The organism is Streptomyces actinomycinicus, assembly GCF_016741775.1.
Classification (GTDB): domain Bacteria; phylum Actinomycetota; class Actinomycetes; order Streptomycetales; family Streptomycetaceae; genus Streptomyces; species Streptomyces actinomycinicus.
The window spans coordinates 284846-341373 of the sequence record NZ_JAERRK010000006.1 but is presented as its reverse complement, the minus strand read 5'-3'; the positions used below and the strand labels follow the sequence as shown (position 1 = coordinate 341373).

50 protein-coding genes, 4 tRNA genes and 3 pseudogenes (2 of these 57 running past the window's edge) are annotated in these 56528 nt (G+C 72.6%); 29 read left to right on the top strand and 28 right to left on the bottom strand.

All coding sequences use genetic code 11. From position 1 onward, the window contains the following. From JK359_RS15425 to JK359_RS40125, 7 genes and pseudogenes are all read right to left on the bottom strand, one after another. Window positions 1-56 carry the 5' end (the start) of a glycosyltransferase family 39 protein gene (locus JK359_RS15425; protein WP_201835896.1) on the bottom strand. 2182 nt of this gene lie to the left of the window's left edge, so the window shows 56 of its 2238 coding nt (coding positions 1-56); the start codon lies at window positions 54-56; the stop codon falls past the left edge of the window. After that, window positions 53-1369, bottom strand: a complete 1317-nt coding sequence (locus tag JK359_RS15420) for a bifunctional glycosyltransferase family 2/GtrA family protein (RefSeq protein ID WP_201835895.1) — start codon at window positions 1367-1369, stop codon at window positions 53-55. Before JK359_RS15420 ends, JK359_RS15425 begins: the two co-directional genes overlap by 4 nt. Window positions 1370-1383: 14 nt before the next feature. Beyond that, window positions 1384-3072 carry a sensor histidine kinase gene (locus JK359_RS15415; protein ID WP_201835894.1) on the bottom strand — a complete coding sequence of 563 codons (1689 nt, stop codon included), beginning with the start codon at window positions 3070-3072 and terminating at the stop codon, window positions 1384-1386. Beyond that, window positions 3069-3809, bottom strand: a complete 741-nt coding sequence (locus tag JK359_RS15410; RefSeq protein WP_236677849.1) for a response regulator transcription factor — start codon at window positions 3807-3809, stop codon at window positions 3069-3071. The genes JK359_RS15415 and JK359_RS15410 overlap by 4 nt, the downstream gene beginning before the upstream one ends. 98 nt (window positions 3810-3907) lie before the next feature. After that, the gene (locus tag JK359_RS15405; RefSeq protein ID WP_201835893.1) at window positions 3908-4198 is read right to left on the bottom strand and encodes an antibiotic biosynthesis monooxygenase family protein; all 291 of its coding nucleotides are present in this window, start codon (window positions 4196-4198) and stop codon (window positions 3908-3910) included. Between the two features lie 346 nt (window positions 4199-4544). Then, a complete protein-coding gene (locus JK359_RS15400) occupies window positions 4545-5417 on the bottom strand; it encodes a DUF2797 domain-containing protein (RefSeq protein WP_201835892.1) in 873 nt (290 codons plus the stop codon). Window positions 5418-5677: 260 nt separating this feature from the next. Next, a pseudogene (locus JK359_RS40125) lies at window positions 5678-5813 on the bottom strand (HGxxPAAW family protein); the annotation flags it as partial. Window positions 5814-5902: 89 nt separating this feature from the next. Between JK359_RS40125 and JK359_RS15395 the strand changes: the two are divergent. After that, window positions 5903-6205 (top strand): hypothetical protein, encoded by a 303-nt coding sequence (locus JK359_RS15395; protein ID WP_201835891.1) that lies wholly within the window; start codon window positions 5903-5905, stop codon window positions 6203-6205. Window positions 6206-6461: 256 nt separating this feature from the next. On the opposite strand, the gene JK359_RS15390 is transcribed toward JK359_RS15395, so the two are convergent. Together JK359_RS15390 and JK359_RS15385 are read right to left on the bottom strand one after the other, a co-directional pair. Continuing rightward, a complete protein-coding gene (locus tag JK359_RS15390; protein ID WP_201835889.1) occupies window positions 6462-6932 on the bottom strand; it encodes an NUDIX domain-containing protein in 471 nt (156 codons plus the stop codon). Window positions 6933-6934: 2 nt separating this feature from the next. Then, window positions 6935-7272, bottom strand: a pseudogene (locus JK359_RS15385) (XRE family transcriptional regulator); the annotation flags it as partial. A gap of 198 nt (window positions 7273-7470) precedes the next feature. Here JK359_RS15385 and JK359_RS15380 point away from each other — a divergent pair. Beyond that, on the top strand, window positions 7471-7662 hold the full coding sequence (locus JK359_RS15380; RefSeq protein ID WP_201835887.1) for a DUF1918 domain-containing protein: 192 nt from the start codon (window positions 7471-7473) through the stop codon (window positions 7660-7662). Between the two features lie 93 nt (window positions 7663-7755). Here the strand turns inward: JK359_RS15380 and JK359_RS15375 are convergent. Both JK359_RS15375 and JK359_RS15370 read right to left on the bottom strand, forming a co-directional pair. Then, window positions 7756-7828: transfer RNA gene (locus JK359_RS15375), tRNA-Arg, on the bottom strand. A gap of 204 nt (window positions 7829-8032) precedes the next feature. After that, window positions 8033-8123 (bottom strand) — tRNA-Ser (locus JK359_RS15370). A gap of 381 nt (window positions 8124-8504) precedes the next feature. On the opposite strand from JK359_RS15370, the gene JK359_RS15365 reads away from it, so the two are divergent. Both JK359_RS15365 and JK359_RS15360 read left to right on the top strand, forming a co-directional pair. After that, window positions 8505-8984, top strand: a complete 480-nt coding sequence (locus JK359_RS15365; RefSeq protein ID WP_201835886.1) for an SSI family serine proteinase inhibitor — start codon at window positions 8505-8507, stop codon at window positions 8982-8984. A 240-nt stretch (window positions 8985-9224) separates the two neighbouring features. Then, on the top strand, window positions 9225-14699 hold the full coding sequence (locus tag JK359_RS15360; protein ID WP_201835885.1) for a PAS domain-containing protein: 5475 nt from the start codon (window positions 9225-9227) through the stop codon (window positions 14697-14699). A gap of 59 nt (window positions 14700-14758) precedes the next feature. Here JK359_RS15360 and JK359_RS15355 read toward each other — a convergent pair whose 3' ends face one another. The 6 genes from JK359_RS15355 to JK359_RS15330 form a co-directional block, all read right to left on the bottom strand. After that, window positions 14759-16414, bottom strand: a complete 1656-nt coding sequence (locus JK359_RS15355; RefSeq protein WP_201835880.1) for a long-chain fatty acid--CoA ligase — start codon at window positions 16412-16414, stop codon at window positions 14759-14761. Between the two features lie 258 nt (window positions 16415-16672). Continuing rightward, window positions 16673-17230, bottom strand: coding sequence for a SigE family RNA polymerase sigma factor (locus tag JK359_RS15350; RefSeq protein WP_201835878.1), 558 nt, complete (start codon window positions 17228-17230; stop codon window positions 16673-16675). A gap of 147 nt (window positions 17231-17377) precedes the next feature. Further along, window positions 17378-18544: a lipid-transfer protein gene (locus tag JK359_RS15345; RefSeq protein ID WP_201835876.1), complete on the bottom strand. Its 1167-nt coding sequence runs from the start codon at window positions 18542-18544 to the stop codon at window positions 17378-17380. A gap of 43 nt (window positions 18545-18587) precedes the next feature. Then, window positions 18588-18980, bottom strand: coding sequence for a MaoC/PaaZ C-terminal domain-containing protein (locus tag JK359_RS15340; RefSeq protein WP_201836053.1), 393 nt, complete (start codon window positions 18978-18980; stop codon window positions 18588-18590). 12 nt (window positions 18981-18992) lie between these two features. Next, on the bottom strand, window positions 18993-19970 hold the full coding sequence (locus tag JK359_RS15335; RefSeq protein ID WP_201836054.1) for a bifunctional MaoC family dehydratase N-terminal/OB-fold nucleic acid binding domain-containing protein: 978 nt from the start codon (window positions 19968-19970) through the stop codon (window positions 18993-18995). Window positions 19971-20281: 311 nt separating this feature from the next. Then, window positions 20282-20599 carry a hypothetical protein gene (locus JK359_RS15330; RefSeq protein WP_201835874.1) on the bottom strand — a complete coding sequence of 106 codons (318 nt, stop codon included), beginning with the start codon at window positions 20597-20599 and terminating at the stop codon, window positions 20282-20284. 368 nt (window positions 20600-20967) lie between these two features. Here JK359_RS15330 and JK359_RS15325 point away from each other — a divergent pair, with 368 nt between their 5' ends. From JK359_RS15325 to JK359_RS15315, 3 genes are all read left to right on the top strand, one after another. Next, window positions 20968-21843 carry a bifunctional DNA primase/polymerase gene (locus JK359_RS15325; protein WP_201835872.1) on the top strand — a complete coding sequence of 292 codons (876 nt, stop codon included), beginning with the start codon at window positions 20968-20970 and terminating at the stop codon, window positions 21841-21843. A gap of 118 nt (window positions 21844-21961) precedes the next feature. Next, on the top strand, window positions 21962-22444 hold the full coding sequence (locus JK359_RS15320) for a DUF4231 domain-containing protein (RefSeq protein ID WP_201835870.1): 483 nt from the start codon (window positions 21962-21964) through the stop codon (window positions 22442-22444). A gap of 103 nt (window positions 22445-22547) precedes the next feature. Beyond that, complete coding sequence (locus JK359_RS15315) at window positions 22548-23081, top strand: hypothetical protein (protein WP_201835869.1); 534 nt, start codon at window positions 22548-22550, stop codon at window positions 23079-23081. A 63-nt stretch (window positions 23082-23144) separates the two neighbouring features. Here JK359_RS15315 and JK359_RS15310 read toward each other — a convergent pair. Continuing rightward, window positions 23145-23229: transfer RNA gene (locus JK359_RS15310), tRNA-Ser, on the bottom strand. Between the two features lie 158 nt (window positions 23230-23387). Next, a complete protein-coding gene (locus JK359_RS15305) occupies window positions 23388-24833 on the bottom strand; it encodes a S1C family serine protease (protein WP_201835867.1) in 1446 nt (481 codons plus the stop codon). Between the two features lie 228 nt (window positions 24834-25061). On the opposite strand from JK359_RS15305, the gene JK359_RS15300 reads away from it, so the two are divergent. From JK359_RS15300 to JK359_RS15290, 3 genes and pseudogenes are all read left to right on the top strand, one after another. Continuing rightward, on the top strand, window positions 25062-25901 hold the full coding sequence (locus tag JK359_RS15300) for a glycerophosphodiester phosphodiesterase (protein WP_201835865.1): 840 nt from the start codon (window positions 25062-25064) through the stop codon (window positions 25899-25901). Between the two features lie 247 nt (window positions 25902-26148). Continuing rightward, a pseudogene (locus JK359_RS15295) lies at window positions 26149-26766 on the top strand (ATP-binding protein); the annotation flags it as partial. 299 nt (window positions 26767-27065) lie between these two features. Beyond that, window positions 27066-28028 carry a DUF5926 family protein gene (locus JK359_RS15290; RefSeq protein WP_201835862.1) on the top strand — a complete coding sequence of 321 codons (963 nt, stop codon included), beginning with the start codon at window positions 27066-27068 and terminating at the stop codon, window positions 28026-28028. A gap of 265 nt (window positions 28029-28293) precedes the next feature. On the opposite strand, the gene JK359_RS15285 is transcribed toward JK359_RS15290, so the two are convergent. Continuing rightward, the gene (locus JK359_RS15285; protein ID WP_201836051.1) at window positions 28294-28782 is read right to left on the bottom strand and encodes a hypothetical protein; all 489 of its coding nucleotides are present in this window, start codon (window positions 28780-28782) and stop codon (window positions 28294-28296) included. A 156-nt stretch (window positions 28783-28938) separates the two neighbouring features. After that, the gene (locus JK359_RS15280) at window positions 28939-29604 is read right to left on the bottom strand and encodes a bifunctional DNA primase/polymerase (protein WP_201835860.1); all 666 of its coding nucleotides are present in this window, start codon (window positions 29602-29604) and stop codon (window positions 28939-28941) included. Between the two features lie 612 nt (window positions 29605-30216). On the opposite strand from JK359_RS15280, the gene JK359_RS15275 reads away from it, so the two are divergent. The 3 genes from JK359_RS15275 to pdxR all read left to right on the top strand — a co-directional run bounded on the left by JK359_RS15275 (window position 30217) and on the right by pdxR (window position 34816). Continuing rightward, window positions 30217-31653 carry a PP2C family protein-serine/threonine phosphatase gene (locus tag JK359_RS15275; RefSeq protein ID WP_201835858.1) on the top strand — a complete coding sequence of 479 codons (1437 nt, stop codon included), beginning with the start codon at window positions 30217-30219 and terminating at the stop codon, window positions 31651-31653. A 157-nt stretch (window positions 31654-31810) separates the two neighbouring features. Beyond that, window positions 31811-33295 (top strand): aminopeptidase P family protein, encoded by a 1485-nt coding sequence (locus JK359_RS15270; protein WP_201835857.1) that lies wholly within the window; start codon window positions 31811-31813, stop codon window positions 33293-33295. A 150-nt stretch (window positions 33296-33445) separates the two neighbouring features. Continuing rightward, window positions 33446-34816 carry a MocR-like pyridoxine biosynthesis transcription factor PdxR gene (gene pdxR / locus JK359_RS15265; RefSeq protein WP_201835856.1) on the top strand — a complete coding sequence of 457 codons (1371 nt, stop codon included), beginning with the start codon at window positions 33446-33448 and terminating at the stop codon, window positions 34814-34816. 241 nt (window positions 34817-35057) lie between these two features. On the opposite strand, the gene JK359_RS15260 is transcribed toward pdxR, so the two are convergent. After that, on the bottom strand, window positions 35058-35621 hold the full coding sequence (locus JK359_RS15260) for a GNAT family N-acetyltransferase (RefSeq protein ID WP_201835855.1): 564 nt from the start codon (window positions 35619-35621) through the stop codon (window positions 35058-35060). Window positions 35622-35649: 28 nt separating this feature from the next. Beyond that, entirely contained in the window at window positions 35650-36093 is a 444-nt protein-coding gene (locus JK359_RS15255; RefSeq protein ID WP_201835854.1) for an ATP-binding protein, read from the bottom strand. 186 nt (window positions 36094-36279) lie between these two features. On the opposite strand from JK359_RS15255, the gene JK359_RS15250 reads away from it, so the two are divergent. The 10 genes from JK359_RS15250 to JK359_RS15205 all read left to right on the top strand — a co-directional run bounded on the left by JK359_RS15250 (window position 36280) and on the right by JK359_RS15205 (window position 46528). After that, window positions 36280-37128, top strand: a complete 849-nt coding sequence (locus tag JK359_RS15250) for a hypothetical protein (protein ID WP_201835853.1) — start codon at window positions 36280-36282, stop codon at window positions 37126-37128. Between the two features lie 148 nt (window positions 37129-37276). Further along, window positions 37277-37999, top strand: coding sequence for a YcnI family copper-binding membrane protein (locus JK359_RS15245; protein ID WP_201835852.1), 723 nt, complete (start codon window positions 37277-37279; stop codon window positions 37997-37999). Between the two features lie 89 nt (window positions 38000-38088). Continuing rightward, window positions 38089-38739 carry an SCO family protein gene (locus JK359_RS15240; protein WP_201835851.1) on the top strand — a complete coding sequence of 217 codons (651 nt, stop codon included), beginning with the start codon at window positions 38089-38091 and terminating at the stop codon, window positions 38737-38739. Beyond that, on the top strand, window positions 38736-39215 hold the full coding sequence (locus tag JK359_RS15235) for a copper chaperone PCu(A)C (protein WP_201835850.1): 480 nt from the start codon (window positions 38736-38738) through the stop codon (window positions 39213-39215). The genes JK359_RS15240 and JK359_RS15235 overlap by 4 nt, the downstream gene beginning before the upstream one ends. 13 nt (window positions 39216-39228) lie before the next feature. Then, complete coding sequence (locus JK359_RS15230; protein ID WP_201835848.1) at window positions 39229-41154, top strand: copper resistance CopC/CopD family protein; 1926 nt, start codon at window positions 39229-39231, stop codon at window positions 41152-41154. 8 nt (window positions 41155-41162) lie between these two features. After that, window positions 41163-42443, top strand: coding sequence for an iron uptake transporter deferrochelatase/peroxidase subunit (gene efeB, locus JK359_RS15225; protein ID WP_201835847.1), 1281 nt, complete (start codon window positions 41163-41165; stop codon window positions 42441-42443). 80 nt (window positions 42444-42523) lie between these two features. Continuing rightward, window positions 42524-43456 (top strand): prephenate dehydratase, encoded by a 933-nt coding sequence (gene pheA, locus JK359_RS15220; protein WP_201835845.1) that lies wholly within the window; start codon window positions 42524-42526, stop codon window positions 43454-43456. A gap of 530 nt (window positions 43457-43986) precedes the next feature. Next, window positions 43987-45264 carry a serine--tRNA ligase gene (gene serS / locus JK359_RS15215; protein ID WP_201835843.1) on the top strand — a complete coding sequence of 426 codons (1278 nt, stop codon included), beginning with the start codon at window positions 43987-43989 and terminating at the stop codon, window positions 45262-45264. Next, complete coding sequence (locus tag JK359_RS15210) at window positions 45261-46061, top strand: HAD family hydrolase (protein ID WP_201835842.1); 801 nt, start codon at window positions 45261-45263, stop codon at window positions 46059-46061. The genes serS and JK359_RS15210 overlap by 4 nt, the downstream gene beginning before the upstream one ends. A 65-nt stretch (window positions 46062-46126) precedes the next feature. After that, window positions 46127-46528, top strand: a complete 402-nt coding sequence (locus JK359_RS15205; RefSeq protein WP_201835841.1) for a hypothetical protein — start codon at window positions 46127-46129, stop codon at window positions 46526-46528. A gap of 78 nt (window positions 46529-46606) precedes the next feature. Here the strand turns inward: JK359_RS15205 and JK359_RS15200 are convergent. From JK359_RS15200 to JK359_RS15180, 5 genes are all read right to left on the bottom strand, one after another. Then, window positions 46607-46693 (bottom strand) — tRNA-Ser (locus tag JK359_RS15200). A 331-nt stretch (window positions 46694-47024) separates the two neighbouring features. Further along, window positions 47025-47744, bottom strand: a complete 720-nt coding sequence (locus JK359_RS15195; RefSeq protein ID WP_201835840.1) for an ABC transporter permease subunit — start codon at window positions 47742-47744, stop codon at window positions 47025-47027. A gap of 10 nt (window positions 47745-47754) precedes the next feature. Then, the gene (locus JK359_RS15190) at window positions 47755-48666 is read right to left on the bottom strand and encodes an ABC transporter ATP-binding protein (protein WP_201835839.1); all 912 of its coding nucleotides are present in this window, start codon (window positions 48664-48666) and stop codon (window positions 47755-47757) included. Continuing rightward, window positions 48666-49574 (bottom strand): ABC transporter permease subunit, encoded by a 909-nt coding sequence (locus JK359_RS15185; RefSeq protein ID WP_201835838.1) that lies wholly within the window; start codon window positions 49572-49574, stop codon window positions 48666-48668. The genes JK359_RS15190 and JK359_RS15185 overlap by 1 nt, the downstream gene beginning before the upstream one ends. After that, entirely contained in the window at window positions 49564-50529 is a 966-nt protein-coding gene (locus JK359_RS15180) for an ABC transporter ATP-binding protein (RefSeq protein WP_201836049.1), read from the bottom strand. Before JK359_RS15180 ends, JK359_RS15185 begins: the two co-directional genes overlap by 11 nt. 357 nt (window positions 50530-50886) lie before the next feature. On the opposite strand from JK359_RS15180, the gene JK359_RS15175 reads away from it, so the two are divergent. From JK359_RS15175 to JK359_RS15150, 6 genes are all read left to right on the top strand, one after another. Further along, on the top strand, window positions 50887-51729 hold the full coding sequence (locus JK359_RS15175) for a M24 family metallopeptidase (RefSeq protein ID WP_201835837.1): 843 nt from the start codon (window positions 50887-50889) through the stop codon (window positions 51727-51729). Continuing rightward, window positions 51726-53480, top strand: coding sequence for an SDR family oxidoreductase (locus JK359_RS15170; RefSeq protein ID WP_201835836.1), 1755 nt, complete (start codon window positions 51726-51728; stop codon window positions 53478-53480). The genes JK359_RS15175 and JK359_RS15170 overlap by 4 nt, the downstream gene beginning before the upstream one ends. Window positions 53481-53517: 37 nt before the next feature. Beyond that, the gene (locus JK359_RS15165; protein ID WP_201835834.1) at window positions 53518-54465 is read left to right on the top strand and encodes a MerR family transcriptional regulator; all 948 of its coding nucleotides are present in this window, start codon (window positions 53518-53520) and stop codon (window positions 54463-54465) included. Window positions 54466-54587: 122 nt separating this feature from the next. Further along, window positions 54588-55136, top strand: coding sequence for an RNA 2'-phosphotransferase (locus JK359_RS15160; protein WP_201835832.1), 549 nt, complete (start codon window positions 54588-54590; stop codon window positions 55134-55136). A 267-nt stretch (window positions 55137-55403) separates the two neighbouring features. Beyond that, window positions 55404-56306: an LLM class flavin-dependent oxidoreductase gene (locus JK359_RS15155; RefSeq protein WP_201835830.1), complete on the top strand. Its 903-nt coding sequence runs from the start codon at window positions 55404-55406 to the stop codon at window positions 56304-56306. Between the two features lie 162 nt (window positions 56307-56468). Further along, window positions 56469-56528, top strand: the beginning of a protein-coding gene (locus tag JK359_RS15150) for a Cof-type HAD-IIB family hydrolase (protein ID WP_201835828.1). It continues 813 nt past the right edge of the window; only the first 60 of its 873 coding nucleotides appear in the window; its start codon is at window positions 56469-56471; the stop codon falls past the right edge of the window.

Genomic DNA, 56528 nt, shown 5'->3' with positions numbered 1-56528 from the left:
ACCCAGCCTCCCGTGTCGCTCCGCGGGGTGGCCGGCGGGTCGTGGTGCGTGGTCATCGGGCCTCCCCCGGATCGGTGTGGTGCGGGCGCACCGGCTGCGGGTACGTCCGGTCGCCGGACTGTTCGTACGGGCCCCGGCCCGGGAAGACCCAGGCGCGCAGGAGCAGGAACCGCAGCACGGTCGCGGCGAGGTTGGCGGTGATGAGCACCGCCAGCTCGGTGGAGTGCGCCGGGCTGTCGGTGGCCGCGTTCAGGGCGGCGAGCGAGCCGCTCGTCAGGGCGAGGCCGATGCCGAAGACGACCATCCCCTGTGCCTGGTGCCGGACGGCTCCGCCCCGGCCGCGCACCCCGAAGGTGAGCCGGCGGTTGGCCGCCGTGTTGGCCACCGCGGAGACCAGCAGCGCCCCCGTGTTGGCCACCTGCGACCCGCCGAACTGCCGGAAGACGCCGTACAGCAGCAGGTAGAAGAGGGTGGACAAGCCGCCGACCACGCAGAAGCCGACCAGCTGGCGGGCCAGACCGGTGGGCACGTCGGTCAGTTCGCGGTCCCGCGGGTCGTCACCGAAGGGCCGGGTCAGCCGGTCCAGCGGCAGCGAACCGGTGGCCAGGGCCCTGCCGACCCGCCAGACTCCCCTGAGGTCGTCGGTGGCCGTCCGCACGATGTGCACGGTGGAGCCGGGGTCGTCGACCCAGTCGACCGGCACCTCGTGGATCCTCAGACCCGCCCGCTCGGCGAGCACCAGCATCTCGGTGTCGAAGAACCAGCCGGTGTCCTGCACCAGCGGCAGCAGCACCTGCGCCACGTCACGCCGGACCGCCTTGAAGCCGCACTGCGCGTCCGAGAAGCGGGCCTGCAGCGAACCGCGCAGGATCAGGTTGTAGGCCCGGCTGATGAACTCCCGCTTGGGGCCGCGTACGACCCGGGAGGTGCGGGCCAGCCGGGAGCCGATCGCCAGGTCGGAGTGACCGGAGATCAGCGGCGCCACCAGCGGCAGCAGGGCGTTGAGATCGGTGGACAGGTCGACGTCCATGTAGGCGAGGACCGGCGCCTCGGACGCGGACCAGACGGTCCTGAGGGCACGGCCGCGGCCCTTCTGCTCCAGGCGGAAGGTGCCGACCTCGGGGATCTGCGCCGCCAGCCGCGCCGCCACCAGGGGGGTGGTGTCCGTGGACGCGTTGTCGGCGATCGTGATGCGGAACGCGTAGGGGAAGGTGCGCGTGAGGTGCTCGTGCAGTCTGCGGACGCACGGCTGGAGGTCTTTCTCCTCGTTGTAGACGGGGATCACCACGTCCAGGACAGGCGTACCGGCGTCTTTGGCCGGGAGGTGCTCCCGCGCCGGCAGGGGGCCGGGAGAAGAGTCGGTTCGCATGGCACCGACTCTCGTCAGAGCCCCTGTCGTGCCCATGTGGTGGTGCTGTGCCGTGCCTGTGGATGCGACTGCCGGTCCGGTTCGGGCGCCGGCCGGGCGGCGGCCGGGGCGAGCGCGGGCAGGTGCACGCTGAACACCGTGTGTCCGGGCACGCTGTCGACGGTCACGGCACCGCCGTGCGCGGTGGCCACCGCCTGCACGATGGCGAGTCCGAGTCCGGTGGAGCCGGTGGCCCGGGAGCGTGCGGAGTCCCCGCGGGCGAACCGTTCGAAGACGTGGGGCAGCAGGTCCGCCGGGATGCCCTGCCCGTCGTCCTCGACGTCGACGCACAGCCACGGCCCGCGCCGCTGCACGCGCGCGGTGACGGTGGTACCGGGTGGCGTGTGATTGCGGGCGTTGCCCAGCAGGTTGACCAGCACCTGCTGCAACCGTGCCGCGTCCGCCGACACCAGGGCCGGCTCGTCGGGCAGCTCGAGGCGCCAGTTGTGGTCCATGCCGGCCGCGCGGGCGTCGCTGACGGTGTCCACGACGAGCGGGACGAGATCGGTGTGCCCGAACTGGAGCGGGCGCCCGGCGTCCAGCCGGGCGAGCAGCAGCAGGTCCTCCACGAGGAGGGTCATCCGCCCGGCCTCGGACTCGATCCGCCCGAGGGCGTGCCGGGTGTCGGGGCCGACCTGTTCGCGCCCGCGCCGGGTGAGTTCGGCGTAGCCGCGGATGGAGGCGAGCGGGGTCCGCAGCTCATGGCTGGCGTCGGCGACGAACTGCCGTACCCGCGTCTCGCTCTGCTGGCGGGCGTGCAGCGCGCCGTGCACGTGGTCCAGCATCCGGTTGAGCGCGGCACCGACCTGGCCGACCTCGGTGTGCGGGTCACACTCCGACTCCGGGACGCGCTCGCTGAGGTTCACCTCGCCGCGGTGCAGGGGGAGTTCGGAGACCCGGGTGGCGGTGGCGGCGACCTTGCGCAGGGGGCGGGTGGCGACGCCGACGATGACCGTGCCGGCGAGGGAGGCGGCGAGCAGTCCCGCGGCCGTGACACAGACCTCGACCAGGATCAGGGTGTCGATGTTGTCGTCGACGTCCTTGGTGGGCAGGGCGACGTAGTAGGCGCCGGTGTGGTCCTGGCTCTCCTTGTACTGGACGCGGTAGTCCCCCAGACCGGGCAGCTCCGCCGTGTGCGCCTCGCCGTCCCTAGGCACGTGCGCGAGGGCCCGCTGCTGCGCGGCGGTGAGGGCGACGGTGTCCATCTCGCGGAACCTGTCGTAGCTGTCGTTGCGCTGCACGGCCTTGGCCGCGCCGGCGACCGTTCCGTTCCGCACGTACGCGGCGACCGTGCTCGGCTGCGTCGGGCCGACGGTGAGCAGGCGCTTGATCCACTCGCCCGGCGTGAGGGCCTTACCTGCCGAGGAGCCGGGCTCGGCCGGGGCGCCGGGTGACGTGCCGTCGGGGTTCTGCAGGTGCCCGCCGCCCGCGGCACGCATGGCGATGTCGCGGACCTTGTCGTCGAGCTGGTCGTACAGATGCGTCCGCAGCGCGAGCGTGGTGACGGTGCCGATCACCGCGCAGACCACGGCGATCAGCACCACGGACGCGACGACGAGCCGGGTCCGCAGGGTGCGCGGCCGTCCTGACCCCGCTCCCGGCTTCGCCCGGGCGGAGGGACCCCCGTGGCGCCTCCGCGGACGCGGCCGTCGCCGTCCGGTCATGACGCGGCGGGCTTGATCAGGTATCCGGCACCACGCCGGGTGTGGATCATCGGCTCGCGTCCGGCGTCGATCTTCCGCCGCAGGTAGGAGATGTACAGCTCGACCACATTGGCCTGGCCGCCGAAGTCGTACGACCACACCCGGTCCAGGATCTGCGCCTTGCTGAGCACGCGCCGCGGGTTGCGCATGAGGAAGCGCAGCAGCTCGAACTCGGTGGCGGTGAGATGGATGGGCTCACCGGCCCGCGAGACGTCGTGGCTGTCCTCGTCGAGGGTCAGGTCCCCCACGGCCAGCACGGAGTCGGACCGCCGGTCGGCGGCGCCGGACCTGCGGATGAGCCCGCGCAGCCGCGCGACGACCTCCTCCAGGCTGAACGGCTTGGTGACGTAGTCGTCGCCGCCGGCCGTGAGCCCGGCGATACGGTCCTCGACCGCGTCCTTGGCCGTGAGGAAGAGGACGGGCACGTCGGGCAGTTCGCGGCGCAGCCGGCCGAGGACGGTCAGCCCGTCCATGTCCGGCAGCATCATGTCGAGCACGACGGCGTCGGGCCGGAACTCGCGGGCCGTCCGGACGGCTCCCTGCCCGTCCCCCGCGCTCCTGATCTGCCAGCCCTCGTAACGAAGGGCCATGCTCAGCAGTTCGGTGATCGACAGCTCGTCGTCCACCACAAGCACGCGGACGGGGCTCCCGTCCGGCCTCAGCAGTTCGGTGCGCCCCTGGGGCGAGGTCGTGGTCATGGTGGACACCCTGTCGGCGCCCTCTGAGAGGAGACTTTCCAGAATCTGTGATTTCCCTGAGAAACACAGGTACCTCTCAGGCGACGCCTGGGCGGCTCTCACGGGCGCGTGAACGCGTGACTGTGCTCGACGCGGGCGATGTGGATCACGTACCGCTCGTACCATTGTTCCCGGCCGCGGCTCTTGGCGTCGACGTGCTCGGGGTGCCGCCGCCAGTGCTCGATGCCGGCGAGGTCGCGGAAGTAGGCGACGCTGATGGAGAGTCCGCCGGGGGTGTGGGCGGCGTCCTCGCCGAGGAAGCCGGGGACGTCCCGTACGAGACGGGAGAGGTGCTCGGCCGTCGTGCCGTACCCGGCGGTGTCGTCATCGGTACGGGTGGCGGTGAACACGACGGCGTAGTAGGGCGGTTCGGGAGCCGGGGTGGGCTGAACCGGTGCCGCCGCCTGACCGTTCGGCGCCCTGTCGCCGGGTGCCCTGTCACTCGGTGCCCTGTCACTCGGTGCCCTGTCGCTCGGCGCCCTGTCGCTCGGTGCCTGGTCTTTGGTGGCCTGACCGTTCGGTGTCCGGACCTTCGTGGCCTGGCCTTTCGTGGCCTGGCCGTTCGGTGTCCGGGGGTTGAGTGGCTGCTCGCCAAGTGTCTGATCGCTCATGCGTCCACGCTCGCCGGACGGCCCCTCGGCGTCCATGGGCCTTGCCGAACGGGATCCGTAAGGGATCCAAGTCTTTGCCCGGGCCTCAGAACAGACCCTCCTGCTCGCGTGCGAACGGCCGGAGCGGAAAAGTGAGTTCCGCGTGCGCAGGGGCGGCGGGCACCAGCTGCCAACCGGTCATCAGCCGGGTGTCGAGGACGACGACCCCCCGTCCGGCGACCCCCAGATGCAGATCGGGCCCGGCCGCCGCGACCAGCTCCCCGCACACCGCGCCACCCGGAACCAGCTCGACCACCTCACCGAGGGCGGCGGGAACACCCGCCATCCCGAACACCCGCATGTGATCGGTGACTTCACACGGCTCCGGGCGCAGGGACTCCGGCCACCCGGCGAGCGCCCCGGCCCGTGCATGCAGCTCCCGCACCTCGGCGGCGCGGGCCTCCTTCGTGTCCGGCAGCGCCGACCGCACCGCGCGCTTCTCGGCGTACGGAATCCGGTCCGGCACCTGCAGCGCGGCCCGCAGCAGTTCCTCGGTGCGCCGCGCGGCCATCAGCGGACCGGTGCCGAGCCAGCTGAAGCAGACGGCGCCCTGCTCCAGCAGCCGGGCCGGCCCGCGCTCGACGGCGGTGATCCCGACCTTGACCATCCCCGGCCCGAACCACGCGAGGTACACCCGGTACGGCCGCGGGTCGTCGGCGACCGTGTCGGCGGCCACGGAGTGCGCGCGGTCCAGCCGCCCGCACTCCTCGCAGCGGGCGCCCCTGCTCCGCCCCGGCACGACGGCCCGCACCGGGCAGGCGTGCCCGCGCGCCCCCACGCACGTACGCACTCCCCCCTCCGGGACCGCGAAGGCGACCCGCTTCCCCCAGGGCAGCGCACTGCGCCGGCCGCCGTCCCAGCCCAGCACGGGGCCGTCCGGCGACCAGCGCAGCCCCGAGCACTTCCACATCCGTGCCATCACTTGCGAGGGTAGAGGCCGGGTACGACAACGGGCGGGGGAGACGTTCGGCTACTCGACAGGTGACAGGTGGACCGGTTCAGCGGGAACCGCTCCCAGCACCGGGACGGGGACCGGGAGCGGGAGCGGGACGGGGACCGGGAGCGGGAGCGGGACGGGGAGCGGGAGCGGGACGGGGACCGGGAGCGGGAGCGGGACGGGGACCGGGAGCGGAACGGGGACCGGGAGCGGGAGCGGGATCGGGATCGGGACCACGGTGCGCCGCCCCGTCCCACCAGCCGGCACCCGACGCACCCGGGATGTTCCTGCCGGGCCTGTGTGTCCCGCACCCGCACGCCCCATTCCGCCCGCGGCCGCACCCCCCAGTGGCTTGTCCCAGCCGGCCAGGTGCAGGGCTCACGTCAGCAGAGCGCTCTTGACTCGGGTCGCGACGGTTGCTGTACCTCGCTGCTGTACGCCGGAAAGGGCTCTGCTTGGATCGGCCCATGATTTCCGTTGACACCCCGGATGAGACGCAAGAAAAGGCAGAGCTTGCGGTCTGGTTCGGCGGAGCGTCCTTGGCGTTCTGGTTCTGCTGTCCGTTCTGGATACTGGTCAGCTTCGTCGCGCTGCCCCTGGCACTCGTGGGCCTGGTGAGGTCCTTTGTCGAGTACCGCGCATCGAAGTCGGGGCGAGCGAACAGGACGCGAGCAGTAGTGGGTGGTGTGTCGTCCCTCTTGGGGGCGGCAGCGGCGATCGCCTACATGATCTTTCTGGCCATCCATCCCGATCTTCCCGTCCAGGGGTAGCGGCCTCGTCGGAGACCCACCGCTTCAGGAGTGAGGTGGGAAGCCTCGGCGGCGCCGGATCAAGCCGGGGTCTGTGGTCGCGGCGGGGCGCTTCCTGGCCGATTCGGCCGCCCATGAAGATCCGCGAAGCCGGCGAGGAAGAAGTGCGGGCCGCCCTCGGCAGGCTCTCCGATGCCATGGGGCGGCGCCGGCTGATGCCGTTGATGGGAATATGTTTCAAGCGCTCCCGCAGACGGTTTTCACGCGAGTCAAGAAGTCAACCGAGGTACGGCCCATCTCGATTCTCCAGGAAGTGGCGGATCCGGAGACGCTGCGTGTGGTGCATCGGCAGCTGATCGATCTCCTCCGGCTGGACGAACCGCAGCTCCGTTGACTCGTCCGAGATCGCGAGCCGGCCCCCGATCACGCGGGCGGTGAAGCAGACGTTGAACTGCCTGCGCACCTCACCGTCCGAGTAGGCGATGACGTGGCGAGGGTCGGTGTACGTGCCCACGAGCCCAGTGATCTCTACGTCCAGTCCGGTTTCTTCCTCCACCTCGCGGACGGCCGTTCCCGGGAGTGAGTCGGTCATCTCCATGCCGCCACCTGGCAGCGCCCAGAGATCGTTGTCCCGTCGACGCTGAAGGAGAATGCGCCCTTCGTCGTCGGTGACCACGGCGGACGCTGCGACCACCAGGCTGTTCGGCTCCGGTGCCGCTGGGTCGTCGTAGTACTCGGTCCGTGCCATGGTCACCCTTCTCGTACCGGCGTCGCGGTCTCCCACACCGCGTCGAAGCTGCTGGCGTAGGTGTCGAACATGCCGCCCTTCCCGCTGCGCCGGAGATGCCACACGGGAGCGCCGTAGGCGTTCACGCCCCAGACATGAGCATTGACCAGTGCTTGGTCATCCGCACGATAGGTCGAGTTGTAGAGCGTGGTGGCATGGGTGCGCACCTCGATGCCAGGTACCCCGGCAAGGGGGCGGTAGTGCATGAGGGCGAGTCGGCAGCGGGACTCGATCCCGTGGCCGAACCTCTCCTCCGCGCCGCGCTGTTGGACTTCGTACCGTCCGGGTCGCCGATCGCCAGGGGGGGCAGGACAAGGCCTCGTCTTCACACGAACAGGGCGCCGACGGTCCGGACGATGACGACGGAGCGGCTGGCGTCCTCATAGCCGTTTGATCGAGTCCGCACTCACCAGTTAGGTCGAACTGACGGCGCCCATCGTTCCGGCCCAGCGATTCACGGGAAGGGCAGAGGAGGAAAGAGCGGCAGAAAGGTGGAAGCGTGCAGGCCAGTATCGGAGACAGGCTCCTTGTCCACGGTCGGAACGTGGGGCAGCGGGATCGCACCGCAGAGATCATCGAGGTGCTCGGGGTGAACGGGGGGCCTCCGTACCGGGTCCGTTTCGAGGACGGTCACGAGACGCTCATGAGTCCAGGCCCAGACACTGTCGTCCGTCCCGCGTTCGAGGACTAGGCAGCGATCCAACCCGGCGGCTGCCGTAAAGCACTGCCGCGCACGCAAAGCCAGAGGCCCTGCGGATCACTCCACAGGGCCTCTGATCTGATGTGCACTCGGCAGGATTCGAACCTGCAACCTTCTGATCCGTAGTCAGATGCTCTATCCGTTAAGCTACGAGTGCTTGTTCTTTTGTTTTGCCTCCGCTCCCGGCCCTTTCGGCCCGCTCGCGGCGACAGGAAGAACATTACATGACTGCCGCCGTCATGTGAAATCCGATCCGCACACCCCTTGTGACCTGCGAAAACGCCCCGATCAGGTGGCAGCGGGCCGGAGGCCGGACAACGCCGAAGCCCCGGTCCTGGGGACCGGGGCTTCGGGATCGGTGCGGAGGCGGAGGGATTTGAACCCTCGATGGGCTTTAAGGCCCAAACCGCATTAGCAGTGCGGCGCCATAGACCGGACTAGGCGACGCCTCCAGCACAACCGCTCACGCGAGCGCGCGAGTGGTGCGTGCAGATGATGACACAGGCGAGCGCCCTGTCACCAATCGCCCCCTACGGTACTAGGCAGTCGGGCCACAGGGCAAAGCCTTCACCCGTGGAGCGGGTGGTGGGGGCCGTCGGCGGCATTCCGGGGAGCGCAGGAGCCCGCCGGGAGGGGGAGAGGGAAAGGCGGGGAGCGGGAAGAGGGCGGGGCCCAGGGGCGTAGGGAGAAGACGGGGCCCAAGGGCACCGGGGGGGGAAGACGGGGCCCAGGGGGTGCAGGGAGAGGGCGGGGCCCGGGGCGCGGGAGGCGGGCAGGGGAGAGCGGAGGGCGCGGGGGCGCAACGTCTCGGCGGGAGCGGCGTTGGACAGGCCATGGTCTCTGTACTGCCGGACAGCGGACGGCGCCTCCTGCTGGCCTCCCTCGCAGCCGTCGCCGCCGTCGCCCCCCTCGTCCCGCTCACCGCCGTACCCGCCGCCGCGGCCGGTGCCATGCCGCCGCCCGTCCGGCCCGAGGACCGGAGTGATCACCTCACCGTCGTGGTCCGGCACGCCGGTGCCGGACGGGACGGGACGTACGAGGTGTCCTGCCACCCGGGAGCCGGCCGGCACCCGGACGTCGCCGGCGCCTGCCGGGCGCTCGACGAGCACACCCGCTGGGGGCGGGACCCCTTCGCACCGGTGACCCCCGGCAGCACCTGCACCATGCTCTACGGCGGCCCGGCCACCGCGCACGTCACCGGCACCTGGGCCGGGCGCCCGGTCGACGCCCGGTACGACCGCAGCGACGGGTGCCAGATCGGGCGGTGGGACCGGATGGTGCCCGTGCTGCCCGAAGCGGGCGCGTCCGGCTAGCCGCCGGAGGCCCCGGAGATCTCGGGCGGACGCATTGGTTCCGTAAAGGTCCCGCGGAGGTCTCGGGGATCCGGACGTGCGGTCACGCGTTCGGCGTCACTTCCTCGTGGGACCTCCCTCTCATCCGGCGTCGCGAGCGCAACGTGTGCGCTTAGACTCCCTCGCGTGACACGTCGCGGGCCGGTTGGCAAGATGGCCCGAGCGGTCGGCAAGGTGCGGTAACAGGGAGGAAGGCGTCTCGTGAGCAGCAGGCCATCCCGAGGCGCTGCTCGCCTCGCAGCCATACTCGACGCGCTGCCGGACGCGTTGGTCCTGGTCAACGCCAACGGCACCGTCGTCAACGCCAACACCATCGCGTTGGAGGCCTTCGAGGCGCCCGGCACGGCGCTCGTGGGCCGCGGGCTGCTCGATCTGCTGCCCCACTTCGACTCCAGGCTGATCCCCGGGTCCATGCGGCGACCCGATCACATGGACCCCCGGGGGCGGACGAAGCCGACCCGGATGATGGCGCGGCGGACCGACGGCAGTGAGTTCCCGGTCGAGGTCACCAGCGCGAATCTGGAGAACGGGCAGCAGGCGTACGACGGTTACGGCTACACCGGCGACGAGCTGCTCATGATCGTGGTCCGGGACCTGTCCGGGACCGTCGACACCGAGGCGGAGCTGGCCCGGTCGCAGCGGCAGACCGAGATGATCCTGCGGGCCGCGGCGGAAGGCGTGGTCGGGACCGACACCGACGGGCGCATCGTGCTCGTCAACCCGGCCGCCGCCCAGATACTGGGTTACCGGGCCGGCGAGCTGGGCGGCAAGGAGCTGCACACCCTGGTGCTGCACTCGCGTGCCGACGGTTCACCGTTCCCGTACGAGGAGTCGCCGCTCGCCGACACCCTGCGCTCCGGGCGCAAGCACCGGGTGCGCGGGCAGGTGCTGTGGTCCAAGGGCGACGAGAAGGTCTCGGTCGATCTGACCACCGCGCCGGTGCGGGACGGGGACCAGCTCGTCGGCGCCGTGATGACCTTCACCGACCGGCGGCCGTTCGACGCCCTGGCCGAGGAGAAGGACGCGCAGGAGAAGGCGCACGCCGAGGAGCTGGAACGGCTCTCCGAGGAACACTCCTCCGACCTGACCGCACTGCGCCAGCAGCACGTCACCGAGGTCGAGGAGCTGCGCGAGAAGCACGCGGAGGAGCTGGCGTCCGGCGAGGAGCGGTACGCGGCGCTCGCCGAGCGGGAGAAGGACCGGTACGAGGCCCTCGCCGGGCGGCACGAGCAGCTGCTGACGCTGCTCGCGCAGTCGCTGCGCGGGCCGCTGGACGAGCTGCGCCGCGAGCTGGCCGCCCTGGCCGCCGACGACGCCGGGCAGCTGTGGCCCGAGGCCAACCAGGTCCTGCACCACCTGTCCGCCGGCTACTCGCGCATCACCACCCTCATCGACAACGTCCTCGGCTACCAGCGGCTGGACGCGGGCAGCGAGGACATCACCCGTACGAAGGTGATGCTGGACGCCGTCGTCGCCGCCGGTGTGGACGGGGCCGTCGAGCTGATCGGGCCGGGACGGGTGCAGTTCGCCGTGCACGCGCCGCCCATCGAGGCCGAGGTCGACCCGCAGCGGCTCGCCACCGCGCTCGCGCATCTCGTGGCGGACGTCGCCGGGGTCGACGCCACCGGCAACACGCCCGTCTCCGCGGGCGGTTACCTGGACAACACCGTCGTGGTCGCCGCCGCGCAGCGCGGTGCGGTCGCGCGGATCGAGGTGCGCGGCCCGTACGCCGGGGGAGACCCGGTGCACGAGCCGATCGTGCGGGGCATCGTGCGCGCCCACGGCGGGGTGCTGCAGACGCACGAGGTGCCGGGCATGAGCGGCAGCGCGTACGTGCTCGAGGTGCCGCTGGGCGGTGGAGCGGGGGCGGTCGCCACGGCCGCCGCTGCCGCCGCACAGGTGCCGGAGGCCGGTGAGGCCGCCGCGGAGGACTCCGGCGCGGCCGAGCTGGGGACCGGCGGGGGCCGGCGCCGCGCCCGGCGGGCCTCCACCGACGCCTTCCTGGAGAGTGACGCCGCCGGAGCCGGCGACGCCGGTGACGCGGAGGCGCCGGCGCCGACCGGTCGGCGCCGGCGCCGGGCCGGCGCACCCGCGGAGGAGGACGCGGCGGTGCCGGCCGAGGCTCCGGAGACCGCGTCCGGCGGGACCGGACGACGCCGTGGCCGGCCCGCCGGGACCGGCGCCGGTGACGGGCCGGACGCCGGTGAGGACCAGGGCGAGGGGGTCACCGAGGGGGCCGTGGTGACCGCGGCCGAGCATGCCGCGGGCGCGGCTGCCTCCCACGCGGGGCTCGGTGCCGCGGTGCCGCCGCAGGGCGTGCCCACGCCTTCGGGCCGGCGTGCCCGACGTGACTCCGGTGGCCCGCAGGCCGCTCTGCCGCCCGCCCTTCCCGCGGCCGGCGGCGATCCGGCGCCGGGTGCCGAGGCGGTTCCCGCGGACGGTGGGCAGCCGACGGGTCGCCGACGGCGAGCGCTGGCCGCCGCGGCGGAGCGGGCCGCGGCACAGGAGGCGAGCGGCGCGCGCACGGTCTTCGCCCTCCCGCCCGCCGAGGCAGACAGAACCCCCAACCCCACGCCCACCCCGGCCGGCATGGGCGTCCCTGCCGACATGGGCGTCCCTGCCGACATGGGCGCCGACCGCACGGCTCCGGCCCCGGGCACCGGGGTTCCCGTACCCCCGGGCGCCGGTGCACCGGTCGCTCCGGGTACCAACGCCGGGGGGCCTGTGCCGCCCGGCGCGGACCCCGGGTTCGCGGTACCTCCCGGCGCCGGGCACCTCGTACACCCCGGTGCCGGTACGCCGGCCGCTGCGGGCACGAACCCAGAGGGGGCCGTGCCGCCGGTCGCTCCGGGTACGAACCCCGGGGGTGCCGTGCCTGCGGGCGCCGGGCTCCCCGTACACCCCGGTGCCGGTGTGCCCGGTACTCCCGGTGCTTCTCTTGCTCCTGGTGTGAGCCCCGGGGCTCCTATGCCGCCGGGCGCGAACCCCGGATCGCCGGTGCCTCCCGGCGCCGGGCTCCCCGTCCCGCCGGCTGCCGGTGCACCGGTCGCTCCGGGTACGACCGCCGGGGCTCAGGCACAGCCCGCCGCCGTGCCGGGCGGTGCCGTGCCGGGCGGTGCCGGGCCGCTGCCCGGTCAGGTGCAGGTGCCCGCGCAGCTGCCGGTGTCCGCCCCGGGCGTCCCGGGCGACGACGACGGCCGGCACGACGCAGTACCGCTCGACCAGGCCGAGGACCACACCCCGCCGCAGCCGCACCCCACCAGCGCCCCGACCGGTCGGCGCCGCCGGGCCGTGGCGCAGCCGGACGGATCCGCCCAGGGGCTGCCTCCGGGTGCGGCGCCCGTGGCCGTTCCCGGACTGCCGGTGCCGGGTCAGACGACTCCCCCGCAGGCTTCCGCCCAGGGCACTCCGCAGTCCGCGCAGGCGGCCCCGCAGCCGCTTCCGGTGCCGGGCGTTCCCGGTCAGGTCCCGCATGAGGCGGCCGTATCGTCGCCCTCCGGCGGGGCGGCCCCGGCGGGCCCCGGTGTTCCGGCGCAGGGGACGGCCGGGCAGGGCATCCCCGTCCAGGGCGGACCCGTGCCGCCCACGGGGCAGCCGTCCGCCGCGGTTCCCATGGCCGGGCCGACGGCACCCGCCGCCCAGAACGGCGCCGCCGTACAGGGTGGTGCCGCCGTACAGGGTGGTGCCGCCGTACAGGGTGGTGCCGCCGTACAGGGTGGTGCCGCCGTACAGAACGGTGCCGCCGTACAGAACGGTGCCGCTGTACACGGCGGTCCGGCGCAGCCCGCCGTACCCGCCCAGGGCACGGCCTCCACACCGACGCCTCAGCACACGGCCACGCCGGCCCACGGCACCACCGCCCCCGGCACCGCCGCCCAGGGGCAGCAGTACGCGGCCGTACCGGCCCAGGGCGCCCCAGGACAGCCGGTGACCGCGCAGTCCGCGCCCGGCGTACAAGCCCAGGCCCCCGGCGTGCAAGCCGCCCCCGGCGTACAAGCCCAGGCCCCCGCCGGGCATCCGGGCACCCCGCCGGCCGGTACCCCGGTCGCGGTGCCAGGTGCCCTGCCGCTGCCCGACGAGGCCGGGCAGGCCGGTCCGGTGCCGCCCGGTCCGGTGCCGCCCAGCGTTCCCCAGCAGTGGCCGGGGGCCGATGACACCGCCGGTGGCGGTACCGCCCCGGCGCACGGGGCCGTGTCGCCCGGTGGGCGGCCACAGCCGGCGGCACAGCCGTTGCCCGCGGAGGCCGCGGGCTCGGCGGCGGCCGACCCGGACTCCACCCAGGGGCGGGCGATCAGCGTCCGCACCCTCGGTCAGGGCGTGCCGTTCGCGCGGCAGGCCGCGCAGGTACAGCAGCCGACGGCGACCCCGCCGCCGCACGCGCCGGGCGGCTCGGGCCGGCGGCGCAAGCTGGGCACGCGGCCCGACCCGGCCACGCGTCCGGAGCCGCAGCAGGAGCAGGCGGCCCGCGCGCATCCGGCGGCCCAAGCGGCGCCCGCGCAGCCTTCGCTCGGCGGACAGCAGTCCCTGGCACGGCCCCCGCTCAACGGACAGCAGGCCCCGGCACAGCCCTCGCTCGGCGGACAGCAGCCCCTGGCACAGCCTTCGCTCGGCGGACAGCAGCCCTTGGCAAAGCCCTCACTCGGCGGACAGCCGGGGCAGCAGACGTCCCTCGGCGGACAGCCCGGGCAGCAGACGTCCCTCGGCGGACAGCCCGGGCAGCAGGCGTCCCTCGGCGGACAGCCCGGGCAGCAGGCCTCGCTCGGCGGGCAGCCGGTGGCGCAGGCCTCGCTCGGCGGGCAGTCGCGGCCGGTGCCGGGTACCGAGGGGGCCGGGCGGTCGTACGCCATAGGTGCTCCGGAGCCCGATGCCGTCGAGGGACCTGAGCCGCTGGACGGTCCAGGTGGGGCCGTCGAGGTCGCGGACACCCCGCGCCCGCAGCCGCTGGACGACGAGCTGCCGCCGGAACCGCTGGACAACCCGCGCCGGCTGCTGGTGTGGCCCGCGCCGGACATCACCACCCAGCAGGCGCTGAGCGACCGTGGCTACCGGCCCGTCATCGTGCACTCGCGCGAGGAGGTCGACGCGCAGATCGCGGCGTTCCCCGCCGCCCTGTTCGTGGACCCGCTGACCGGACCGATCACACGGACGGCGCTGCAGTCGCTGCGCCAGGCCGCCGTGGCCGCCGAGGTGCCGGTGCTGGTCACGGCCGGGCTCGGGCAGGCGACGCGTGAGGCGGCGTACGGCGCCGATCCGGCCGTCCTGCTGAAGGCGCTGGCTCCGCGGGACAGTGAGCAGCATCCGCCGCGGGTGCTGCTCATCGAGGAGCACGCGGAGATCGCGCTGGCGCTGACCTCGACACTGGAGCGGCGCGGAATGCAGGTGGCGCGGGCCGCGAACGACAACGACGCGGTGACACTGGCCGGCCAGTTCCGGCCGAACCTCGTCGTGATGGACCTGATGCAGGTACACCGCCGACGGGCCGGGATCGTCGACTGGCTGCGCGCGAACGGGCAGCTCAACCGCACCCCGCTGGTCGTCTACACCGCCGCCGTGGACCAGGCCGACCTGCCCCGGCTGGCCTCGGGCGAGACCGTGCTGTTCCTCGCCGAGCGGTCCACCAGCACCGAGGTGCAGAGCCGCATCGTGGACCTGCTGTCCCGCATCGGCACCAACTAGACGCCGGGCGGCGGCCGTACGTACGGCCGCCGCCCGGCGGTGTCGCGGGCCTACGGCCGTCAGAGTCGGGTGACCTCCAGCTGGCCGTCCGCGTACTGCCTGCGCAGCACTTTCTTATCGAACTTGCCCACGCTCGTCTTCGGCACCGACTCGATCACCGTCCAGCGCTCGGGCAGCTGCCACTTGGCGATGCGGCCCTCCTCGGCGAGGAAGGTGCGCAGGGTCTCGAAGTCGGCGGTGGCGCCCTGCCGGAGGACGACGGTGGCCAGCGGGCGCTCGCCCCACTTGTCGTCGGGGACGGCGACCACGGCGGCCTCGGCGACGTCCGGGTGGGACATCAGCGCGTTCTCCAGCTCGACCGAGGAGATCCATTCGCCGCCGGACTTGATGACGTCCTTGGCCCGGTCGGTGAGGGTGAGGAAGCCGTCGGGCGAGATGGTGCCGACGTCACCGGTCTTCAGCCAGCCGTCCTCGCTGAACTTGTCGGCCGGGCGGAGGGGTTCGGCGTCGGGGCCGTTGTAGTAGGCGCCCGCGATCCAGGGCCCGCGCACCTCCAGCTCGCCCGCCGACTCGCCGTCCCAGGGCAGGCGTTCCCCACCGGGGCCGGTGAGGCGGCCCTCGACGGAGGCGGGGAAGCGGCCCTGGGTGAGGCGGTAGGCGAATTCCTCGTCGGTGCCCACGGCATGGGCCGGCGGGCGGGACACCGTGCCGAGGGGGGAGGTCTCCGTCATGCCCCAGGCGTGGCACACCCGCATGCCGAGCTTGTCGAAGGCGGCCATCAGGGAGGGCGGGCAGGCGGCGCCGCCGATGGTGACCTGGGTGAGCGAGGAGACGTTCCGGGGGCGTGCGGTGAGTTCGCCGAGCAGGCCCTGCCAGATGGTCGGGACGGCCGCCGCGTGGCTGGGCCGCTCGCTCTCGATCATCTCGGCGAGCGGGGCGGGCTGCAGGAAACGGTCGGGCATCAGCAGGTTGACGCCGGTCATGAAGGTGGCGTGCGGCAGACCCCAGGCGTTGACGTGGAACTGGGGCACCACGACCAGCGAGGTGTCCTGGTCGGTCAGGCCCATCGACTGGGTCATGTTCACCTGCATGGAGTGCAGGTAGATCGAACGGTGGCTGTAGACCACGCCCTTGGGCTCGCCGGTCGTGCCGGAGGTGTAGCACATGGCGGCGGCCCGGCGTTCGTCCAGCTCGGGCCAGTCGTAGGCGGTGGGCCGGCCGGCGATCAGCTCCTCGTACTCGTGCACCTGCGCGCCTGCGCCCGCCAGCGGGCCGCGGTCGCCGGGGCCGGAGACGACGATGTGCTCCACCGTCGGCAGCTGGGACAGCAGGGGCGCGAGCAGCGGGACGAGCGAGCCGTTGACGATGATCACGCGGTCGGCGGCATGCTGGACGATCCACGCCAACTGCTCCGCGGGCAGCCGCAGGTTGAGCGTGTGCAGCACCGCGCCCATGGAGGGGATCGCGAAGTAGGCCTCGACGTGCTCGGCGTTGTTCCACATGAGGGTGGCCACGCGGTCGTCGGTGTTCACCCCGAGTCCGTCGCGCAGGGCGTGCGCCAGCTGGGCGCTGCGGGCTCCGACCTCGGCGAAGGTGCGGCGGTGCGGCTCGGCCTCGCCGGTCCAGGTGGTCACCCGTGACGAACCGTGGACCGTCGACCCGTGGGTCAGGATCCTCGAGATCAACAGCGGTACGTCCTGCATGGTGCTCAGCACGGCGTCCTCCCGGGCGACATCGCCTACGCGGGTGAGTAGAGGTTGCGCTGATTCTGCTCACATACCGCGCGGTATGTCACTAGCCCAGGATGATCGATCACCCGGCGTCCCGCGGAAAACGGCCAACGGGCCGGCACCGGCTCGGGGCCGGCGTCCGGCGGAAGACCCCCTGACGGGCCGGCACGGCACGGGGCCGGCGTCCCGCGGAAAACCGCTGACGGGCCGGCACGGCGCGGGGCGGCGGCCGAAGGGAATCCGTCAACGGGCCAGCACCAGCTCGGGGTCCTCGCGGAGTTTGCCGAGCGCGCGCGACACGGCCGACTTCACCGTGCCCACCGACACGCCGAGCACCTCGGCGGTCTGCGCCTCGCTGAGGTCCTCGTAGTAGCGCAGGACGACCATCGCCCGCTGCCGTGCCGGCAGCTTCAGCACGGCGCGCCACATGGCGTCGTGCAGCGCCTGCCGTTCGGCCGGGTCGTCGTCTCCGCGCACCGGCTCCGGCTCGGGCAGCTCGTCGCAGGCGAACTCGTCCACTCTGCGTTTGCGCCACTGCGAGGTACGGGTGTTCAGCAACGCCCGGCGCACGTAGCCGTCGAGGGCCCGCTGGTCCTCGATCCGCTCCCACGCCACATAGGTCTTGGCGAGCGCGGTCTGCAGCAGATCCTCGGCATCGCTCGGGTTCGCGGTCAGGGAGCGCGCGGTGCGCAGCAGGACCGGCTGGCGGGCCCGCACGTACGACGCGAACGACGGGTAGGTGCAGGTCTGCCGCGCTGGTGCGGCGGCGGCCGAGGCGCTGGTGCAGACGGGTGTGGTCATGCCTCCACGCTAGGAGCGGACGCCGCACGGGCGGATCGGCCGCAGGTCCCGAAGCGGAGTCCCCCTCAGGTTGTAGGGGTGGGGCTGCCCCGACCTCCTGAAGGTGGAGCGGGGGTACGCCCCGTCTGGGGGTCGGACCCCGAGAACTCAGCCGTCCGCCGTCAGGACCAGCCCCGATGTCGGCACCCCGGTGCCGGCCGTCACCAGGGTACGGGCGGCTCCCGGAACCTGGTTCACGGCCGTGCCGCGCACCTGCCGCACCGCCTCCGCGATGCCGTTCATCCCGTGCAGGTACGCCTCCCCGAGCTGTCCCCCGTGGGTGTTCAGCGGCAGCCGCCGGCCGGCGACGAACTCCGCGGCCTCCCCACGGCCGCAGAAGCCGAACTCCTCCAGCTGCATCAGCACGAACGGGGTGAAGTGGTCGTACAGGATCCCCACGTCGATGTCGGCCGGGCCGAGACCGGTGGTCCGCCACAGCTGGCGGGCCACCACGCCCATCTCCGGCAGGCCGGTCAGCTCGTGCCGGTAGAAGCCGGTCATCTGCTCCTGCGCCCGGCCGGCGCCCTGTGCCGCCGCCGCGACGACGGCGGGCGGATGCCGCAGGTCCCGGGCGCGCTCCACGGAGGTGACGACGAGCGCCTGGCCGCCGTCGGTCTCCTGGCAGCAGTCCAGCAGCCGCAGCGGCTCGGCGATCCAGCGGGACGCGGCATGGTCGGCGAGGGTGATCGGGCGGCCGTGGAACCAGGCGGCCGGGTTGGTCGCCGCGTACTCCCGGTCCACGACGGCCACGTGCCCGAACGCCTCCGGCGTCAGACCGTAGGTGTGCAGGTAGCGCTGGGCGGCCATGGCCACCCAGGAGGCCGGGGTGAGCAGCCCGAACGGCAGCACCCAGCCCAGCGCGGCGCCTTCCGCCGACGGCTCCCGGTGCTGCACGCCGGCACCGAACCGGCGGCCCGACCGCTCGTTGAACGCCCGGTAGCAGACCACCACCTCCGCCACCCCCGTGGCCACCGCGAGCGCGGCCTGCTGGACGGTGCCGCAGGCCGCCCCGCCGCCGTAGTGCACCCGGGAGAAGAAGGACAGCTCGCCCATCCCGCAGGCCTGGGCCACGGTGATCTCCGGGCTGGTGTCCATCGTGAACGTCACCAGACCGTCCACGTCCGCCGGGGCCAGGCCCGCGTCGTCGAGCGCGGAGCGCACCGCCTCCACCGCGAGGCGCAGTTCGCTGCGGCCGGAGTCCTTGGAGAACTCGGTGGCGCCGATCCCGCCGATCGCTGCGCGTCCGCCGAGGGTGTCGCGGGTGCGCAGGCTCATGGGGTGACCTCCGGGACCGTGACGGTGACCGTGCCCGTGAGGCTCATGGGGTGACCTCCGGGACCGTGACGGTGACCGCGCCCGTGACATGGTGGCCGAGGCCGTTGGCGCCGACGACGTGCACGGTGGCGGTGTCGCCGTCCACCGCCTCGATCCGGCCGGTCAGCACCATCGTGTCCCCCGGGTGGTTGGGGGCCCCGAGCCGGATGGCGACCTTGCGGAGCACCGCCGTGGGGCCGAAGTGGTCGGTGACGTACCGGCCGACGAGGCCGTTCGTCGTCAGGATGTTCATGAAGACGTCCGGTGCGCCCTTCTGCCGGGCCAGCTCGGCGTCGTGGTGCACGTCCTGGTAGTCCCGGGAGGCGATCGCCCCGGCCACGATGAGGGTCCGGGTCACCGGGATCGTGAGCGGGGCCAGTTCGGTGCCCACGGTCAGTGCGGCCACGGCTCACTCCCCGCCCGGCACGGCCCGGAAGACGGGCAGGTCCAGCGGGCCGCCCGTGGTCTCGTACCGCCGGAACTCCACCCGTACGGGCAGCCCGACGCGCACCTTGTCGTACGGCGTCCCCACCACGTTGCTCACCATCCTCACGCCCTCGGCGAGTTCGATCAGCCCGACCGCGTACGGACCCGCCGGGCCGGAGGCGGCGTCGGTGAACGCCGGGAAGGGCGGGTGGTGCATGACCACGTACGAGAAGACCGTGCCCTCGCCGCTCGCCTCCACCGTGTCCCATTCCGGGCTCCCGCAGGCGTTGCAGCCCGGCAGCCAGGGGTGGCGCAGGGTGCCGCAGCCGGTGCAGCGCTGGACGAGGAGCCGGTGCTCGGCCACGCCCTGCCAGAAGCCGGCGTTGTCCCGGTTGACCACCGGGCGGGGGCGGGGCGCCGGGGGTTTCCGGCGCGCCGGGGCGTACTTGAGGATCCGGAAGCGGTGGACGCCCGCCGGCTCGCCGTTCGCCCGTACGTCCGTGCGGGTCGTGACGAAGTAGCCGGTGCCGAGTTTCGTCGTCTTGCGGCCGGAGACCGTCTCGACGACCGTGTCGAAGGTGATCTCGTCGCCCGGGCGCAGGGGCCGCAGGTACTCCTGTTCGCAGTCGGTGGCCACCACGGCGGTGCAGCCGGCCTCGTCCAGCAGGGCGAGGAGCCCGTCGTACGCGCCCGTGCGGCCTTGGTGTCCGGAGAGGCCGCCCATGGTCCAGGCCTGGAGCATGGTGGGCGGGGCGACGGCGCCGGGTCCGGAGTAGGCCGGGTTGGTGTCGCCGAGCACCTCGCACCAGTGCCGGATCATCGGCGCGTTGACGGGATCCTTGCCCACGCCGGCGACGGCGGCCGGGCGGCCCTCGAACTCCTTGAGGTGTGCTCCGAGTTCGTCGTACGTCTCGGCTGCCGGCTCCCCCGGTGTGTCCGGCTCCCCGCCCGCCGGTCCCACCGCCTGCCCCGGGTCTTCGCTCACCGCCACCCCCTGGTCGTCACTGCGGCAACAGTTTCTGACTGTCCGTCAGATATGGGGCGCTGTCAAGGCCGGGAGCCCGGCGGCCCGCCCCCGAAGGAGCCGGCGCACCCCTCCCGGAGACACCGGCGGACCGCCCCTGAGGACGCCGGCGGACCGTGGCCGGAAACGCCGGCGGACCGTGCCGGAAAACGCCGGCGCGGCGGCGCCGAAGCACCGCCGCGCAGACGCGTTACGACCCCGAAGCACACCCCACGAGCACCCTCCTCAGGAAGGCACCCGCCCGAGGCTCACCAGAGGCGGGTGAAGTGGACGGCGACGTTCTCGTTGCCCTGCTGGACGGCCGTGAACGCGGAGCCGTTGACCTGCGCGGTGTTGCTCTGGTTCGAGGCACCGGCGCCGGCCGCGTTCTGGTTCGTGGTGGACGAGTTGCCGCTGTTGTCGTGACCGACCCCGCTGCCGAGGACGGCCGCCACTCCCGCGTTCGCGCTCGATCCGTCGTCCGCGATGGCGCCGTTGTCCGCCGACGCGACACCGGTGAAGAGGGCGGCTGCGAGCGGGAGAGCGGAGATGGCGGCGAGAACGCGAGCGGTACGGATGCGTGCCATGTGTTCCTCCAGAACGAAGCACTCGGTGGCCCGAAGGCCGTAAGCGTGTGAAGTAGGGCTTGCGTCAAGGCAGTTGGCCGGCCGCCTGGACTGTCGTGGACGACGTCGCGCCATCAGAGTTGCCCACCCGATCCCCGGCGAACCACCCTGGAAGCCGCGATTCGCACGCAAGCGTGATGACAAGTCGATAAACCCTTATCGCCACCTTTAGTCACCTCTCGCCCCGACCGGAAGCAGAGCGAACTTTCGCTCCTTAGGTGACACAAGGGGTGAATCGTTACGCCACTTTTCCGGCCAATCCGGCCGGCACCGGCGCGTCACTCCGGCCCACCCTTCCCTTTTTCGAACGTACGTACGAACATGGAGGTATGGCCACCACCGACCGGCAGGCCACGACGCTGGCCCTCGCACACGCCCTGTCCGCCGCCGAACGCGGCTTGGCCGTCATCCCCCTGTCCCGCACCAAACTCCCCGCCCTGCGCTCGCCCCACCGCGACGACCCGGATCCGGCGGCACCGCCCTGCCACGGCGCGTGCGGCCGCTTCGGACACGGGGTGTACGACGCCTCCACCGACCCGGTGCGCATCCGGGAGCTGTTCGCCGCCGCCCCCTGGGCCACCGGCTACGGCATCGCCTGCGGGCTGCCGCCGTACCACCTGATCGGCGTCGACCTGGACACCAAGTCCGGCACGGACTCCTCGGCCGCCCTGCGCGAGCTGGCCCTGCGCCACCTGTTCACGATCCCGGAGACGGTCGTCGTCCTCACCCCGAGCGGCGGCCGGCACCTGTGGCTGACCGGCCCGCCGGACGTCGTCGTACCGAACTCGGCCGGGCGCCTGGCCCCCGGCATCGACATCCGCGGCGCGGGCGGCTACCTGGTCGGCCCCGGCTCCCGCACCGACCACGGCGTCTACGCCACCGCCCCCGGCACCGGCGACCTCGCCCCCGCCCCCTGTCCGGTGTCCCTGCTGCGCCTCCTGCTCCCCCCTCCGCGCCCCGGCGGCCTCCCGGCACCGCCCGCCCCCGGGGACCACGGCCGCGGACTGGTCCAGTTCGTGCTCGCCGCGCACGAGGGCCAGCGCAACACCCGTCTGTTCTGGGCGGCCTGCCGCGCCTACGAGAACGGCCTCGGCCCCACCCTGGCGGACCCCCTCACCGAGGCGGCCCGCCACACCGGCCTGACGGAACGCGAGGCCCGCGCGACGATCGCCTCGGCAGCCCGCATGACGGGCCACCACCCGTAGACGGAACCGGGCGCGGGCCAGGGAGGCCGACGAGCGAACACACCGCGGAACCACACCGCCGCGTACCCGCGTCTGCGAGGTCGAGCCGCACAGTGGCGACGGACCTTCAGGGGGCGAAATGCAGCCGAACAGCGCACCGGGCGCAGGCCTCAGCCCAGGGGAGACGGCCGCACTCCTGCTGGACAAGATCCGGCAGGGCAACGACTACGCCCGCGGCAAGAAGCAGAGGTTCCGGGGCAGCGCTTCGCTGGTCAAGATGCTGACGCTGGCGCTGTCCGCATCGTCCACGGTCATCCTGGGCCTGCAAGACCTCAACGCGTGGGCGGGCCTGGCCTTCGCGCTGGTCGCCGTGGGGACGCTGCTCGGGGCCGTCGAACCGTTCTTCGACTGGCGCTCCCGGTGGATCCTGATGGAGGAGGCGCAGTACCGGTTCCAGCGTCTGGCCGACGACCTCGAGTACCTGGTGGCGTCGACGGCCGTCGGCGACCTCACCCACGACCACCTGAGGGAGGTTTTCGACAGATACCAAGCGATCTGGGACGACCTGAGTCGCACGTGGCTGGAGCACCGGCGGGAACCGCCGCCGCCGACCAGCCCGTAGAGCGAAGCCGCCACGGCACCGCAGCCGCCGCACGCAGGCGAGGTGCTCCGCCTCCGGCACGCCCGCGGCGCCCTCGTCGGGACGTGGCCGTAGCCTGGTCGGCATGCACGATGAGCAGTGCGTACTCGACCTGCTTCGCGCCCTGGACCGTCTTCCCGGGCCGGAGCATCTGGAGTTCCCCGACGGGTTCGACCACGCGGCTGCCGGGGCACGGGCGGTCCGGCTCCAGGAGCGGCTGGGCAGGGACTTCGGGCAGCCGTGCTCCCTGGACGCGGTGCAGGACGCCAGTTGCTACTTCCGCGTGAGCATCCCGCGGCAGGCGACAGAGGCCGACGTGCACATCGCGGTGCGGCTCAGCAACTACGGCGACCTCGCCGCGGTGACCACACCGCGGCCGGACAGCCACGAGGACCTGGACCAGGCGGTGGCGGAGGGTGCGCTGTCCGGAAGAGATCGCCGGAGGGTGGAAGACGCGCTCTCCGACCTGGGCTACGTGCTGGTCCCGCTACGGCTGCTCCACCGCCTCTACGACGGCGTGACCTGGCTCGCCGACGACGTGCCCGGCGCCGTCGTGGCCGGCTACCCCCCGCACCAGGGCCGGGCCACGTGGTGGACCAGGTTCTTCGAATACCTCTGACCCCGGTTCCGGGACGGCAGCGGCCCCCGACCGGAATGCCTGGTCAGGGGCCGTCAACCACTGCGGTGGGTGTGGGATTTGAACCCACGGTGACTCGCGCCACGACGGTTTTCAAGACCGTTCCCTTAGGCCGCTCGGGCAACCCACCTTCGCTGCCGCCCACCAGGAGCGGAGCGGGTACAGCGTACCGGGATCGGCCCTGCGCCGTGCAGGCATGGTCCACTCGGGCCGGCCGTGGGCCGTCCGGCCGTGGGGACGGCGGGGAACTGGGGCCTCGTGGGATCCGGCTCCCCCGCGGTGCCCGGATCAGTTGTCGCCGACCCTCGATCCGAGCGTCAGCGTCACCGTGTGCTCCGCGCCGCCACGCTTGTAGGTGATCTCCACCTTGTCGCCCGGCTTGTGGGTCCAGATCTCGCCGATCAGGGTCGGTCCGCTGTCGATCACGTGGTCGTCGAGCCGGGTGATGACGTCACCGGGCTTGAGGCCGGCCTTGGCCGCCGGCCCGCCCGACTCGACCGCGGCGGAGCCGCTCGTGCCCTGTTCGGTGATCTTGGCGCCGTCGGTGGAGCCCTCCAGGGACACCGACGCGCCGATGCGCGCGTACACCGGCTTGCCGGACTTGATCAGCTCCTGGGCGACGTACTTGGCCTGGTTGATCGGGATGGCGAAGCCCAGGCCGATCGAGCCGGCCTGGCCGGTGCCGAAGCCGCCGCTGCTGCTGGACTGGATCGCCGAGTTGATGCCGATGACCGCGCCGGAGGCGTTCAGCAGCGGGCCGCCGGAGTTGCCCGGGTTGATGGAGGCGTCGGTCTGCAGGGCGCTCATGTACGACGGCTTGCTGGCGGAGCCCCCGTCGCTGGAGGCCACCGGACGGTTCTTGGCGCTGATGATGCCGGTGGTCACCGTGTTGGACAGGCCGAAGGGCGCACCGATGGCGATGGTCTCGTCGCCGACGGCCACCTTGTCGGAGTCGCCGAGTGCGAGCGGCTTCAGGTCCGAGGGGGCGTTCTTGAGCTTGATGACCGCGACGTCGTAGCCCTGCGCGTGGCCGACGATCTCGGCGTCGTACTTCTTGCCGTTCGGGAAGGTCGCGGAGAGCTTGCCGCCGTCCACGGCCTCCGCGACGACGTGGTTGTTGGTGACGATGTGGCCCTGGGTGTCGAAGACGAACCCGGTGCCCGTGCCGCCCTCGCCGTTGGTGCTCTCCGCCTCGATGGTGACCGTGCTGGGCAGTGCCCCGGCGGCCACGTTGGCGATCGTGCCGGGCGCGCGCTTGACCTGGGAGGCGCTGCCGTCGGAGGCGGAGACGGTGGTCGAGCCCCGGTCGTCCTGGTCCTTGGCCAGGGTGTAGCCGAGGCCGCCGCCCAGACCGCCCGCGACGAGCGCGGCCACGAGGACGGCCGCCACGAGTCCACCGCGTCCGTTGCGCGGCGGCGTGGGGGCGGGCTGCTGGTACGCGGCTCCCCAGCCGGCGGCCGGGCCGCCGGCTCCGCCGTGGCCGTAACCGGGGGACGGCGGCGGGGGCGGCCAGGAGCCGTCGGGTGCCGGGCCGGGCTGGTGCGCCGGGCCCTGGCCGGGTGCGGACGGGGCCGCCGCCGCGGGCGCAGGGTCCTGGGGTACGGGCGGGAGCTGCGCCGTCGGCTCGTTCCCCGCGGGCGCGGGGCCCTGCGGAGAAGCCGCGGGAGAGGCCACCGGCACGGGGGGTGCGGACGGGGCCGGAGGTACCACGTTGCCCTCGTTGTCGGTGCTCACAGGTCTTCTCCTCGATCCACGCCTGCTGTCGTCGGTCGCACTGGTCTGCAGTCAGCTTTTCCCACGGGCCGTCAGAGCACCATAAGCGGTGGCTGTGAGTCCGGCGGTCCTCTTTATATAGGATCTTCAACGCAAAGGTTATATAAAGGATCCGGGTGAACGCCCCGTTCGCCTCACGGACGCCTACGTGCCGCCACGTGTACCCGGCGACGGTGGCACCATGACGCGGTGACCCACGCACGACAGCACTCCATCCAGGTCGTCGCCCACCGGGGCGCCTCCGAGGACGCCCCCGAACACACCCTCGCCGCCTACCGGAAGGCGATCGAGGACGGCGCGGACGCCCTGGAGTGTGACGTACGACTGACCGCGGACGGCCACCTGGTCTGTGTCCACGACCGGCGGGTGAACCGTACCTCCAACGGCCGCGGCGCCGTCTCCGCCCTGGAACTGGCCGATCTGGCCGCTCTCGACTTCGGCTCGTGGAAGACCCGCGAGGCCTGGCGCGGACGCGACGAGGAGCCCGACTGGGAGCGTCGGCCGGAGGACCTCGGGGAGACCTCCGTACTCACCCTGGAGCGGCTGCTGGAGCTGGTCGCGGACGCCGGGCGGCGGGTGGAGCTGGCCATCGAGACCAAGCACCCCACGCGCTGGGCGGGCCAGGTCGAGGAGCGGCTGCTGACCCTGCTGAAGCGTTTCGGGCTGGACGCCCCGGCCTCGGCCGCCGAGTCCCCGGTGAGGATCATGAGCTTTTCGGCGCGCTCGCTGCACCGCGTACGTGCCGCGGCACCGACACTGCCCACGGTCTACCTGGTCCAGTTCCTCTCGCCCCGGCTGCGCGACGGGCGGCTGCCCGCGGGCGTGCACATCGCGGGCCCCTCGATCCGCATCCTCCGCAGCCACCCCGGCTACGTGGAGCGGCTGAAGCGGGCCGGCCACCAGGTCCACGTGTGGACCGTGAACGAGCCCGAGGACGTCGACCTCTGCGTGGAGATGGGCATCGACGCCATCATCACCAACCGCCCGCACGCGGTGCTGCGGCAACTGGGCCGCGGAACCGGCCACTGAACCCGACGGCCGAGAGGCCGGGAAGCGGCCACTGAGCCCGGCGGCCGAGAGGCCGCGGAACCGGCCACTGAGCCCGACGGGCGAGAGGCCGGGGACCGGCCGGATGCCCGACGGCAGCGGAGGCGCGGACGGCCGCCCGGTGGATCACCGGAGGAACGGTCGTTTCCGGCCAGGAATGAGCACTGTAAGCACAGGCTTCGTCACAGGGAGTGCTCCGGCGCGTTCGTCGTGCACACGCCCGTTTCGAATGCGTCAGCGGAAGGGGATTGGCCGGTTTCCGGTACAGGCCAATGGGGCATCCACACCGTGGCGTGGGGCAAAGGAGGTCTCGGGGGTGGCGTTGGTGGTGGCACAGGAGGTGCCGACGTCGTCGAGCATGGCCGTTCCCCACGGTCCTGCGGGCGTGGGCAAGGCGCGGCACCGGATGCGGGCGCAGTTGCGCAGCGGTGGTGTGTCGGAGTCGGTCATCGACGACGCCGTGCTGATCCTTTCGGAACTTTTGAGCAATGCGTGCAAACACGGCCGGCCACTGGGAGACGCGCCGGCCGGTGACGGCGACGTCCGCGCCGCATGGCGGGTGGACGCGCGCGGGCGGCTCGTCGTGGAGGTCACGGACGGCGGTGGTCCGACGCGCCCGGCGCCGGCCACCCCCTCGGTCACCGCGCACGGCGGCCGGGGACTGAACATCATCACGGCCCTCGCCGACGACTGGGGCGTCCGGGACGGCGTCCGGGGCGAGGTGACGGTCTGGGTGCTGGTCCACGATGACGTCCACGATCCCGATGCCGTGTGCCGGCGCGACGCCTTCGCTACGCGCGTCACGCCTTCCGCGCTGCCGGACCTGACGCTCACGGACCTCACGCCTGCGGACGTGGCACTGCCCGCTCTGGGCCGGCCGGAGCCGGGCCGCCCGGTCCAGGACCGCCCCGGCCTCGGCCTCCCGGGTCCGGGCCGGTCGGACATGTCACTGCCGGACCTGTCCGGACTGGACCTCACGGACGCGTTCGAGGACTTCGACTGAACCCGGCCGGCACCGGTCCGCCGTCCGCAGGTTCACACCACTGGCGTCGAGCGCCCGTGCGTTGTCCACAGGTTCCCGTCGGTCATGGCTCGAACGGCTAGGCTCCCGCCGTACCAGAAGAGCCGTAACCGGGAGACCCCACCATGGCCAAGAAGCGACCCCAGACGAAGGCCAAGCCGCAGCTGATCGACGGGGAGATCCCGGTTGTCGGCGCCCGCGAACCCTGCCCCTGCGGCAGCGGCCGGCGGTACAAGGCCTGCCACGGCCGGGCCGCCGCGCACGCCGTGACCGAGCTGGTGCAGCGCCCGTTCGAGAACCTGCCGGGCGAGTGCGACTGGGTCGCGCTGCGCGAGCTGGTCCCGGCCGCGACGGTCGAGCTGACCCTGAAGGACGGCCTGCCCGAGGGCGTCCCGTCGGTCACCCTGGCCACCGTCCTGCCGATGGCCTGGCCGGCGCTGCGCCGCGACGACGGCTCGGTCCTGCTCGGCCTGCAGAACGACACGGCGTCCGGCGACATCAGCCGTGACCTCGCCGACACGCTGCTGCGCGCCCTGGAGGCCGAGCCCGGCACCCCGGTGCAGGGCCGCCGCGCCCCCGCCGACGGACCGCGGCTGCAGGACCTCCTCGACGCGGAGGGCGCTTTCGAACCGGTCGTGCACAGCGGCTTCGAGTTCTGGGTGCCGGACGCGGAGAACGCCACGCCGGAGGTGACCGCCTCCCTGGAGCGGGCCAACGCCGCCGCCATCCCGACCGTGAAGCTCTTCGGGGTGGACGCCGCCTACTGGTGCGAGACCCCCGAGAAGAACCACCTGCGCTGGGTCATGCCGCACCCGGAGGAGCAGCTTCTGGACGCTCTCGCGCGACTGCACGCGGCGGGCGGCTCCAGCCTCGGCGAGGGCACCCGGCTCGTCGGTTCCTTCCGTGCTCACGGGCTCACCGTGCCGGTCTGGGACCTGCCGAGCGGGGTCATGGCCGAGGACGTGGAGAAGCCGGCCGGCGAGTTCGCCGAGCGCCTCGCCGTCGCCCTCGCGGCCACCGAGCCGCTCACCGCGGACGAGCGCCGGGCGCGCGGGGGGCTGACCAACCGGCAGGTCACGCTCAGCTGACGTCCGGACCCGCGTCTCACGGCTGAACGGTCGGTCAGCCGTGAAGCCGGGCAGCACAACAGGTGACTCCTGTCACAACTCCCGGGTTCGAGAGGGAAATCGGTGTCCGAATAAGCCGGACGGAATTTGCGAACCGCCGATCTCTTGTTACCGTTCCAATAGCCCGGTTGCTGGTGCATCCCCCGTCGCCAGCAACCGGGTCTTTCCATGTCCGCGAGCGGTGTACCACGCGTCGCCGGACATCGGCTGCCGGCTCCGCCGGATCTCAACTTCCCGGCGCGGCCGAGGAGTTGCTGCCGGAACGGAGCAGCAGCGCCCCGTCGTCGCCGCGCCCGGCGAACTCGGTGACGGCCGTGTAGGCGTCCGGTCCGCCCCGGCTGCGCTCGCGGGGCGTCTCACAGGTGGCGGGCTCGTCGTCGGCCCCGGTGGCACAGCGCATCTGCACGGTCCGGCCGCCCGGCCCCATCAGGCTCAGCACGGAGTCCAGCGACCGGCCCGTGGCATTGCGGTAGTAGGTGCGCGCCCAGGTGTCCTCGCCCTGCGTCAGCACACAGGTCTGGGCTTCGATGCCGTCGGGTGAGGTGAGTTCGGGTCCGCAGCGGGCCGCGGTGGCCAGCCCGATGCCGAGCAGGAAGGGGGAACGGCCGGCGGTCTCCGGCCGGGGCTTGGCGTCCCGGGGAGCGGCCGGCGCGGGGGCCCGCCCGGCGTCGCCCACCTGCCCCGCGGACGCCACCGCCAGCGGCAGCGCGGCCAGGGCCGCCACGACGCCCACGAGACCGAGCAGACGGAGCCTTCGCGGATCCCGTCCGCCGCGGTGCGACTGTGGGGCACGGTGTCCCCCGGAATGACGCAGCATGTGCGGAATGTAACGAGCGCGCGGGGCGTGCCCGGCCCGTCACGCCCGACACCCCTACAACTCGGGCGCGCTCACACCCGTACGAGTGAGGGCGTCGACCACGGCGTCCACCACGGCCTCCACGTCCGGCACCCACGGCGAGGCCGAGCCGGGCAGCGGGGCACGCTCCCAGCGGACGGCGCCCTGGCCGGTCTCGGACGGGGGCAGGGCGAGGTAGCCGCCCTCGCCGTGGAAGCGCAGGGAGCCGGGGACGAAGTCCTTGGCGTAGAGCAGTTCGCCGAGCTGCTCCATGGAGTAGGGCTTGACGAGCAGCGCCCAGCGGGCCGGCGAGGCGATCACCGGGCCGAGCCGCATGCCGCGCCGGTCGAGCAGGGCGAGGGCGCGGGAGGCGGCGAGCGCCGGCAGGCTGACCGCGCAGGGCGCCGCGCCGCCGGTGGCCAGGACGATCGGCGCGCCCGGCCGGTTGGTCCACCACCAGCGCACCATGCGCGGGTCGGTGGTGGCCGCGAGCAGGCCGGGGTCGAAGGGGTGGGCACCGGGCACCGTGCACTCCGGGTCGGGGCAGGCGCAGCGGGCCCGCCCCTGCGGGTCCGGGGCCACACCCGGGAGTACCGGCCACTGCCATTCCGCCGCGAAGGTCAGGGCCGCGCTGATCAGCTCAGGCCTCCCGTCGTTCCGCCTGGACAGGAGCCTGCGTCGCCTTCCGAGGATCTCGCGCATGAGCGCTCGTTCCTTTCCGTTGCACCGCTGGCAACACCGTGGACCACATCACATCATGTGTCGATCACTTCACTGTGCGTACCTATTGGCGCATCACGCCCCCGTGCACGGCATGGGGTACCCCAGGGGGTCGAGCGTTGGCCGCGTCCGCGTTCGTAGTGCGTCCATCAGAAGCACGGCTGCGGCGTGGGGTGGCGAAGTCTGGCGTTTTGCCGTCGCGCGTATTTCTCTCCGCCTCCGCCACGGGAGGATGGGGCTCGGCCGTCGGTGGCTATGACGCCCGGGTCCGTCGCCAGGTTCCGGGCGGCCCCCAACCGCCCCTGGCCTTCTCCGAGTACGTACCCATCACGACCGCTGTGACGCTCCGTCGAGCAAGGCCAGTCGACCGCAATGAACCGATACCTAAGGCAGTTTTGAGCCAACTTTCCAGTAACACAAGGGGTTCGGGCGAAAACCCACGTCCGCCCCACGGACACCAGGAATCCCGGCAGGACAATGCTGGACATCCCCTCACGAGTGCGTGTACATGTGGAGACACTGCTAGCGGCGCAGAATGACATGGGGGTTTGCGATGCTTCTGAGCAAAACGCACCGGTCTGAAAGCCGGACGCCATGAGCGCCCCGCATCCCCCGAAAGTGGCTGGAATCGATTCAGCGGTTCCCACTCCCGCACACACTGTCGCGCCCACCCCTCCCGCCTCCGGCGCCGGTCCCGCCCCGGACACCGCCGCGGTCCCCGCTCCCCACACCCCCGCCCCCGGCACTCTCCTCCAGGACCGCCTGGCCGGCTGGGTCTCGGACCTCACGACGCTCCACGAACTCACCGAGCGCCTCTCCCGCACCAGCGCTCTGGACCCCGCCCTGCAGGAGCTGCTGCGCGCCGGGGCGGCCCTCGTCGGCGCCCGGCGCGGCCTGGTCGTCCTGGAGCCCGGCGACGGACTCGGCCCGCGCACCACCCTCGGCCTCGGCCTCGGCCGCGCCGATCTCGGCCACATCGAGACCGTGCCGCCCGGCGCCCTGCCCTACGACACGAGCGGCACCGCCGAGGTCGTCCACCCGGACCTGTTCGCCGAGGACGGCCTCCATCCCCGGCACCGCGAGGTGGCCGCCCGCCTCGGCTACGCCGCCAGCTATGCGATCCCCCTGGCCTCCGACTCCGCCGGCCGCCTCGGCGCCGTCGTCTGGCTCTACGACGAACCGGCCGAACCGCACGAACGCCAGCGCCACCTCGCCGGCCTCTACGTCCGGTACGCCACCGAGCACCTCGCCCGGCTGGTCGAGGTCGAGCGCACGCGCGCGTGCGTGGCGACCATCACCGAGGAGCTGCTGCCGTCCCGGCTGCCCCGCGTGGCCGGCGTCCAGCTCGCCGCCCGGCACCGCACCGGCCCGCGCGGCGGCGGCGACTGGTACGACGCGCTGCCGCTGCCGGACGCCGCCCTCGGTCTCTGCGTCGGCTCGGTCAGCGGCTCCGGACCCAGTGCGGTCGCCGCCATGGGCCGGCTGCGCGCCTCCCTGCGCGCCTACGCCGTGATGGAGGGCGAGGACCCGGTCGCCGTCCTGTCCGACCTCGAACTGCTGCTGCGGCTGACCGAGCCCGCCCGTACGGCCACCGCCCTGTTCGCCTACTGCGAGCCCGCCCTGCGCAAGGTCACCCTGGCCGGTGCCGGGCACAGTCCGCCGCTGCTGATCGGCGAGCGGCGCACCGAGTTCGCCGAGACCTCCGTCTCCGCCCCGCTCGGCATGCTCGCCTGCTGGGAGGCGCCCAGCGTGGAGATCCAGGCGGAGGCCGGGGAGACGGTACTGCTCTACACCGACGGGCTGCTGCACCGTACCGGCGACCCGATGGACCGCGCCTTCGCCCGGCTGCACGCGGCCGCCGCCGGCGTCCCTCGCGCGCTGCGCCGCGATCCCGGCGCCGTCGCCGACCACGTCCTGCGCACCGTCCTGCCGGACGGCCCGGACACGGGGGCACCGCACGGCCGGGCGCGGGCCGGAGCGGGGGACGACAGCGAGGAGGACGTGGTCCTGCTGGCGGCCCGCTTCGACTGAGACCGACGCCACGGCGGCTGGCATGACCGGGCATAACAGGTCATCCGGCCCCGTCCGCTCCCGGTGCGACCGTACGATGATGGAGGTCCCCGCTCGGCCACAAGCAGGAGCGTCGCGGGCCCCGGGGGAGATCACAAGGCGTATCGAGGAGGATCACGTGTCCGACGAGCTCAACCCGGCCGTGCCCGATTCCGCTACCGCGGAGGGCCCGGAGACCGAGTCCGAGGAGACCGTCAAGCAGCGGAAGAACGGCCTGTACCCCGGTGTCTCCGACGAGCTGGCCGAGAACATGAAGTCCGGCTGGGCCGACACGGAGCTGCGTGACCTGAAGCCGGTCGAGCAGGCCGGACACACCGCACGCCGCCGGGCCGCGCTCTCCGCCCGCTTCCCGGGCGAGCGCCTGGTGATCCCGGCGGGCAACCTGAAGACCCGCTCGAACGACACCGAGTACCCCTTCCGCGCGGCCGTCGAGTACGCGTACCTCACCGGCAACCAGACCGAGGACGGCGTCCTGGTCCTGGAGCCCACCGCGGACGGGCACACGGAGACGATCTACCTCCTGCCGCGCTCCGACCGCGAGAACGGCGAGTTCTGGCTCTCCGGCCAGGGCGAGCTGTGGGTCGGCCGCCGCCACTCCCTCGCCGAGTCCGAGGCGCTGTACGGCATCCCGGCCGCCGACGTGCGCACGCTGGCCGACACGCTGCGCGAGGCCACCGGCCCGGTGCGCGTCGTGCGCGGGTACGACGCCGGCATCGAGGCGGCCCTGACCGACAAGGTCACCGCCGAGCGCGACGAGGAGCTGCGCGTCTTCCTCTCCGAGGCCCGCCTGGTCAAGGACGAGTTCGAGATCGGCGAGCTGCAGAAGGCCGTCGACTCGACCGTGCGCGGCTTCGAGGACGTCGTGAAGGTCCTCGACAAGGCCGAGGCGACGAGCGAGCGCTACATCGAGGGCACGTTCTTCCTCCGCGCGCGCGTCGAGGGCAACGACGTCGGCTACGGCTCCATCTGCGCGGCCGGCCCGCACGCCTGCACCCTGCACTGGGTCCGCAACGACGGCCCGGTCCGCTCCGGCGACCTGCTCCTGCTGGACGCCGGCGTGGAGACGCACACCCTGTACACCGCCGACGTCACGCGCACGCTGCCGGTCAACGGCACGTACAGCGAGATCCAGAAGAAGATCTACGACGCCGTGTACGAGGCCCAGGAGGCCGGTATCGCGGCCGTCAGGCCGGGCGCCAAGTACCGCGACTTCCACGACGCCTCGCAGCGGGTGCTCGCCGCGAAGCTCGTCGAGTGGGGCCTGGTCGAGGGCCCGGTCGAGCGGGTCCTGGAGCTGGGCCTGCAGCGCCGCTGGACGCTGCACGGCACCGGGCACATGCTCGGCATGGACGTCCACGACTGCGCCGCCGCGCGGACCGAGACGTACGTCGACGGCGTCCTGGAGCCGGGCATGGTGCTGACGGTCGAACCGGGCCTGTACTTCCAGGCCGACGACCTGACCGTGCCGGAGGAGTACCGGGGCATCGGCGTCCGGATCGAGGACGACATCCTGGTCACCGAGGAAGGCAACCGGAACCTGAGCGCCGGGCTGCCCCGGCGGTCGGACGAGGTCGAGGAGTGGATGGCCTCCCTGAAGGGCTGATCCGCGTTTCAATGGCCGGGTACCGGGGAGGTGCCCGGCCGTTCTCGTCCGCGGGGCGGTCCGCGGCCGGTCGCGCAGCACGCGCGACGGAGCCGCACGGCGACACGGTCCCGCGCCCGCACGGGGCGCCGCACTCACGGGGGTGGAAACGTGGACGACTTCTGGTCGGAGGTCGGCGTCGACCTGCATCTGGAGCCGGACTCCGCGGACGGCCGCCGGGTCGGACTGGAGCGGGCGCTCCGGAACGCCGTGCGCGACGGGCGGCTCGCCCCCGGTGCCCGGCTGCCCGCCACGCGGCGGCTCGCGGCCGATCTCGGCCTCTCCCGCGGCACCGCTAAGGCGGCGTACGACCAGCTCGTCGCCGAGGGCTACCTGACGGCCCGGCAGGGCTCCGGCACCCGGGTCGCCGAACTGCCGGCCCTCCAGGCGGAGGAACCGGGGACGGCCGCACACACGCGTGCGCCACGTTTCGACCTGCGCCCCGGCAGCCCGGACGTGGGCGCGTTCCCGGCCGCGGCCTGGCTGCGCGCCCTGCGCCGCGCCATCGCCACGGCCCCCTCGCTGGCGTACGACTACGGCGACCCCCGCGGCCGGATCGAGCTGCGCACCGCGCTCTCCGGCTACCTGGGGCGGGCGCGCGGGGTGCTGGCGCCGCCCGAGCGGATCGTCGTCACCTCCGGATACGTGCAGGGCCTCGCGCTGCTCACGCGCGTCCTGGACGGTGCCGCCGTCGCCATGGAGGACCCGGGGCTGCCCTTCCACCGGGAGGTGGTGCGGCACAACGGCGGCACCGTCCTGCCGGTACCGGTCGACGCGCGCGGGGTGCGGCCCGAGGAGCTGGGGAAGGCGGCGGCCGTGGTGGTCACGCCGGCCCACCAGTACCCGACCGGGGTGACCCTGCACCCCGAGCGGCGGCGGGCGCTCACCGACTGGGCACGCGTGCGGGGCGGGCTGATCGTGGAGGACGACTACGACGGCGAGTTCCGCTACGACCGCCAGCCGGTCGGCGCGCTGCAGGGCATGGCCCCCGGTCAGGTGGTCTACCTCGGCACCGCGTCCAAGACGCTCGGGCCCGCGCTGCGGCTCGGCTGGATGGTGCTGCCGCCGCACCTGGTCGACGCGGTCGCCGAGGCCAAGCTGCACAGTGACCACCACACCGAGACCATCGGCCAGCTCGCGCTCGCCGAGCTGATCGGCAGCCACGCCTACGACCGGCACGTGCGCGCGTGCCGGCTGCGCTACCGGCGGCGCCGGGACCAGTTGCTGGACCGGCTGGGCGCGCACCGGAGCGTGCGCGGGATCGCGGCAGGGCTGCATGCGCTGATCGACGTGCCGGACGAGTCCGCGGTGCTGGCCCGTGCGGAGGCGCACGGCCTGGCTCTCGGCGCCCTGGGCACCCATTGGCACGCCCAGGGCGCCGGCCGGCCGCAGGGTCTGGTCGTCGGCTACGGAACGCCGCGGGAGCGGGCGTACCCGGAGGCGCTGGAGGTGCTGGCGAAGGTGCTGGAGGCACGCGCCTGAGCCACCGGCACCGGGCCACCGCCGGGGAGGCGCCGGGTGGTTGCCGGGGGTGCCGGGGGTGCCAGGCGGCTGCCGGGGAGGCGCCGGGCGGCTGCCGGGGAAGTGACGGGCAGGCCGGGGAGGTGCCAGGCGGCTGCCGGGAAGTGACGGGCGGCTGCCGGGGAGGCGCCGGGTGGTTGCCGGGGAAGTGAAGGGCGGGCCGGGGAAGTGTCGGGCCCGGGGGCCGGCCGCGGGGGCTTCCTCAGCCGGCCGGATCGCGCTCGTGCAGGATCTTCTGGAAGAGCCGGCAGTCCCGCCAGGCGCCGTCGATGTGCAGGTACTCCGGGGCCTCGCCGATCGGTTCGAACCCGCACTTGCGCAGCACCCGCTGCGATCCGGTGTTCTCCAGCAGCGTGGACGCCTCGATCCGGTGCAGCCCGGCCGCGTCCCGGCCGATCGCGCACATCCGCGCCACGGCGGCACTGGCCAGTCCGCGGTTCTGCTGGTCGGCGGCGACCCAGTAGCCGAGGTGGGAGCTGCAGAAGGGGCCCCGGACGATGCCCGTCAGGGTGAAGGTGCCGACGATCCGGCCGTCCGCCGCCTGCAGCACGCAGGGCACCGCCGTCCCCGCGGCGAACTCGCCCAGCAGCCCGGCGATCCGCGCCCGCTGCTCGCCGGCGGTGAAGAAGGAATCCGGCCGGCGCGGCTCCCACGGCGCGAGATGCGCGCGGTTGGCGGTGTAGGCCACGGCCAGTGCGTCGGCGTCGGAGCGTTCGAGGAGCCGCAGCGTCACCCCGGCCGCTATGTCCTCACTGTCGATCTGCATGCGCTCACTATGCCGTGCGCCCGGGGAGTCACGCGGTGAGCAGTGAAGGGTCCTTCTTCCACTTGAGGATCTTGTCGAAGCTGACCACCGTCCCGCCCCGGCCCGGCTTGGCGCCGATGTGGACGTGGTCGGCGAGTTCCCGGATCAGACAGAGGCCGCGGCCGTGCTCGGCGTCGGGGCGGGGAGGCCGCAACTCCTGGGTGCGGGCGAAACCCGGCCCGGAATCCGCCACTTCGATCCGGCACTTCTCGCCGTCGAGGTACGCGGTCACCCGGTACGCCTCCGAGGTGCCGGCCGCGGCGTTCCCCCCGTGCTCGACGGCGTTCGCGCAGGCCTCGCTCAGGGCGACCGACAGGTCGTACGAGATCTCGGGGTCGACGCCCGCCGTCTCCATGGTGCCGATCAGCAGCCGCCGGGCGAGCGGCACGCTCGCGGCCTCGCGCCGCAGATGGAGTGACCACCAGATGCTCATGCTCCAGCCTCCTGGCTGCGGCTCGACATACCGTTACGTATTGCCGCCCGTGAGCGGCCGTAAGCACTCCGTCGACGTGACTCCGCCCATACGGCCGATGCGCCGGGGGAGGAATCGGTGTATGAGGGACGGCGCAGACGACCTGCCGTGTGCGGTGGATGACGGCAGTGCGATGATGAGGCCGCCATGTCTGCCCCCCACCCGCGCACGGCGCGTCCCGGAGCCGGGCTCCGGATCCTGCGGGCCGCGGTGTTCGCCGCGGTCTGCGTCGCGCTGGCCGCGTGCGGGCACACCCTGGCCTCGTGCACGAGCGTGCCGTGGTGGACGCTCGGCGCGGGCTTCCTCGGCTCCCTGCTGCTCGTGGCACCGCTCGCCGGGCGGGCCCGCTCACTGCCGGGCATCGCCGCACTCCTCACCTGCGGCCAGACCGCACTGCACACGGTGTTCGGGCTGGGCCAGCACGGGGCCGCGACGGTCTCCGGCGCGATGCCGATGCCGATGCCGACGGGCGCTGCCGGCGGCGGGGCGCTGAGCGACAGCGCGCTGGTCGAGCGGGCCACGCGGCTGCTGTGCGGTTCGACGCCGGCTTCCCTCACCCCGGGACACGCCTTCCGGCTGCTGCTCGACGCGCGTCTCGTCGACCGCTCGGGCCGGCCGACGGGCGCCCCGGGCATGGAGCACGCGCACGACGTCGCCGGCGCCTCGGCCGGCCTGCTGCCCTCGCTGCCGATGCTGCTCGGCCACGTCCTCGCGGCCGTCGCCGCCGGCTGGCTGCTGCGCCGCGGGGACCTGGCGGTGCTGCGGCTGATCGAGCTGTCGGCGCATGGAGTCACGGAAGGGGCGCTCGTACGGTCCCTGCGCGCCGCGCTCGCGCTGACGCGCGCCCTGTGCGCCGGACTGCTCCCCGCCGCCGGACCGGGCCCGCGCGCCCGGCGCACCGGCCGGGACGAGACACCGGCCCCGCCCACCGCCGCACTCCAGCACACGGTGATCCGGCGCGGCCCGCCCGCCGCCGCGTTCCTGCTCGCCGCCTGAGGCGACCACCGCTCCACACAGTCCGGTGGCCGCCCACGTGCGGCACGCGCGCGTGCGCGTTCTTTCCCGCGGTACGGCCAAGACGCCGGCCCCGCGCGCGTATCCCTCTTCACCACCGGATCTCATACAGAGTGGAGTACTTCCTTCCATGAAGGCTTCTCGTATCGCCGCCGCCGCTGCCGTCGCGGGCTCGGCCGTCCTCGTCCTGTCCGCCCCCGCCTTCGCGCACGTCACCGTGCAGCCCGAGGGCGCCGCGGCCAAGGGCGGCTACGCGGTCGTCGACTTCAAGGTCCCCAACGAGCGCGACGACGCCTCGACCACCAAGGTCGAGGTGAACCTCCCGGCCGACCACCCGATCGCCTCCGTGATGCCGCAGCCGGTCCCCGGCTGGAAGGTCCAGGTCACCAAGTCCAAGCTCGACAAGCCGCTGACCATGCACGGCGAGAAGATCGACGAGGCCGTCACCAAGGTCACCTGGACCGCCGACGGCAAGGGCATCGAGCCCGGCTACTTCCAGAAGTTCCCGCTCTCGCTGGGCGCCCTGCCCGAGGACGCGGACCATCTCACCTTCAAGGCGATCCAGACGTACTCCGACAAGGAAGTCGTGCGCTGGATCGAGGAGCCGCAGGAGGGCCAGGAGGAGCCGGAGAACCCGGCCCCGGTGCTGGAGCTGTCGGCCGCGACCGGTGACCACCACGGCTCGGCGAGCGCCGAGAACGCGGCCGAGAAGACCGAGAAGACCGCCGCCTCGGACTCCGGCTCCGACGACGGCAGCGACACCACCGCGCGCGTGCTCGGCGTGGTCGGCATCGTCGTCGGTGCCGCGGGCGTGGCCTACGGCGTCCTGGCGGGCCGCCGCCGGGCCGCCTGAGCCCTTCGCTCCGCAGCGCGTGCCGGGTGTCGTGCGACGCTTCGTACGACCCCGGTGCGCGCCGGATCTCACACATCTGGGACATTTTTATGCGCAAGAAGACGTTCGCCGCGGCCACGCTGCTCGCCGCCGCCCTGACCCTCTCCGCCTGCGGCAGCGGCGACGACGACACGTCGTCCGTGGCCGTGGTGTCCGGGGGGTCCGACACGGGCAAGGCCGCCGTCGTCCTCGACCAGCCGTTCGCCAAGCCGGACCTGGTCCTCACCGACACGCACGGCAAGAAGTACGACCTCCGCAAGGAGACCGAGGGCCACCCGACCCTCGTCTACTTCGGCTACACGCACTGCCCCGACATCTGCCCGACCACGATGAGCAACATCGCCGTGGCCAAGAAGGCGCTGCCCAAGGCCGACCAGGACGACCTGCGGGTCGTGTTCGTCACCACCGACCCCGGCCGTGACACCCCCACCGAGCTGGGCAGGTGGCTCAAGGGCATCGACACCCAGTTCATCGGCCTGACCGGCGACTTCAGCACGATCAAGGCCGGCGCCAGGACCGTCGGCATCAGCGTCGAGCCGACGACGAAGGACAAGAACGGCAAGCTCGTCTCCGTGCACGGCACCCAGGTCATCGCCTTCTCGCCGAGGACGAACGCCGGCTACGTGCTCTACGGCGAGCGGGCCACGGTCGACGACTACACCAAGGACCTGCCCAAGCTCGTCGAGGGAGCCAAGCCGTGAGGCGCTGCGCCGTCCTGGGCGCGGTCGCGCTCGCCGGTGCCCTGGCCCTCACCGGATGCTCCGGTTCCGGGTCGCACGCCGGGTCCGGGGCCGGGGCCGGCAAGGCCGAACTGTCCGTCAGCTCGTCCTACATGCCCCAGCCGGTCTCCGCCGACATGGCCGCCGGCTTCCTCACGATCACCAACAAGGGCGGCGCCGAGGACGAGCTGACCTCGGTCAGCAGCGACGTCGCCGGCGAGGTCACCATGCACAGCACGGTCGGCGGTGCCATGGCGGAGAAGTCCTCCTTCGCCGTACCGGCCCACGGCCGCCTCGTGTTCCGCAGCGGTGGCAACCATCTGATGTTCGAGCAGCTGAAGCGCGCGCCGAAGCAGGGCCAGAAGGTCACCGTGAAACTGACGTTCGCCAAGTCCGGGCCGGTCACCGTCGAGATGCCGGTGGAGTCCGCCACGTATCACCCGTCGACCGGACACTGAGGGAGGGACCACCGTGACCCGGACCATCACCCCCCGCCTGCGGACCCTGGTGCTGCTGCTCCTGGCCGTCACCGGCGCGCTGCTGGCCGGCGCCGGACCGGCCTCCGCGCACGCGGCACTGACCGGCAGCGACCCCGCGCAGGGGGTGGTGACCGACAAGGCGCCCACCCAGGTGTCGCTCACCTTCTCCGAGAAGGTGGCGATGAACGACGACTCGCTGCGCGTCCTCGACCCCAAGGGCAAACCGGTCCAGACGGGCGGACCCGCCAACGTGAGCGGCACCACCTACGCCGTGAAACTCAAGAGCGGCCTGGCCAAGGGCACGTACACCGTCACCTACCAGGTCGTCTCGGCGGACAGCCATCCCGTCGCCGGCGCCTACACCTTCTCCATCGGGGCGCCCTCGGGGACCGTCGTCTCCGGCGCCGGACCGGAGGCGGGCGGCGGAGTCGTGGGCGGCCTCTACGGATTCGGCCGGTACGTGTCGTACGCCGGCTTCATCGTGCTCGCGGGCGGCGCGGCCTTCGTGCTCGGCTGCTGGCAGCGCGGTGCCGGAGTGCGGGCCCTGCAGCGGCTGGTCGTCGGCGGCTGGGTCGCGCTGACGGCGGCCACCCTGTGGCTGCTGCTCCTGCGCGGCGCGTACACCACCTCGGGCAGGCTCGCCGACGTCCTCGACCTCGACCTGCTCGGCCAGGTGCTGCAGACCAAGACCGGTGCCGCACTGATCTCCCGGCTGCTGCTGCTCGCCGCCGCCGCGCTGTTCGTCGCCGTCCTCCTCGGCGCCTGGACCCGGCGCGAGGAAGGCCCGGAGAAGCGCGACCTCACCTTCGGGCTCGCCATCGGCGGGGTGGTCGTCGCGGCCGGGCTCGCGACCAGCTGGGCCATGGCCGAGCACGCGTCCACCGGCCTCCAGCCGGGCCTCGCCATGCCGGTCGACGTGATCCATCTGCTGGCCGTCGCCGCCTGGCTGGGCGGTCTGACCGCCCTGCTGACCGCCCTGTACCGGGCGCCCGCCGACACCCCGCTCGAGGCCGCCGCCGTCCGCCGCTTCTCCCGGGTGGCCTTCGGCGCCGTCCTCACGCTCGTCGCCACCGGCGTCTACCAGTCCTGGCGGCAGCTGGGCTCCTGGTCTGCGTTCACCGAGACCCGGTACGGGCAGCTGCTTCTGGTCAAGATCGGGCTGGTGGCGGTGCTGGTCGGCATCGCGGCGGTGTCGAGGCGGTGGACGACCCGGCTCACGGACCCGGTCACCCGCGGCGGCAAGGCCACCGGCGGCGGCACGTCGTCCGGCGGCGCCACGTCGTCCAGCGGCGGCACGTCGTCCAGCGGCGGCAAAGGCAATGGCGCGGGGGACTCCCAGCGGGTCGCCCAGCTCGCCCGGCAGCGCGCGGCCGTCGACGCCGCCCGGCAGAAGCAGCTCCGGGACGCCGACCCGAACCGCTTCGGCCTGCGCCGCTCGGTGCTCGCCGAGGCCGGCGTCGCCGTGGTGCTGCTCGCCGTCACCACGGCGCTCACCCAGACCGAGCCGGGCCGCACCGAGCAGGAGGCCAAGGCGGCCACCTCGTCCTCGTCCCGGTCCGGCACCTCGTCCACGTCCGGCGCCCTCACCCTCGACATGCCGTTCGACGCCGGCGGCACCGACGGCAAGGGCGTCGTCACCATCGACCTCGACCCCGCCCGCGTGGGCGGCAACGAGATGCACGTGTACGTCCAGCGGCCCAACGGCCGGGCCTTCGACGTCCCGGAGGTGAAGGTCTCCTTCACCCTCGAGGCGAAGAAGATCGGCCCGCTCCCGGTGAACCCCGACCACATCACCACCGGCCACTGGTCGGCGGGCGCGGTGCAGATCCCCATGGCCGGTGACTGGAAGGTCGCCGTCACGGTCCGCACCTCCGACATCGACCAGGTGACCGTCTCCAAGAACGCGCAGATCGGCTGACCCACACCATGCCCGACCAGTCCATCCCTCAGGCCCGCACTCCCGAGGCCCCGGCGGCGGAGCCCGTGCCCGGGGCACAGGGCATCTCCCGGCGTGCCCTGCTGGGCACCGCCGGCGCCACCGGCCTCGCGCTCGGCGCGGCCGGCGGGGCCGTGGGCTACGCCGCCGCGCCCGCCCGGGCCACCGCGCTGTCCTCGGTCGGAGCCGACCGGGTGATGTTTCACGGGAAACATCAGCCCGGCATCACCGAGGGCCTGCAGGCACGCGGCCACCTCGTCGCCTTCGACCTGGCGGCGGGCGCGGGGCGCAAGGAGGCGGCGGCTCTGCTGCGCCGCTGGTCGGCGACGGCCCAGCGACTGATGGCGGGCGAGGCGGCGCCACACGACGACACCGATGTGGCCCGGGACGCGGGCCCTTCCTCGCTGACCCTCACCTTCGGCTTCGGGCACAGCTTCTTCGGCAGGACCGGTCTGGAGAAGCAGCGGCCCGGCGCCCTCGACCCGCTGCCGGACTTCTCCTCCGACCGGCTCGACAAGGCCCGCAGCGACGGCGACCTGTGGGTGCAGATCGGCGCGAACGACGCCCTGGTCGCCTTCCACGCCCTGCGCGCGATCCAGAAGGACGCGGGCTCGGCCGCGCGGGTGCGCTGGCAGATGAACGGCTTCAACCGCAGCCCGGGCGCCACCGCCCACCCCATGACGGCTCGCAACCTGATGGGCCAGATCGACGGCACCCGCAACCCGAAACCGGCCGACGCCGACTTCGACCAGCGGATCTTCGTGCCCGCGTCGGGCGAGCCCGCATGGATGGCGAACGGCTCCTACGCCGTCGTACGCCGGATCCGCATGCTCCTGGACGACTGGGAGCAGCTCTCGCTCTCCGCCCAGGAGCAGGTCATCGGGCGCCGCAAGGCCGACGGGGCGCCGCTGTCCGGCGGTGACGAGACGACCCCGATGGACCTGGACAAGGCCGACGCCCGGGGCGAGTACGTCGTCCCCGCGAACGCGCACGCCCGGATCACCCGGCCCGACCGCAACGGCGGGGCGGCCATGCTGCGGCGCCCCTTCTCCTTCCACGACGGTATCGACGCCGACGGCACGCCCGACGCCGGTCTCCTCTTCATCTGCTGGCAGGCGGATCCGCTGCGCGGCTTCGTACCGGTGCAGCGCAAGCTCGACCGCGGCGACGCGCTGTCGAAGTTCATCCGCCACGAGTCCAGTGGGCTGTTCGCGGTGCCGGGCGGGGCGGCGAAGGGCGAGTACGTGGGGCAGCGGCTCCTGGAGGGGTGAACGGGGTTCAAACCACACGGTCGAGTGGCATTCGTGAGACGCAGACGACGGGCCTCTCCGCGGCCATTAGGGTGAGGGACATGCCAGCGAGCTATGCCTATCTCGGCCCGGAGGGCACCTTCACCGAGGTCGCCCTGCGCACGCTTCCGGAGGCGGCCACCCGGGAGCTGATCCCGTACGTGTCGGTGCAGTCCGCGCTGGACGCGGTGCGGGCCGGGGAGGCCGAGGCCGCGTTCGTGCCGATCGAGAACTCCGTCGAGGGCGGCATCACCACCACCCTGGACGAACTGGTCGCGGGCGAACCGCTGACGATCTACCGCGAGGTGCTGCTGTCCATCACCTTCGCACTGCTGGTCCGCCCCGGCACGAAGCTCACGGACATCAAGACCGTCTCCGCCCACCCCGCGGCCCAGCCGCAGGTGCGCAACTGGCTGCGCACGAACCTCCCGGACGCCGTCTGGGAGTCGGCCGCCTCCAACGCGGACGCGGCCCGCCTGGTCCAGGAGGGCCGCTACGACGCCGCTTTCGCGGGCGAGTTCGCCGCCGCCCGGTACGGTCTCGAGGCCCTGGAGACCGGGATCCACGACGCGGAGAACGCGCAGACCCGGTTCGTGCTGGTCGGCCGCCCCGCCCGACCCGCCGCCCCCACCGGTGCCGACAAGACCTCGGTGGTGCTGTGGCAGCGGGACGACCACCCCGGTGCGCTGCGCGACCTGCTCGGCGAGTTCGCCTCGCGCGGCATCAACCTCATGCTGCTGCAGTCCCGGCCGACCGGCGCCGGTATCGGCAATTACTGCTTCTGCATCGACGCCGAGGGGCACATCTCCGACCGGCGGATGGCGGAGGCGCTGACGGGGCTGAAGCGGATCTGTCTCCAGGTGCGGTTCCTCGGTTCCTATCCGCGCGCGGACATCGGGCCCGGCGAAGCCCGGCCGACGCTGCCGGGGACGTCGGACGAGGCGTTCATGGCGGCGGCCGACTGGGTGGCGCGCTGCCAGGACGGCCGGTTCTGACCGGTCGTACCTGCATACGAACGTTATCCACAGAAGTTATCCACAGGTGCCCTTCTCGACCTGGGGACAAGTCGACAGGACAGCGTCACCGGGTCGACAAATCGCCCTGCAACCCCCAGGGGCGGCCACCAGAGCGCGGGTCACCCTTCGTCCACCCGTTTCCTTTGGTTCATCTTTTGGGGCGACCGGTTTCCACCCGAAAGTGGGTGTCGACGGGGTTTGACCCGGGAATTCTTTCGTCTGCACGAGGTTTCCGGAGTGATCAATTCCGGCATCCACAGTCCTTGCACACAGCCTGTGGATAACTCTTCGGGCGGTGGGGATTTCTGTGGACAACCGGGCTCCCAAATCCCGTTCCTCCCAAGGGAATCCGGTCAACGGGACGCCCGGGACCTGCCCCGTCCCAGGGAGTGAGACACTTTTCCTTGACACGTTCGGCAATTACCGCATAACGGAACGTAGGCCGCGAATCAGAACACCCCGGAATAGGGATTCGTGAGCGGCGACCCCGCACCGGTAGCCTTGGCCCCGTGATTGACCTTCGCCTGCTCCGTGAGGACCCCGACCGTGTGCGCGCGTCCCAGCGCGCCCGTGGAGAGGACGTCGCGCTCGTCGACTCCCTCCTGTCTGCCGACGAGCGGCGCAGGTCCTCCGGCGTCCGCTTCGACGAACTGCGTGCCGAACAGAAGCAGCTCGGCAAGCTGATCCCCAAGGCCACCGCCGAGGAGAAGGCCGAGCTGCTGGGGCGTGCCGAGCAGCTGAAGGCCGACGTCAAGGCGGCCGACGCCGAGCGCGACGCGGCCGACGCCGAGACCCAGGAACTGCTGCTCCGGCTCGGCAACCTCGTCCACCCCGACGTGCCCGTCGGCGGCGAGGAGGACTTCGTCACGCTGGAGACGCACGGCACGATCCGCGACTTCGACGCCGAGGGTTTCGCGCCCAAGGACCACCTGGAGCTGGGCCAGATCCTCGGCGCGATCGACGTCGAGCGCGGCGCCAAGGTCTCCGGCTCCCGCTTCTACTTCCTCACCGGTGTCGGCGCCCTGCTGGAGCTGGCCCTGGTGAACGCGGCCCTCGCCCAGGCCACCGCGGCCGGTTTCACCCCGATGCTCACCCCGGCGCTGGTCCGCCCGCAGTCCATGGCCGGCACCGGCTTCCTCGGCCAGGCGTCCCAGGACGTCTACCACCTCGACAAGGACGACCTGTACCTGGTCGGCACCTCCGAGGTCCCGCTCGCGGCCTACCACATGGACGAGATCCTCGACGCCGACAAGCTGCCGCTGCGGTACGCGGGCTTCTCGCCCTGCTTCCGCCGCGAGGCCGGCTCGCACGGCAAGGACACCCGGGGCATCTTCCGCGTGCACCAGTTCGACAAGGTCGAGATGTTCTCGTACGTCGCGCCCGAGGACTCCCAGGCCGAGCACCAGCGCCTGCTGGAGTGGGAGAAGCAGTGGCTGACCTCGCTGGAGCTGCCGTTCCGCGTCATCGACGTCGCCTCCGGTGACCTCGGCGCCTCGGCCGCCCGCAAGTACGACTGCGAGGCGTGGATCCCGACCCAGGGCAAGTACCGCGAGCTGACCTCGACCTCGGACTGCACCGAGTTCCAGTCCCGCCGGCTGGCCATCCGGGTCCGTGACGGCAAGCAGGTCAAGCCGCTCGCCACCCTCAACGGCACGCTGTGCGCCGTACCGCGCACGATCGTGGCGATCCTGGAGAACCACCAGCAGGCCGACGGCTCCGTCCGGGTCCCCGAGGTGCTGCGCCCCTACCTGGGCGGCCGCGAGGTCCTGGAGCCGGTCGCCAAGTGACCGGTTTCCCCTACCGGCTGATCGCGACCGACCTCGACGGAACGCTGCTGCGCTCCGACGAGTCGGTTTCGCAGCGCACCCGTGACGCGCTCGCCGCGGCCACCGCGGCGGGCGCCGCGCACATCGTCGTCACCGGCCGCGCGGTCCCCTGGACCCGGCACATCCTGGACGACCTCGGCTACGACGGCCTCGCCGTCTGCGGCCAGGGAGCCCAGGTGTACGACGCCGGCGCGCACCGCCTGCTGACCTCGGTCACCCTGGACCGGCAACTCGCGGGCGTGGCCCTGGCCAAGATCGAGTCCGAGGTGGGTCCGCTGTACCTGGCGGCCAGCCGGGACGGCCTCGACGGCGAGGTACTGGTGGGTCCGGGTTACGCGGTCACGGGCGCGCTGCCCGCCACCCCGTTGGCGGACGCCTCCGACCTGTGGAGCGCCCCGCTGAACAAGATCTACATCCAGCATCCGACGCTGAGCGACGACGAGCTGGCGGAGGCCGCCCGGCAGGCGGCCGGCGGCTTCGTCACCGTGGTCCTGGCGGGCGCGGGCATCGTGGAACTCCTCCCGCTCGGCCTGTCCAAGGCCACGGGCCTGTCCCTGGCGGCCCGGCGGCTGGGCCTGAAGGCCGCCGACACGATCGCCTTCGGCGACATGCCCAACGACATCCCGATGTTCGCCTGGGCCTCCCGCGGCGTGGCCATGGCCAACGCCCACGAGGAACTGAAGGCGGTCGCCGACGAGGTCACGTCCTCCCACGAGGAGGACGGCATCGCGGTGGTCCTGGAGCGGTTGCTGGGCTGACCCCGCCGGGGCCGGCCCGGCCTGCACCGGCGCGGCCCCCGGACCGGTTGCTACATTCGACGCCCATGCGATCACGCGAGTACGACCTCGACTTCCGCGACCGCTCCGCCCGGATACGGGCCTGGGGCATCGGCCTGATGGCCGTGGCGGGGTTGCTGTGGACCTGGGTCGCCGTCCTGCTGCTCACGCCGTACGAGGTGGAGCGCGAGCCGGACGACCAGTACCCCGACAAGTGCGAGTCCCGTCTCTTCACGGACCGCGGCACCGCCAACGAGGGCCTCTACAAGGGCGACTACTGCGCCGACGAACGCGACTGGCCGGAAGCCCTGGCCGTCCTCGGCCTGTCCCTCCCCGTCTCCCTCGCCGGCGCCGTCCTCTTCACCACGGGCACGGTGAACCGCACGATGAGCGCACACGCGGAGGCGATGCGGGAACTGGACAAGATCGCGGACGCCCGGGGGGCATGATCCCGGTCCGCGGCGCCGGGTGCGAACGCGGCGTACCCCGGGCTCCGGAACCGGCCGAACCCCGGGGGCGACGTCTTGCGGAGGATGCACGGATCGAACGTGCGCGGGCTGTCGGACCCGACCACGGTTCAGCAAACCGGTGCCTTACCACTCGGCCAATCCTCCGGGTGGGCGGCCCACGCGAGAGCGACATCGCGTGCTCGAAGCGGCCGCCCCGGGCAGTTCCCCGTGCGAGCGGGCTTCACGGAGGGGTAGCGATCACTCCGGAGCCAGCCGCCGACTGCCCTGTCGGGAGCCGGGCGTACTGCCGTGCATGGACATCGCCCACCTCCACTCCCTGTACTCGGCGCCGGGACATTCCCGGCGGTCGGGGCACAACCACTCTGCCCCGCCGCCGAGTTGGCCGCCACCGAATAAAGGTCCGGGCGTAGGGCCCCTGACAACGGCCCGGAAGGAAGGCCGGAAGGGGAGGCCCGGAGGGCAGGGCCGTGGCGGCCTACTCCTCGCCCGCCAGGGTCAGCGCCCGCAGCTTCTGGCCGGCGTACCAGGTGGCGAGCGCGGTGACCGCCACCAGCAGCACGGTGGCCGTGGTCAGCCCCACCTCGGAGGTGACCAGGTTCCCGCCGGCGACCTTGTGGGCGACGGCCAGGGACCACTGCTGGACGCTCAGCGTGCGCGCACCGGGCACCAGGGAGCCGAACAGCGCCTCCCAGACCAGGGCGTAGACCAGCCCGAAGACCACCGCGTGCCGGGAGACCGTGCCCAGCAGCAGGAAGAGCGCCGAGTAGGCGATGGAGGAGACCAGCGCGGCCACCGTGTAGGCGACGGCGATCTGCTGGCCGTTGCCGTTCAGGATCAGGCCGGCGATCAGCGTGGGCAGCGCCGAGAACACCATGGTCACGGCGATGGCGACGATGAGCTTGGTGAAGATGATCGTGGGCCGTTTGAGCGGCTTGGACAGCAGGTAGACGACGGAGCCGTCGTCGATCTCCGGGCCGATCGCGCCCGTGCCGGCGATGACACCGATGATCGGCACCATGGTGGCCAGCGCGAAGCCGCCCAGTACGTCGGCGGCCGTCTGGTCGTCGGCTCCGGTCAGGGCCCGTACGGCCACGGCGATCACGATCAGCAGCAGCGGCAGCGCGCCGAGGATGAGGGCCCGACGGCGGCCGAGCAGGGCCCGGTAGGTGAGCCGGGCGACGGTGGGGTCGTACATCTTCGGCCTCCTACGCCGCGACCAGGTACGAGAAGACGGACTCCAGGGACTCGTCGGACGGCGAGACCGTGAGCAGCCGGATGCCGTGGTCCCTGGCGACCTTCGGCAGCAGGGCGGTGAAGCGGCCGAAGTCCACGGCCTGGATGCGCAACGCGCCCTCGGTCACATCGACCTCGATGCCGGACGTGGACGGGTCGGCGATCAGCGCGGCCGCGAGGGCGCGGTCGTCGCTGGAGCGCACCAGGTAGCGGTGCGGGCGGTCGGTCATCAGGCGGCGGATCCTGCGGAAGTCGCCGCTGGCCGCGTGCCGTCCGGCCACGACGACCTCGATGTGCCGGGCGAGCTGCTCGACCTCCTCGAGGATGTGCGAGGAGAACAGCACCGTGCGGCCCTCGTCGCCCATCCTGCGCAGCAGGTCCATCAGCTGCATGCGCTGGCGCGGGTCCATGCCGTTGAACGGCTCGTCCAGCAGGAGCAGGGACGGGTCGTGGACGAGGGCGCTGGCCATCTTCACTCGCTGCCGCATGCCCTTGGAGTACGTGGAGATCTTCCGGTCCTGTGCGTACTCCATCTCGACCGTGGCCAGGGCGCGCTGGGCGGCCTTGTCACCGAGGCCGTGCAACTCGGCGTTGGCGACGACGAATTCACGTCCGGTGAGGAAGTCGTACATCGCCTCCCGCTCGGGGACGATGCCGATGTGCCGGTAGATCTCCTCGTTGCGCCAGACCGGCTGCCCGTCCAGGGTGACCGTCCCGGTGGAGGGGGCGAGGAAGCCGCCCATCATGTTGATGAGGGTGGACTTTCCGGCGCCGTTCGGACCGAGCAGGCCGGTGACGCCGGGACCGATGGTCATGGTGATGTCGTTGACTGCGACGACGTTGCCGAACCAGCGGGAGACGTGGTCGATGGAGAGCGTGGTCATCAGAGGCCCACCTTCTGGTAGCGGCGGATCAGGAGGCCGTAGCAGGCGGCGATCAGGCCCAGGGCTGCCACGACGTAGAGGGCGCCCTCGCCGCCGGAGGGGCCGATCCCGCCGGGGAAGGCGGAGCTGCCGCCGAGGAAGGCGGACTGCACGCCGTCGATCAGTGTGATCGGCGAGAAGAGGCCGATCCACGGGACGGCGCTGTTGCTGTCCTGGGTGTAGGCGATGGCCTGGAGGGTGGAGACCGCGCCGTAGGAGATGGTCATCACGGCGATCACGGCGGCGATACCGAACCCGCGGCGCGGGGTGACGGCGGCGATGACCAGGCCGATTCCGGCGAAGAGCAGTGAGAGCAGGGCCACGGAGACCAGTCCCTGGGCGAATTCCTCGGTCTGGTGGGCGAAGCCCATCTTGGACAGCAGCGCACCCACGTACATCACGAGCAGCGGCGCGGCGGTCAGGACGAAGAGCGCCGAGGCGAGGGCCGCGAACTTGGCGCGGACGTAGTCGGCGGTCTCGATGGGCCGCGAGAAGTACAACGGCACCGTCTTGAACCGCAGGTCCCGGGAGACCGCCTGGGGCGCCTGGGAGGCCACGTACAGGCTGATCACGGCCTGCATGATGATCGCGTACCGGGTGTAGGGCACCGGCAGTTCGTGCGCCTTCGTGGCGACGGCGACGGCCACCATGATCGCGGCGGGGATGCACATCACCGCGAACAGCAGCATCGGCAGCACCTTGGACTTCACCGAGCGGCCGAGGCCGTAGGCGCCGCGCAGGGACTGCGAGTACAGCGAGCGGCGGGCGTAGGAACGGCCGAGGCGGGGGCCGTCGTAGCCGCGGTAGCCGATGTCGTGGATGCGGGTCTGGTCGCCGGCGGGCATTGCCGGGGGGTGCTCAACCGCCATGGCCGACGGCCTCCTTCCGCTGTTCGTCGGTGCCGGTGAACACCTCGGAGATGTGGTGCCGGCGCTGTTCCATGCGCACCAGGCCGAGGCCGAGGTCGGCGACGACGTCCCGGACGCGGTCGTACGTCTCCTCGCCGGTCGCGGTCAGCAGCAGGATGTGTCCGGCGCCGGGCAGCCCGCCGGCCTCCCCGTGCGTCTCCAGCCCGCGCGCGAGGAGCGCCTCGCGGACCGCGCGGGTGCCGTCGGGGTGGGCGTCGCTGTCGGTGACCTCGATCGCGAGGGTGGTCGTGGTCTGCGTGAAGTCGGTGGTGGAGCTGGAGCGGAGCAGCTTGCCGCCGTCGACGACGACCACGTGGTCGCAGGTGCGCTCCAGCTCGCCCAGCAGGTGCGAGGTGACCAGGACCGAGATGCCGAAGTCGGTGTGGATGCGGCGGATCAGGCCGAGCATCTCGTCGCGGCCGACCGGGTCGAGACCGTTGGTCGGCTCGTCGAGGAAGACCAGCTGCGGGTCGTGCACCAGGGCCTGGGCGAGCTTCACGCGCTGCTTCATGCCGGTCGAGTAGCCGCCGATGGGGCGGTACCGCTCCTCGTACAGGCCGACATGGCGCAGGGTGTCCGCGGTGCGCTCGCGGGCCGCGGTGGGCGGCAGTCCGGACATGCGGGCCATGTGCACGACGAACTCGGTGGCCGAGACGTCGGGCGGCAGGCAGTCGTGCTCCGGCATGTAGCCCACGCGCTCGCGGATGGCGGCACCCTTGGTGGCCACGTCGAGGCCGAGCACCTCGGCACGGCCCTCCGACGCGGGGGACAGGCCCAGCAGGATCTTGATCAGGGTGGACTTGCCGGCGCCGTTGGCTCCGACGAGTCCGGTCACACCGGGCCCGATGTCCACGGACAGCCGGTCGAGCGCGGTCACCCTGGGGAACCGCTTGCTCAGGCTTTCGGTCGCGATCACAGTCACGGCATCGACGGTAGTGATCCGGACCACGTCCGTCGTCAGACCTCAGAGCCGTTTCCCCGTCCGTCCCAGGTATTACGGGTCCCTGAGGGATCCCTACCCAAGGGTGTGCCAGAGCCCCGGGGCCGCCGTCGTCCACAGCCCTTGATCCCGCCTATTGACGCCGCCTCTAACAACTGTCACATTCACCAGTGTCAAGTTACGGACACGTACCGCGGTCGACGGACGGGTCGCAGGGCCGGCGCACGGGCCGGCGGAACGAGTCTCCGGGACTACGGACCGGTCGACGCGACGAGTCTCCGGGACGGCGGACGGCACGGCGGACGGACCGCCAGGGCGACGGGACGGGGCGGCATGACGACGGCAGTGAGCAGCGGACTCTCCGTGGAACTGGAGGGTTTCAGGCGGGTGCAGCGGCTCGCCTACGAATGCGCGGAGGCGGTCGCGGCGCGCCTCGAGCCGGGCGTGACCGAACGCGAGGCGGCGCGGATGCAGCGGGAGTGGCTGCGCGAGCGCGGGGTGCGGGACTGGTTCCACCTCCCCTTCGCCTGGTTCGGGGACCGCACGGCGTTCGTGAACTTCCGCATCCCCCTGCAGTTCTTCCCGACCGACCGCGCACTGGAGCCCGGGATGCCGTTCATCCTGGACATGGCGCCGGTGTACGAGGGGTACACGGCGGACATCGGCTACTCCGGCTCCCTGGGCGTGAACCCGGTGCAGGACCGGCTGATGGCCGACCTGGAGGCGCACCGGGAACTGATCCTGCGCGAGGTGCGCGAGCGGCGCCCGCTGCGCGAGATCTACGCGGACGTGGACCGGCTCATGGTCCGCCAGGGTTACGCCAACCGGCACCGCGCGTACCCCTTCGGCGTGATCGCCCACAAGGTGGACCGGGTGAAGCAGCGCCGCTTCTCGCCCCGCCTGTTCGGGTTCGGCACACAGTCCCTGAAGGGTCTGGCCGCCGACGCGCTGCACGGCCACCGCGAGGGCTGGTCACCGCTGTGGTCGCCGTACCGCTTCTCGGACCACCCCCCGCAGCCGGGCCTGTGGGCGGTCGAACCCCACCTCGGTTTCCGCGGGACCGGCGCGAAGTTCGAGGAGATCCTGGTGGTCACCGACTCCCGGGACCCCGAGCAGAGCGCGTTCTGGCTGGACGACGATCTGCCGCACGTGCGGCGCTGGGCGGAGGAGAAGTGACACTGGAAGGCGCGCGTGAGCGCTGGGTGCGGACCGGCGGGATCGAGCTGTGCGTGGCCGAACTGGGCGATCCGGAACAGCCGACGGTGGTGCTGGTGCACGGCTACCCGGACAGCAAGGAGGTCTGGTCCGAGGTGGCCGTACGCCTCGCCGACCGCTTCCACGTGGTGCTGTACGACGTGCGGGGCCACGGCCGCTCCACCGCACCCCGGCCGCTGCGCGGCGGCTACACCCTGGCCAAGCTCACCGACGACTTCCTCGCCGTCGTGGACGAGGTCAGCCCGGACCGCCCGGTGCACCTGGTCGGCCACGACTGGGGCTCGGTGCAGGCCTGGGAGTTCGTCACGGTCGGCCGCACCGAGGGCCGTATCGCCTCCTTCACCTCGATCTCCGGGCCGTCCCTTGACCACTTCGGGCACTGGATCAACGCGCGTGTGAAGCGTCCGACCCCCCGCCGGGTGGGCCAGCTCCTCGGCCAGGGCGCCAAGTCCTGGTACGTCTACCTGCTGCACACACCGGTCCTGCCCGAGCTGGCCTGGCGCGGCCCGCTCGGCAAGCGCTGGCCGAAGATCCTGGAGCGGGTCGAGCGGGTCCCCGGCGGCGACTACCCGACCGGCTCCCTGCCCACCGACGCGGCGCACGGCGCCTGGCTGTACCGGGACAACGTCCGCGCCCGGCTGCGCAGGCCGCGCCCGGACGCGTACGCGCACGCGCCCGTGCAGCTCATCACGCCCCAGGGCGACGCGTTCCTCTCGGAGCGGCTGTACGACGACCTGGACCGGTGGGTGCCGCAGCTGACCCGCCGCACCCTGCCGGCCAAGCACTGGATCCCGCGCACCCGGCCCGATCAGGTCGCCTCCTGGATCGGGGAATTCGTCATGTCCGTCGACGGCGGCCGTCCCGCCCGGCAGCCCGCCGGCCGCCATGCCGACCGGTTCGGCGGGCAGTTGGTGCTGGTGACCGGCGCGGGCAGCGGCATAGGCCGGGCGACGGCGTTCGCCTTCGCGGAGGCGGGCGCGCGCGTGATCGCCGTGGACCGTGACGCGGAGTCCGCGGCCCGCACCGCCGAGCTGTCCCGGCTGGTCGGCGCGCCCGAGGCCTGGGCCGAGCCGGCCGACGTCGCCGACGAGCAGGTCATGGAGAAGCTCGCGGAGAAAGTCCACCGCGAGTACGGCGTGCTCGACGTCCTGGTCAACAACGCGGGCATCGGCCTGTCGGGCTCCTTCTTCGCGACGACGACCGACGACTGGCGCAAGGTCCTGGACGTCAACCTGTGGGGCGTGATCCACGGCTGCCGGCTCTTCGGGGCACGTATGGCCGAGCGGGACCAGGGCGGCCACATCGTCAACATCGCGTCGGCGGCGGCCTACCAGCCCTCACGTGCCCTGCCGGCCTACAGCACCTCCAAGGCGGCGGTCCTGATGCTCTCCGAGTGCCTGCGCGCCGAACTGGCCGGGCAGGGCATCGGAGTCACGGCCGTCTGCCCCGGCTTCGTCAACACCAACATCACCTCCACGGCCCGCTTCACCGGCGTCGACGAGGCGGAACAGCGGCGCCGCCGGCAGAGGTCGGCCCGGTTGTACGGGCTGCGCAACTATCCGCCGGAGAAGGTGGCCGCGGCGGTCCTGGACGCCGTGGCCCACAACAAGGCGGTGGTACCGGTGACGCCGGAAGCGCGGGGAGCGCACCTGCTCTCACGGTTCGCGCCGGGACTGTTGCGGCGGGTGGCACGGGTGGAACCGCGGCTGTGACCCGGCGGGGACCGGACACCGGCCGGGGGACCTGAAGATGCCGGACCCCGCGATCCCTCGGACCTACCGCATCGAAGACCTCGCCCACCGCACGGGCACCACGGTCAGGACCATCCGCGCCTACCAGGACCGCGGCCTCCTCCCCCGCCCCGAACGCCGTGGCCGGGCCAACCTCTACTCGGACGCCCACGTCACCCGTCTCCACCAGATCGCCCACCTCCTCGACCGCGGCTACAGCCTGGCCTCGATCAAGGAACTCCTGGACGCCTGGGACACCGGCCGCGGCCTGGGCGGCGTCCTCGGACTGGTCACCGAGGTGGACGGCCCGTGGACGGACGAACAGCCCGCCCGCATCACCCGTGCCGAACTGGACGACCGCTTCGGCGGCGCCCCCGACGACGACGCCGTCGCCGAGGCGGTCGACCTGGGCGTACTGGAGCCGGTCGACGACGACCCCGACACGTTCCTGGTGCCGAGTCCCCAAGAACTCTCCGTGGCAGCGGAGTTGCACGCGGCCGGGGTACCACTGTCCGCGATCTCCGCCCACCTGCGGGAGTTGAGGACCCAGGTCGAGCACATCGCCGCCCGTTTCCTCGAGTTCACCACGGAATACGTCTTCGCCCGCTACCTGGACGACCCGGCCCGTCGCACGGATGCGCACGCGGCCGAAGCCGCCACGCTGGTCCGCCGGCTGCGCCCCCTGGCCCAGCAGACGGTGGACGCGGAACTGGCCCGTGCCATGCGCGGCTTGGCGACCAGGCACCTGCGCAACCACCTCGGCGCCGGCATGGCACCGGCAGCCCCCTCCGGCACGCGCTCCGTGGCCCTGCCGGCAGACACGATCGGCGCCGTCGAAAGGCTGGTTGGACGGGAGCGAACCGCCGAGTTCATCGCACTGGCAGCCGAACGCGAGCTTGCTGCACGTTCCTTGGACGGCCTGATCCCATCTCCGGCCGACTCAAATAATGTTCGCGAAACCCCCTGAATGGCCTATCACTTGTCCACAGCTTCGCCAATTCCCTTGTGGATAACTCCACTTGGTTGTGGATCAAACCTGTGCGCAAAAAATAGCCTGCGTGATCCACGTCTCTCCCACACCCTGGACGCATGGACGAACAGCGCACCGTGAAGGTGTCGAAGTACCTTTCCAGACACCTGCGGCACCAGCCCGAGCGCATCGGGCTCGCTCCGGACCCGGGCGGCTGGGTGGAGATCGACACCCTGATCGCCGCGGCCACGGCCCACGGCTTCGCGTTCACGCGCGAAGAACTGGACCACGTGGTCGCCACGAACGACAAACAGCGCTTCGTGATCGAAGGCACCAGAATCCGCGCCAGCCAGGGCCACAGCATCGACGTCGACCTCGGCCTGCCCCCGGCGACCCCACCGCCGTACCTCTACCACGGGACGGTCGCACGCCACCTGGACGCGATCCGCGCGGAGGGCCTGCGGCCCATGAGCCGCCACGACGTCCACCTCTCCGCCGACCGGGACACCGCCACCCGCGTGGGTGCCCGACGGGGCCGGCCCGTCGTGCTCACCGTCGACTCCGGCGCCATGCACCGGGACGGCCACGTCTTCCACATCAGCGCCAACGGAGTCTGGCTGACAGCCACCGTCCCCCCGCGTTACCTGCGCTTTCCGGGCGGCAACTGAGGGAGGGCGGGGGCGGAGGACCGCCGGGCAACTGAGGGAGGGCGGGGGCGGAAGACCGCCGGGCAACTGAGGGAGGGCGGGGGCGGAAGACCGCCGGGCAACTGAGGGGGCGGAGGCGGAAGACCGCCGGGGAGCTGAGGGAGGGCGGGGCGGAGGAAGCGCCGACGCCGAATTACGGAGCCCGCCGTCCTGCCCATTGCGTGGCCGTCCGACGACGTACGGTGACCATTTCCTTCCTTGTCAGCCGGTCCCCTTACTCTCGAACGCATGAGTCTGCGTCTGAGCACCGTGATCCTGCCCTACCGCCGCTGGAGCGAAGGCGGCCGCTCGGCCTGGGTCCGGGCGGAACAGCTCGGCTTCCACACGGCGTACACCTACGACCACCTGTCCTGGCGCAGCTTCCGTGACGGCCCCTGGTTCGGCGCGGTACCGACGCTGACCGCGGCTGCGGCGGCCACCGACCGGATGCGCCTCGGCACGCTCGTCACCTCCCCGAACTTCCGCCACCCGGTGACCCTCGCCAAGGAACTGATCTCCCTGGACGACATCTCCGGGGGCCGGATCACCCTCGGCATCGGCGCCGGTGGCACCGGCTTCGACGCCACCGCCCTCGGCCAGGAGCCCTGGACCCCGCGCGAGCGCGCCGACCGGCTCGCCGAGTTCGTGCCCCTGCTGGACCGGCTGCTCACCGAGGACGAGGTGTCGCACGAGGGCCGCTTCTACTCCGCGCACGAGGCCCGGAACATACCGGGCTGTGTGCAGCGCCCCCGGCTGCCGTTCGCGGTGGCGGCCACCGGCCCCCGCGGCCTCCGGCTAGCCGCGCGCCACGGGCAGGCGTGGGTGACCACCGGTGACCCGAAGCTCTACGAGACCGGGACCCCGGAGCAGTCCGTCGAGGCGCTGCGCGGACAGGCCGCGAAGCTGGCGGAGGCGTGCGAGGCCACCGGTCGGGACGTGGCCGAGCTGGACAAGATCCTGCTCACCGGTTTCACTCCGGACCGCGGCCGGCCGCTGGAGTCCCTGGACGCCTTCGTGGACTTCGCGGGCCGCCACCAGGAGCTGGGCTTCACCGAGATCGTGATCCACTGGCCGGTCCCGGACTCCCTCTTCGCCACGGAGGAGAAGGTCTTCGAGCGGATCGCCATGGAGGCCCTGGCCCAGCTGACCTGACCGGCGCCCGCCACAGCGGCACGAGACGTCAGCCGTGTCTCACCCGCGCGAGGCCCTGCGTCTCACCCCCGCGGGGCCCTGCGCCTCACCCGCGCGAGGCCCTGCGTCTCACCCCCGCGGGGCCCTGCACGGCCGTGCGGGGCCCTGGGCGAGAATGACCGGGTGACCTCAGCGACCAGACAGCCCGGGACCCCTGCCGCCGCCCTGCCCGCGCGGCTGATC

Excerpts from the sequence above, each read along its gene's own strand:
- JK359_RS15420 (WP_201835895.1), bottom strand. The coding sequence starts at position 1,369 with ATGCGAACCGACTCTTCTCCCGGCCCCCTGCCGGCGCGGGAGCACCTC.
- JK359_RS15415 (WP_201835894.1), bottom strand. The coding sequence starts at position 3,072 with ATGACCGGACGGCGACGGCCGCGTCCGCGGAGGCGCCACGGGGGTCCC.
- JK359_RS15410 (WP_236677849.1), bottom strand. The coding sequence starts at position 3,809 with ATGACCACGACCTCGCCCCAGGGGCGCACCGAACTGCTGAGGCCGGAC.
- JK359_RS15400 (WP_201835892.1), bottom strand. The coding sequence starts at position 5,417 with ATGGCACGGATGTGGAAGTGCTCGGGGCTGCGCTGGTCGCCGGACGGC.
- JK359_RS15395 (WP_201835891.1), top strand. The coding sequence starts at position 5,903 with ATGATTTCCGTTGACACCCCGGATGAGACGCAAGAAAAGGCAGAGCTT.
- JK359_RS15390 (WP_201835889.1), bottom strand. The coding sequence starts at position 6,932 with ATGGCACGGACCGAGTACTACGACGACCCAGCGGCACCGGAGCCGAAC.
- JK359_RS15365 (WP_201835886.1), top strand. The coding sequence starts at position 8,505 with ATGGTCTCTGTACTGCCGGACAGCGGACGGCGCCTCCTGCTGGCCTCC.
- JK359_RS15350 (WP_201835878.1), bottom strand. The coding sequence starts at position 17,230 with ATGACCACACCCGTCTGCACCAGCGCCTCGGCCGCCGCCGCACCAGCG.
- JK359_RS15345 (WP_201835876.1), bottom strand. The coding sequence starts at position 18,544 with ATGAGCCTGCGCACCCGCGACACCCTCGGCGGACGCGCAGCGATCGGC.
- JK359_RS15330 (WP_201835874.1), bottom strand. The coding sequence starts at position 20,599 with ATGGCACGCATCCGTACCGCTCGCGTTCTCGCCGCCATCTCCGCTCTC.
- JK359_RS15325 (WP_201835872.1), top strand. The coding sequence starts at position 20,968 with ATGGCCACCACCGACCGGCAGGCCACGACGCTGGCCCTCGCACACGCC.
- JK359_RS15320 (WP_201835870.1), top strand. The coding sequence starts at position 21,962 with ATGCAGCCGAACAGCGCACCGGGCGCAGGCCTCAGCCCAGGGGAGACG.
- JK359_RS15315 (WP_201835869.1), top strand. The coding sequence starts at position 22,548 with ATGCACGATGAGCAGTGCGTACTCGACCTGCTTCGCGCCCTGGACCGT.
- JK359_RS15290 (WP_201835862.1), top strand. The coding sequence starts at position 27,066 with ATGGCCAAGAAGCGACCCCAGACGAAGGCCAAGCCGCAGCTGATCGAC.
- JK359_RS15280 (WP_201835860.1), bottom strand. The coding sequence starts at position 29,604 with ATGCGCGAGATCCTCGGAAGGCGACGCAGGCTCCTGTCCAGGCGGAAC.
- JK359_RS15275 (WP_201835858.1), top strand. The coding sequence starts at position 30,217 with ATGAGCGCCCCGCATCCCCCGAAAGTGGCTGGAATCGATTCAGCGGTT.
- JK359_RS15260 (WP_201835855.1), bottom strand. The coding sequence starts at position 35,621 with ATGCAGATCGACAGTGAGGACATAGCGGCCGGGGTGACGCTGCGGCTC.
- JK359_RS15255 (WP_201835854.1), bottom strand. The coding sequence starts at position 36,093 with ATGAGCATCTGGTGGTCACTCCATCTGCGGCGCGAGGCCGCGAGCGTG.
- JK359_RS15250 (WP_201835853.1), top strand. The coding sequence starts at position 36,280 with ATGTCTGCCCCCCACCCGCGCACGGCGCGTCCCGGAGCCGGGCTCCGG.
- JK359_RS15245 (WP_201835852.1), top strand. The coding sequence starts at position 37,277 with ATGAAGGCTTCTCGTATCGCCGCCGCCGCTGCCGTCGCGGGCTCGGCC.
- JK359_RS15240 (WP_201835851.1), top strand. The coding sequence starts at position 38,089 with ATGCGCAAGAAGACGTTCGCCGCGGCCACGCTGCTCGCCGCCGCCCTG.
- efeB (WP_201835847.1), top strand. The coding sequence starts at position 41,163 with ATGCCCGACCAGTCCATCCCTCAGGCCCGCACTCCCGAGGCCCCGGCG.
- pheA (WP_201835845.1), top strand. The coding sequence starts at position 42,524 with ATGCCAGCGAGCTATGCCTATCTCGGCCCGGAGGGCACCTTCACCGAG.
- JK359_RS15205 (WP_201835841.1), top strand. The coding sequence starts at position 46,127 with ATGCGATCACGCGAGTACGACCTCGACTTCCGCGACCGCTCCGCCCGG.
- JK359_RS15195 (WP_201835840.1), bottom strand. The coding sequence starts at position 47,744 with ATGTACGACCCCACCGTCGCCCGGCTCACCTACCGGGCCCTGCTCGGC.
- JK359_RS15190 (WP_201835839.1), bottom strand. The coding sequence starts at position 48,666 with ATGACCACGCTCTCCATCGACCACGTCTCCCGCTGGTTCGGCAACGTC.
- JK359_RS15185 (WP_201835838.1), bottom strand. The coding sequence starts at position 49,574 with ATGGCGGTTGAGCACCCCCCGGCAATGCCCGCCGGCGACCAGACCCGC.
- JK359_RS15175 (WP_201835837.1), top strand. The coding sequence starts at position 50,887 with ATGACGACGGCAGTGAGCAGCGGACTCTCCGTGGAACTGGAGGGTTTC.
- JK359_RS15165 (WP_201835834.1), top strand. The coding sequence starts at position 53,518 with ATGCCGGACCCCGCGATCCCTCGGACCTACCGCATCGAAGACCTCGCC.
- JK359_RS15160 (WP_201835832.1), top strand. The coding sequence starts at position 54,588 with ATGGACGAACAGCGCACCGTGAAGGTGTCGAAGTACCTTTCCAGACAC.
- JK359_RS15155 (WP_201835830.1), top strand. The coding sequence starts at position 55,404 with ATGAGTCTGCGTCTGAGCACCGTGATCCTGCCCTACCGCCGCTGGAGC.